Consider the following 57671-nt stretch of genomic DNA (forward strand, 5'->3'; position numbering starts at 1 on the left):
GTTCAGGCAGCGGAAGTTCAGGCAGCCACGGTAGTAAGGGGAAAAAACAACCAAAAGGCCCAAAAGGTAAAAAGAATTAACATAAACGACCGATACTTTTATAAGTATCGGTTTTTTTGTCAAATCAATTGGTACATATACCTAATAACAAGGATGGACGACATTTGCCTATGCAAAAAATAATAGGTAAAAATCCATTCATATTTTTAAAAATATTTCTAGATACATGCTGATTTATCCCTTTCCGAGACATTCGTTTAGAACAAGCCCCATCGATAGCACGTACTATAAAGCACAGGACAAGAATTAATAAACGGAAAAATCTCGAAGGAAACTTAAGTGAAGGGAGTAAATTAATTTATATGTACCATCAATCGACGGTAATCATTACCATCTTTGCATTTATTCTGACAATGGTCCTGATCTTTATCCGTCCAAAAAATATGAATGAAGCAATCCCTGCAACAATAGGGGCCATCCTCGTTTTTATTAGTGGAAGCGTTTCGATGGTAGATTTACTTGACATAGGCTCAAAGGTAACAGGTGCAGCGATTACTATTATAGCTACTATCGTTATGGCTATCGTACTTGAAAGCTTTGGATTCTTTAGCTGGACAGCTGCTTTAATGTTAAAAATATCAAAAGGATCAGGAATTCGCTTATTTTGGAATACCTTATTACTCTGCTTTTTAATGACTCTATTTTTTAACAACGACGGAAGCATACTAATTACAACACCCATACTAATTTTAATTTTAAATAATTTAAAGTTAAAAAACAGGCAAAAGATACCATTTCTCTTAAGTGGAGCGTTAATAGCGACTGCATCAAGTGCTCCAATCGGTGTTAGTAATATTGTTAATCTAATCGCCTTGAAAATAATCGGAATGGATTTGTATCTCCAAACAGAAATGATGTTTGTTCCAGGGGTTCTGGGATTACTATTTTTATCCTATCTCCTATTCCTCGTTTTCAAGAAAGATATTCCAAAAGAAATACGCTTCCATTCCTTTTCCATACCACTACAAAAAAACCGTCCATACCATCCTCTACAACAAGGCTCTGAAAGCCTATTTAATCAACAAAAGAAACTCATGATCAACATGCTCATCTTTGTATTCATTGTACGGATTAGTCTTTTCGTGGCTTCCTTTATTGGCATCTCCGTTTCGTTGGTTGCCGTGTGTGGTTCTGTTATCTTATTGATTTGGAGATGGATCTACTTAAAAGTAAACCCTAAAGATGTGGTCGGTAAGATCCCGTGGCATATACTAATATTTGCCTTTAGTATGTATGTCATTATCTACGGATTACACAATATTGGATTATCGAACCTGCTATTAACCTATCTAAAACCAATCGTTAGTGATAGTTTGCTGCATGCTAGTATAACCATGGGTGTGATTACTGCCTTTCTTTCGAATATCTTTAACAATCATCCTGCCTTAATGATCTCAACATTGGCCTTGACTGATATGGGACTAGGCTCCTTATTAACGAAAACTGTTTACCTATCAAACATCATCGGCAGTGACATAGGGTCGCTCATATTACCAATAGGAACGTTAGCAACTTTACTCTGGATGCATATTTTAAAAACGAATAAAATAAAAATAACTTGGCTGGATTATATGAAAATCACCTTCGTGGTTATTCCCCCTACATTGGTATTCACTTTATTTAGCTTGTATCTGTGGCTATTACTCGTCTTTGTAAAATGATTAAAAGAATGAAAATACCAAGCCTTTCACGTTGGAATAAACGGAACAGGCATGGTATTTTTCAATTCTCCGAAGAGACAATTATAATTTTCTTAAAAATAGGAAAGAGCAAATTACCAAGAATGACCCCAAATAAATTCAAAATCAAATCGTCAATATCCAAGCTGCCGCGATGGGTAACGAATTGGAGAACCTCAATGAAAGCTATAATCACCAAAGGAACAAGGAAAGCCTTTAATAGAGAATAACTTTTTAATCCTATGTATATCCCATAAGGAATGAACAAACATACATTGGCAGCCAAATTATAAAAAGAGATTAACCCGTTCACTTTCCCGGATAGATAAAATGAAATCGTGGAAAAGGGTTGAAGGTTCATTGAGTTATAACTTTGTTCGCTGGGTCGAAAAAATAACAAAATCAACAGTGCAATCGTATAGAGGGCTAACAAACCTACCAAGAATGGCAAGGAAAGGTTAATCGTTTCTTTTCGGATAAATAAAATTCCAACAAAGACAAAGCAAATAATCCCGAACATTATCACGGCTAATACGATAGGGTGAAGATAAGCTACTGAACGAATAAATACAGGCGAAAAAATAATAAATAATATGAAAGAAATCAACAATGAAAGGATTGATGTTTTTCTCAATTAATTTGATCCTTTTTGATAATATTGTGCCATCATGTCTTCAGGAACCATGCTGCCGCCTGTTGCCCAAACGACATGTGTAGCATTACTCATTTTATCCAATACCTTATTGTTCCGTAAGTAATCCATCCCGTCTCTACATAAGTTATCAGGTCCAATCATCCCTGCGAGTGCTGAGGGCTCTAAATGAATATCCTCCGTATCGACGAGGTCCTTTAGCAATCTATATAAGTTTTCGTCACTTATGGTATAACTCCCACTAAGGAAAGGCTCAATTACTTTACCGACAAATCCCGAGGGCCTGCCGACAGCAAGTCCATCCGCAGCTGTAACATTGTTAATTCCGATATCTTGGACAGAAATTTGATCATGGAACCCTGTCATTAATCCAAGTACCATACACGGAGAGTGTGTCGGTTCTGCAAAGAAACAATGGACATTATCTTTAAATACTTGCTTCAATCCAAAAGCAACGCCCCCTGGACCTCCGCCAACCCCACATGGAAGGTAAACAATTAAAGGGTGATTTTCATCGACGACGATCTCTAACTGTTTTAACTGATGCTTCAACCGGGAGGCAGCGACTGCATAGCCTAAAAATAAATCCTTGGAATTTTCATCGTCAACGAAATAACAGCTAGGATCTGCTTCTGCTTGGATACGACCCTGCGTGACAGCCTCGCTATAGTCAGAATCATATTCTATTACCTGAACATTTTTGCTGCGAAGCAAGTCTTTTTTCCATTGTTTTGCGTCCGCTGACATATGGACGGTTACTTTAAAGCCTAATTTTGCACTGATAATACCAATGCTTAATCCTAAATTCCCAGTTGAACCTACTGCTATAGAATATTGGGAGAAGAATACTCTGAATTTTTCACTTGCTAAAATCGAATAATCATCCTGAATCGTTAGCTTTTGATGGGAGAGCGCCAATTGCTCTGCATGTTTGAGTATTTCATAAATACCGCCGCGCGCCTTAATGGACCCTGAAATCGGAAGGTGACTATCACACTTTAGTAATAAATCACCTAAGAGAGGCTGTCCGTTATCCAGAGCCAATTTTTTCCGCATTGAGGGTATTCTTACTAATGGAGATTCAATCATCCCATTAGCTGCTCTGGTTTCCGGAAAAACCTTAGAAATATAGGGAGCAAAGCGATTCAATCTTTCCTCCGCAGCTTTAATGTCCGCTGCAGTCAAAGGAGATTTATCAATTGCTAGTTTAGAATTTTCAAGGTTAGGATTCACCCAAAATATTTCATCTAACGATTTGAGTTTTTCTATTAATGGGAGTTTTTCTATATCAAGACTTTTATTTATTTCACTGTTATTCATTGTGGTCCCCCTGTCCTATTGTAAATAATTATCAAACACGATTATGAATATAGATAAATTTTATCATAAGATTTTTTTGCTGCGTTATTTAAATGTTTAATAGTCGCTTGTCTTTAACACTTATTTACCTTTTGAATATGATTTAAATAAAAGGCATGTGAGGGACATGTATTTGGTCGGCTTTTATTCACCAAAGGCAAAATCAGGTGTTACTGAACTGGCTTTATCCATATACTATTGGCTTAAATTAAATACAAATACAGCAGCAGCATTTATTTCTTATGGGAAGTTAGAAAAAGAAGAGACTTCAAATGAGCTCATCCATGAATTTTCAAAACTGTCTCTAACCGAACAAAAACGAAAAGTGAAGTTAATGAAAAACGAGTATGATATTATTATTTATGATGCCTCAAGTCAGCTTTCCGAGGGCGTTTTAAAACTATTACCGATTGTTGACAGATTATTTGTGGTGGGTGAAGAACATACTGATTTTGCTGTCAAACTGCAAAAGATCATTCAATTTGATAAAATTTTTGATAAGAGTGTCAAAAATTTTATCACCCATTTACGAGGGAGCAAAACATATATTATTCGAGAAAATAAAGAAGATCGTGTCATTGGCTTCAACTATTCAAAAAATGAAACAAATACAATTGGACAAATGGTTTATACAGATTACGTCACGCGCTATTTAGAAGAGAAGTTCATTGAGAAAAATATAAAAATATTTAAGAAAATCTTACGGATCCCAAAGAAGGACTTGTATAAAGGCCTACATGAATTAGGGATTGATTTTGAAAAAGCACTGCTTTTTCATGAATACGTTTTTCTCCGCGAAGCGTTAGGTCAAGATTACCAAGAAGCACTAGAAAACCTTTTTCCACTTTTAATCAATTCCACCTACAAAGAAATTTTTGAAAAATTTCAAAATGAAATAAACTTCATCAAAAAAGTAAAATTATTATGATAAATAAAAAATACAGAGCAGCCATTGTTTAAAGGGGTTCCGTTTTCGGGTGCTTTCTTATTAAAAGACACAAGAATTGACGTATGAATCGCATACGTCTTTTTCTTTATTTATCAAGGTTTCTACGAAATTTCATTAACTTTGACAGGATCCGCACTTATCTGTTGGGGGAGGTAGGTTATTCACCTGGGCTAATAAATAGACGGAAAAATTCCGCTTAATTCGTAATTATTATTAAAAAAGGCTTAAATAGACGGAGAGATTCCGCCTATTGACTCGAAAAATTCGAAAAGGGAAGATTTTGCTTTGCATAACCGGAAAACCTCTGCTTATATACCCCAAAACGAGCTCCATCTTGCATTTAACCGGAAAATCTCCGCTTATTTTACTATTACTGCTTACTCGATTAAGGACAAGATATCTTTTTTAAAAAGGAGTTAGTTTTGTTTTTTTCTCCACTTCCAAGGATTATACTTGGATTTTATCAGGGGATAAATGTACAATCTAATAGTTGAACATTTAATAAAGATAAAAATGATATAGGTGGGAAAAAGAATGATTGCAAAGACGGAAGAGGATTTTAATGGATTGAAAGAAATCGGCAGAATCGTTGCCGGGATTCGTGATGAGTTAGTACAACGAGCGGTACCTGGAGTAACCACTAAAGAACTCGATGATATCGCCGGGGATTTATTTGAGAAGGAAGGCGCCATTTCTGCTCCCAAAGGTGAATACGATTTTCCGGGATATACTTGTATAAGTGTTAACGAAGAAGTGGCTCATGGAATCCCTAGTAGTCGGGTAATTCAAGAAGGAGATCTTGTCAATATAGATGTTTCTGGTTCCAAAAACGGTTATTTTGCTGATACGGGCATCTCAATTGTAATTGGAAAAGGTGAAGAAATTTTAACAAAAATTTGCGATGTTGCGAGAGAGGCGTTTGAAGCAGGACTAAAAAAAGCAAAACCTGGGTCCAAAATCAGCGGAATGGGTAAGGTCGTATACCAAACGGCCAGAAATCAAGGATTAACCGTAATTAAGAATCTGACGGGACACGGTATTGGCCGAACCATCCACGAACAACCTGACTACATATATAATTATAATGAAACCTCAGACAACGGATTGCTAAAAGAAGGAATGGTTATTGCATTTGAACCATTTATCTCCACACATGATGAAGAAGTGTTTCAACTAGAGGACGGCTGGACTTTTGTAACAGAAAAAAGCTTCGTAGCTCAGTACGAACACACACTCATCGTCACTAAAAACGGACCAGTCATATTAACTCGTTAATCAGAATAGAGTATAGAGCCTTCCGTATGCGAGGTTCTATATTCTATTTATTTTTTTAAAAGGTCATACACCATTCACAAAAACCAACACGTTGACTGTACGGTTTAAACTATGGTATAGTTATATTAACATTAGACTTGGAAGGGGTGAGTAATTTGGGGAGTTGTATCGAATTGGTGAAATAGCAAAATTAAAGAATATTTCCAAACGAACAATTGATTATTACACCCAAATAGGCTTACTAAACCCTATTCGGACGGACTCTAATTATCGATTGTATAGTGATGAGTGTCTTCAAATTTTAAATATGGTTGAACATTATAAGAATTTGAATATGCCGCTTGAGGAAATAAAATCTTCGATTGAATTAATTAAGTCAGACAATACGATTGATAAGCAGAAAGTGGAAAAACATTTTAAACAAATTGCCAGTATTATGCAGCACCTGAAAGAAGAGATCCATGTGATGGAACCGATTCTACAAAAATTAAACGATCAACAAAGAGAAAAGTATGTTAATAGATTATCGTCTGAAGGGATCACATTGGCTCAAACATTATTATTACTATTTAGCTAGATAATGATTAAAATAATCACGTAAAAAACAGGAGGTGTATTCCTTACTTATATCTATTAAGTAAGGAGACCATTGATCATTAGTAATCTACTAATAATAGCACTTTTAATTGCGTTTACAGCATTTTTTGTAGCATATGAATTTGCTATTGTTAAAGTCCGCGGTACACGTATCGATCAACTCGTAAGCGAAGGGAACAAGAACGCGATCGCGGCAAAAACGATTGTTACAAATCTTGATGAATATTTATCTGCCTGTCAATTAGGAATTACAGTTACAGCATTAGGACTTGGGTGGTTGGGTGAACCGACAGTAGAGCATATCCTTCGCCCGCTTTTAAGTTACTTTAATATGCCTGAATCGATTGCAAGTATTACTTCATTTGTAGTTGCGTTTGCATCCGTAACATTTATTCATGTAGTTGTAGGCGAATTAGCACCAAAGACCTTTGCCATCCAAAAAGCCGAAGAGGTCACTTTGTTATTTGCAAGGCCGATGATTCTCTTTTACAAAATCATGTATCCCTTTATAAAAGCTTTAAACGGTTCTGCACGATTTATCGTTGGAATTTTCGGCTTGAAGCCTGCTTCCGAACATGAAGTCGCGCATTCTGAGGAAGAACTTCAATTAATCATTTCCGAAAGTTATAAGAGCGGGGAGATTAATCAATCTGAATATAAATATGTGAACAATATTTTTGAATTTGATGATCGAAATGCCAATGAAATTATGGTGCCGCGCACCGAGATTATTGCTTTTGATATTTCACAATCTCTAAACGAATGTCTTCAAATCGTGACGGAAGAAAATTATACAAGATATCCGGTCATCGATGGTGAAAAGGATAACATCGTCGGTATGGTAAACATGAAAGAAGTCTTTACCGAATATATTAGAGGCAAGAATGTTGAAACATCGATACAAGAGTATGTTCGCCCAGTTATCCAGGTAATTGAATCGATCCCAATCCATGATTTGCTTCTGAAAATGCAAAAAGAGCGTGTTCATATGGCCATCCTAATGGATGAATATGGGGGTACGGCTGGTTTAGTCACAGTCGAGGATATCCTTGAGGAAATTGTCGGTGAGATCCGCGACGAGTTTGATGCGGACGAAGTACCTGAAATTAATAAAATTAGTGAAAACAAAACCATCGTTGAGGGTAAAGTCTTAATTGATGAAATTAATGATTTATTCGGCATAGACCTTGACGATTCAGATATGGATACCATCGGCGGCTGGATATTATCAGAAAAAATGGATGTCGTCGAAGGCGATAAAGTGAGATATGACGATTATGTATTTAAAGTGCTTGAAATAGACGGTTACCATATTAAGTCCTTAGAAATTTTAAAAATTACCAATCAAGAATCAATCGCATAACCAACTCCCTCTTATTGTGATAAGAGGGAGTTTTTTTTTAATAGCCAACTGGCACAAAAGGAAAAGTCTAAATCCTTTTTGTGTCAGTTTTTTTCATTTTATCGATAAATCTACCTAGGTTTTGTAAAAATCTTTACAAAACCTTCAAAATCTTAATAAATATTCTAAATAGTTTACAAACTCTTCACCCTTGCTCAACAGCAACTTCAAGTTATGTACCTATACTTTACGTAAGAGCTAGCAAGTCTCTTTTTTATTAAATCTTTTGGGGTGATAAATTTGTGAGTACTGAAAAGAGCTACAATTTCTACCAAGATTATCGGAAAATACGATCATCCAATCTTACATTATCAAAAAACGTCGAGTATTATCTCTATTTAAAAAGAGCGTATGACATAATCCTTGCATCAGTTGGGTTAATCATTGCTGTGCCGATTGTTCTCTTATTTACGATCCTCATTGTTATGGAGACACCAGGTTCTCCATTTTATGTTCAAGAGAGGATTGGCAAAAATGGAAAACGATTCAAGATGGTGAAGCTACGTTCGATGACAATCGATGCCGAAAAAGAAGGGGCGAAGTGGGCAGAGGTAAATGACCCACGGATCACTCATGTGGGTGCATTCATCCGAAAGACTCGCATCGACGAGCTTCCTCAATTGGTCAATATTTTAAAAGGAGACATGTCCATTGTGGGTCCAAGACCAGAAAGGCCCTTTTTTACAGCGCAATTTAATAAAGAGATAAAGGGATTCGAAAATCGCTTGGTGGTTAAACCAGGTCTTACGGGTCTTGCTCAGGTAAGTGGGGGATATGATATTTCTCCAAGCGAAAAACTTAAATATGATCTGGCATACATACAAAATTTAACCTTCTCACTTGAAGTAAAAATAATTTTGAAGACGTTTAAAGTAATACTCACAGGTGAGGGAGCACGTTGAAAAAGGCGGGAAGTATATGTCAGTCATTAGAAAGCAACTACATAAAGGAGTAAAGTGGACTGGAATTTCTACCCTTATCATTACAGCGATTCAAATTATTCAGTTTGCATTACTAGGAAAAATAATGAGTTTATCCGAATTTGGGCTAGTTGGAATGATTACCACGATTGTAGTGTTCGCTCAGATTTTGCTCGATCTTGGTTTTGGCACAGCCGTGATTCAAAAAGAAGTCGTCTCGGAACGTGTGTTGTCAACACTATTTTGGCTAAATATGGCAGTAGGTATCGGATTGTTTGTGCTCCTATTCCTGCTAAGCCCTCTGATTGCGATGTACTTCCATCGAAGTGAATTAGTGGAGCTTATTCGGCTTTTGGCAGTAATGTTTCTAATCGCTCCGGTCGGGCAGCAATGTCAGTATTTGTTACAAAAAGAATTACGTTTTAATTTACTTGGATTGATTGAAGCGGGGACAACAATAATTTCATTCCTAACAATGGTCATTCTCATCTTTACCATTCGTCCCATTTATGCCTTTGTTATTTCACAAGTTGTGATGAATTCACTCAAAGGCATTCTATATTTTCTCTGTTATCAAAAGAAATGGCGTCCCTCATTCGTATTTGATTTGTCTGAATGTAAGGAATATATGGCATTCGGTGCATTCCAATTAGCCTCACGATTAGTCAATCGAATCGGCTCCAACATTGATGTGATTTTAATCGGAAGATTTATGGGAGCAGAAGCACTCGGTATATATAATCTTGCCTACCAAATCGTGACCATTCCGGTTTTAAAGATTAATCCAATTATTACAAGAGTAGCTTTTCCAGTTTTTTCAAAAAGTCACCAAAATCAAGTTTTATTAACAGATGGATTCTTACACATGACAAAGCTATTAAGTCTAGTATCTTTTCCCATCTTGATGGGTCTTACGGCTGTGTCTAATGTTTTCATCCTAACCATTTTTGGAGAGAAGTGGCTGAACGCCGTTCCAATTGTGCAAATCATGGCAATTGTAGGAATTCTGAGGGTTTTAATGAATCCAAATGGCTCCATTATTTTAGCAAAAGGAAAGGCTAATATTGCTTTTTATTGGGATGCGGCTGTTCTCATTGTCTATAGCTCGTCTTTATGGCTTGCTGTAATGACGAATCAATTGGAAGTTGTCGCGTGGACCTATGCAGGTGTAAGTCTGGTGAATTTTTTCGTTGGAAGATGGTTACTTAATTGGTTGATACAGTTGCGTTTTCGGCAATATTTGAAAACTATTTCTTTACCCTTCCTTTTATCGATGCTTATCTCGGTTGTCGCTTTTTATCTGAAAGAAATTACTGTCTGGTATTTTCCGAAAACTAGTTACTGGCCGCTTATTTTTTCAGTCGGCTTAAGTGGACTTGTCTATATTCTGCTTTTGTATAAGATTTATCCTGATTTTTTCTTGAGGATCGTAAAAAAACAAATAAGAGGGCAAACATGATGAAGATATTATGGATTACAAGTGTGTATCCAAGTGACGAAAAACCTGGTCTTGGTGTTTTTCACGAAACGCAAGTTCAAGCATTAATCCGTTTAGGCGTTGAGGTTACTGTTATTTGTCCCGTGCCGCGTCTTCCTGTTCTAGTCAGTTATATGAAGAAACACTATCGAACTACTAACGGGGTTCCATTTAAGTCGCACCGAAAAGGAGTGACAGTCTACCGACCACCTTATTTAGCGCTGCCGGGCCAGCTCAGATGGGCCCAGCCTGATAAACGGATTGCTGCTTCCATCTTAAGAACAATGTCTGATTACCTAATAGAGCCTGATTTAATCCACGCTCATTTTGCCATGCCATCTGGAGGGGCAGCACGGATTGTTGCGGAACAAAAAAAGCTGCCGTGGATTTTAACATTACATGGAAGTGATGTGAATATTTATCCCTATTTTAGTGCAGGTGCAAAAAAAGTATTCGAACAAACAGTACAGGCGGCAAATCTGGTATTGGCAGTGGGTGAAAGCCTTAAGAATAAAGCAAAGGAGTTAGCAGGCAGAGATAGTATGGTACTCCCCATTGGGGTGGATCTATCCCGGTTTCAACCTACCAATGAAACCAAAAGGGAAATCAGAAGGCGGCTACAGCTCCCTGAAGAAAAAAAAATTGTTGTTTTTATAGGAAGGTTAACACAGGCTAAAGGAGTTTTTGAACTCGCTCATTCACTGCATTGGCTTTCGAATGATGTAGCCATTGTATTTGTTGGGGATGGACCAGCTAAAAATAAGTTAAGGCAGCATTCCGATTTCAATAGAAGGCTATTCTTAACAGGGCAAGTTGAAAATGAAAGAGTAAGTGATTATTTGTTAGCTAGTGATGTGTTTGCTCTCCCATCTTATACAGAAGGTTTGCCAACTGTTGTTATCGAAGCATTAGCCCTGAAGGTACCTGTGGTTTGTACGGAAGTCGGAGGTGTCCCGGAGTTATTTGGGGAGCATCGTCAGCTTTTAATCGAAAGTAAGTCAGTATCAAGCCTTGTAAATCGGATAAGCGCTATCCTAAACAGAAATCTTTTTTCCAAGCAGGTTCAGCTTGAACTGTATGAAAATATTCAAAAAAATTATCATGTTGATCACAATGCAGTTTTGCTAAATGCTGTCTACAAACGAACAATAGAATCCATTTATTCAACGATATAGTCAGTCTAGCGAGTAATAAACAACAGGAAGGATGGAATTTGATGAAAAAAATAGCTGTTATTGGAACTGGGTATGTAGGTCTCGTCTCAGGTACATGTTTTGCCGATTCAGGAAACCAGGTTACTTGTTGTGATATTGATCAATTAAAAATAAAGGAACTCACAGAGGGAATTATGCCAATTTATGAGCCAGGTTTAAAAGAGCTGGTCCATAAGAATGTTCGGAAAGGATCCCTTAAATTTAGCGCTAATATCAGTCAAGAGATAAAGGAGGCTGAGGTGATATTAATTGCAGTCGGGACCCCAATGACATCATCTGGCAAAGCTGATTTAACCTATGTAAAACAAGTCGCTCGATCAATTGGTGAAAATTTAAATAGCTATAAAGTAGTTGTCACAAAAAGTACAGTTCCCGTCGGCACAGGAAAATTAATAGAATCGGTGATTAGGGAATACGACAATGGAAAACATCCATTTGATGTTGTTTCAAATCCTGAATTTTTAAGAGAAGGTACTGCCATTAAGGATACGATGAATATGGAGCGTGCAGTCATTGGCGCCACAAGTGAAAAAGCATTTCAACTGATTGCGGAGATTCATCAACCCTTTACAGAAAATATTGTAAAAGCTTCTTTAGAAACAGCTGAAATCATTAAATATGCGGCTAATGCATTTTTGGCTACAAAGATTTCATTTATAAATGATATAGCCAACATATGTGAACGCGTGGGTGCTGACGTTACCAAGGTGTCTGCAGGGATTGGTTTAGATAGCCGGATCGGCAATAAATTTTTACAGGCGGGCGTTGGATTTGGCGGATCCTGTTTTCCAAAAGATACTGCAGCACTTCTGCACATCTCCGAAGATTGTGGATACGATTTTAAATTAATCAAGGCTGTCATTGAAACAAACGAAGGACAAAGAGTGCAGCTGGTGAAAAAATTGTTGCAGGCATTAGGTTCTTTACAAGGAAAAACGATTAGTGTTTTGGGGTTAGCATTTAAACCAGATACCGATGATATTCGCTCTTCTCCTGCACTCGATATTATCCCTTACTTAACAGAGCAGGGGGCAATCGTAAAGGCATATGATCCAATCGCAATTGTCGAAGCAAAAAAACAGATTGGTTACCAGTGCACCTATTCAGAAGATATATATGAAACAATCACAGATTCAGATGCATGTATGATCTTAACTGACTGGCAGGATGTAAAAACATTAGATTTACCATTAGTAAAGCAATTAATGAAACAACCTCTGATCGTTGATGGACGGAATCTCTTTGAGTTGGAGATGATGAAACAACTTGGTTTTACGTATCTTTCAGTTGGCAGACCAGCTATTCAATCGGAATCAATTATTTCAAAGGCTTTTACGAAGAATTAGATGAGACGCTCAGTTCTCAAGGAATAAACAACTGCTATCACTACATGGTTAGTTTGAAAAGGAGAAGGAAGTGTGATGCAAGGTAATTCACTCGTTAAAAAAGCACCAGGTGTGTCAGCTTTTCTTTTAGAAGGCAGCAAGCCACCATTTATAGTTGTTATGTATTTATTAGTCATGACAACATTTTTGAATCAATCTGTTTTAAACATTCATGTCGGATTTTTCAGTTTATTTTTGTATCGCTTGGTTCTTATCGTTGCAGTTATTCTCTTTTTCTTTCACGTTATGAGAGAAAGGAATCTTCCTCAATTTTGGGATCAAGCAAATGTCAAGGGTGTTCTGCTCTTTCTACTGTTTTGGATGACCTATGGAGCGGTTTCACTTCTATGGTCAAAATCGGTTATAGAGGGAATGAAGTCCTTAATTCTTTTGGGTATGGGAATATCGTTTGTTTTTTTGGCTGTTTTTACATTTAGGAAAATGAACCATCTGTTTTTGTTTTATGGAATATGGATGGTTATGACAGTCATACTCATGGTGATTGGATTAATCAATCATTTTGCACATATCCAGCTGCCTACATCGACTTTGTACGGAGGACCTGAATATAAGCTTTCTTATCCAACATCTGTTTTCTTTAATCAAAATGATTTTGCCACATTTCTAACGATTTCATTGTTTTTTTTTCTATCTATTACAAGAAATAGTAAACAAGTATTTTTGAAAACAGCTTGCTTATTTCTGGCAATTATTTGTGTGTATCTCATTTATTTGACGGATTCACGGGCGAGCTTACTTGGAGTCATGCTTGGATTAATTGTGTATGTGTTTATCCTTCTTCCAGTCTATTTCAAGCGAATGGCAGCCATTATCGGATCAACATTATTTTTAGTAGGTGTTATTGTATTTTTTGAAAAGTTCATCCATTTTTTTAACGGTTCGACCTTTTACTCAAGTAATGAACTGCTTCCATCCAATGTTGCGAGATTAAATTTACTAAAGAATACCCTTCACTTTTCATTAGAGAGCTTTGGATTTGGAGTTGGTGCAGGCAATATCCCTTTCTATTTAAAAAACGAGTCGATCTATGCTACAAATCAGGTTGTCGAAGTGCATAATTGGCTCGCTGAAATTATGGGTAATTATGGAATACTTATTTTGCTAGGTTATATAACTATGTATGCCTATCTGTTCATAAGGCTCTATAAACTATATAAAACTAGAAGCAACAGGGACCAAAAAGGGTTACTTGAAGCGTGTATGATGGGGCTTATTGGATTCGCGGTTTCTAGTATCAGTCCGAGTTCTATAAGTAATCTATTTTTTCATTGGGTATTTCTAGGTTTCGTCATTTGTATAGTTTCTGTTTTTACAGGTAAAAAAAATCAACCTCACAAAGAAAATTCCTATTAAGGAGCAAAGTTCAAATGGGACAAATGATTCAAAGTATGAAAGAAAGAATTAATAAATACTTCCTAATATTACTATCCATTACGGTTATGCTTGGTGTCATTGGATGGCTCCTTCCCGTCGGAAAAGAGAAATCCAATTATTCGGTAGAAGCTGCCCTAACCCTAGGAAGCTACAATAATCCAGAGTTAAATGATCCAAAGCGTGTTATCAATTTGTTAACGACCGCCCCATTTTATGAAGATTATTTGAAAGAACTATGGGAAGCAAAATCTGAGGAAATTCTTACAAATTTACATGTAACTGTAAGTCCCGATAACAAAGTTAACCTTTCGTATACAGATCAATCCAAAGAAAGCACAGTCGAGGTTCTAAACCAGATTACAAGTGCCTTTATGGACTTAGATAAAGAGCGGTTCCAACAGAAACAAAAAATTATTCAGGAAACTTTTGAAGTATTAAAAAATGAAAAAGTTGGTCCAGATGCGGAAGTAGACCAACAACGCTTCTTATTAGAACTAAAGACAGCTCTCTATGACATTAAAGAAGCCAAATTATTAAAATCCGCTGATATAAATGCTTTAAATACAGAAAATCGAGCCTTCAACTCGAAAGAAAGAGCAGTGCTAGGGATTTTATTGGGCATAACTTTAAGCTTTTTATGGATCGTTTACCCCGTCCTTTTCCGGGAATAGATTATTTTTAGGAGGTTTTTTATGAGTCCACAGCAGCCATTGATCTCAATTATAACGCCTTCATATAACGCTAGTTTGTTTATCGAGCATACAATCGCCTCTGTTAGAAAGCAAACCTTTCAAAACTGGGAAATGATTATTGTCGATGATTGTTCTACTGATGATACACCTGAAATATTAAGATGTTATGAAAAAGAAGATGAAAGAATACATGTTATTTTTTTAAATCAGAATGGTGGGGCAGCTGTTGCACGTAACATTGCCTTGCAGCATGCGAGGGGTAGATTTGTGGCATTTCTTGATAGTGATGATTGCTGGAAACCAGAAAAACTAGCAAAACAGCTTTCTTTCATGCTAACCAACAACTATGCTTTTACGTTTACCGGGTACGAACTTGTAACCAATGAGGGAGTTCTGTTGAACAAACAGATATCTGCTCCAGCGGAAATTTCGTATGATGATATGTTAAAGAATACAATTATTGGCTGTTTGACAGTGATGATTGATCGAAAGAAGGCAGGAGATATTCAGATGCCTAACATACGAACAAGACAGGATTTAGCCACCTGGCTAGCCATATTAAAACAAGGAATCCATGCCTACGGTTTAAATGAAAATTTGGCTGAGTACCGGACCGGGAATCCATCTATTTCGAGAAACAAGTGGAAAGCAGCAAAAATGAATTGGTTTGTCTATCGCAAATTAGAAAAACTGAACGTCTTAAAAGCTTGTTGGTGTTTTTCGCACTATGCCTTTCATGCTGTGCTAAAGAGAATATAAAAAGGGATGGTACAAATGAATAATATACATGTTATTGTGGCAACAGGGGAGTGGGCACAGGACCAGTTACGTTACCGTAGACATAGGCTTGCTGAATATTTGCAAAATCATCCCGATACAAAAGAGGTTATTTGGTTATGTCCGACACCTGTACAAAAAGGAAAGTCAAACACTAGATTGTCAAATGGAATAAATCAATGGACGATACAAGATTTACTTCCTCACAAAGTGTTTCGATTTTGTCGCTATATTGATGAATTTCATCGAACAAAATTGCAGCCCATATTACTATATTTAAAAAAAGCACAGGAAGAGTATACTATTAATTTATGGTATACCTTTCCTGGATTTCCGATACTATCTGAAATCTTTCCTTGGAATAAAGTCGTTTATGATTGTAGTGATTTATGGACTTCACCTATCAATGGGAAAAACTCAATTTCAGCCAATTTTAGAAAGAACATCATATCAAAGGCAGAGAATCGGATCGTTCAAAAGGCAGGTGTGGTTTTTTGTACTTCAGAATATCTACGGACGAGAATAGTTGAAAAGTTAGATGCTGAAGAAAAGGTATTTACCTTTGAAAATGGGGTAGAGTTTGATTTGTTTGCAAACAATCCAACACGAATGGAGAATATTCTACCTGTTCACTTTGACGGAACCGTTTTAGGATTTATCGGGGGAATTAAACCAAAGCTTGACTTTGATTTGATAAAGGAAGTAGCACAAAAAAAACGAGAGTGGCTTTTTCTATTAGTAGGTCCGGATGGTACGAATGATCATCCAAAATTTAAAAATTTATTAACAGAGAGTAATGTTTTATGGACTGGTAGTGTCGCACCGTCCGATGTCCCAAAGTATATGAACTTAATCGATATTGGAATTATGCCCTACAGTTCATCTGAATATAATCAAGCTGTATTTCCATTAAAGTTATTTGAATTTTTAGCAGCGGGGAAGTCTGTGCTTGGCATGAATTTACCATCAACTAAGAAATATGCTGAGGAATCTGTTTATACTCATTTAGATACCAATGATGCTAACCAATTCATCAATGTATGTGAACAGTTAGAAGGTATCAAAAATCATGAAAACTATATCCATAGACGCAAGACACTTGCAAAAACAAAAAATTGGAACGAAGTATTTGAGGACATGTTACAATTAGTATAGATTAAATCAAACCTGGTTAGATTCTATTCGCGGAGACCCATAAGGGTTTCCTTTTTTATTTTAAGTTATGAAATACTGAGTGTGTAAACCGGCACATGTGCGGACTAATTATTGGAATAAGAATGGATAGGAAAAATTTGTGGAAAAACAATGGAAAAGGAATATTTACTATCATTAAAATTTATTTGATTTTGATTTGAAAAAAGAGTAATAAAAAATTCTTATAAAAGCAGCCGAAACAAACATCAAAAATAGAAAATTAAGAAAATTATTCATACAACAACCTCCCGATCAGAAAATTATTTATAAAAAGAACCATTGAATAGGAATTGCTATAGTTACATTTTATCCAGGTAATACTAAGAAATAGTTGAGTCGATGTTAACCTTTTGTAAAGTATTGTAATATTAATTTTATAGATTTACATGTCTGATTAGTACTAGATCTAACATTGGATCCATTCCGCTGAAGTCTAAAAAATAGTTAAATAGCAAAACATCAAAGAATTTAATTTCTAAACGCAAAAAAGAGACCTTAGAAGTCTCTTTTTTTACTTGGTTATGGAAAAAATTGACCAATTGAATCCTGACCTTAACATAATCTGGTTTTATTAAAATATTATGGTTAATAGAGCATTTCAAAAAAAGGAGGTATTAACGTGAGTAAGATTAGTAAGGATGATTTTGTACAGGGGTTCGTACCGAATCATAATCATGGTTCGGTTGATTACACCTCTGTAGCGGGAGGGCATGTTCATCAGTGTCTAGATGTAACTTCGCCGCCAATCCAGTCCCAGGATCATAATCATATTCATTATACAGAGGGATATGTTGTTTTCGAGAATGGGCATACCCATCATTATAAAGCCTATTCCGGTCCTGCTATTCCTATAGGAAATGGAATGCACGTACATCATTATGATTTTTATACTTCGGAAAATGATGGTCATAAGCACCGAGTAAGGGGTGTCGACCAACCAGCACCAGGGAATAAATAGTAATTCAATGTCAAAAGAGGCTAATAATTTAGTCTCTTTTTGACATTGAATTACTCAATCTTCACTCCTGAATCAAAAACATAAGGCTGTTTAGAACCTTTAAACTTGTTATTGACATAAATAAAAAATCATTATAAGATACAATTCGTAACAATTACGATTTGTTTAATCTAATAAACTAATATTATATGGAATAATTATTTATTTTAAATCGTAATTATTCCTAATTAGGAATTTTATGGAGAGGAAAATAGAAGATGAAAAGACTATTATGTCCGATAATTGTTTTTCTTATAGTAGTAAGTGGTTGTTCTAATGCAGCACAGACCAAGAGTGAAAGAGTTAGTGAAGGCACAAAAAAATTACAAATTGTTACCACGTTTTATCCAATGTATTATTTTACCCAAAAAGTAGCTGGCAATTCAGCTAATGTAGAGTTACTTATACCGAACGGTGCTGAACCACATGATTGGGAGCCAACTGCAAAGGATATGGCGAAAATCCAAGATGCAGACATGTTTATATACAATAGCCGATACTTTGAAAGCTGGACTGAAAAAGTATTAAAAAGTATTAATGATTCAGATTTAACTGTTATAGAAGCTTCAAAGGGGCTTGAATTGATGAACGCTTTAGAATCTGAGGAGGAAAATCATTCTGATCATGCGTCTTCAAAAGACCCACATGTGTGGCTTTCTCCCGTGTTAGCCCAGCAGGAGGTCGACACAATTACTAATGCTATCGAAAAGCTGGATCCAAACCATAAAAATGAGTATGAAAAAAACGCAGAGGATTTTAAATCCCAACTTGCTGACTTAGATCACCTATACAAAGAGACAATTAATAAGGCTGAGAAAAAAGAATTTGTGACACAACATGCCGCATTTGGATATTTAGCAAAACAGTATGGGTTAACACAAATACCGATAGCTGGATTATCCCCAGATGTGGAACCAACCCTAGGTAAATTGAAAGAACTAACGGAATTAACGAAGAAGAAACATGTAAAGGTTATTTATTTTGAGGGACTTACTTCATCTAAAGTGGCTCAAACGTTAGCAAATGAAATAGGTGCTAAAACTGAAGTTTTAAATCCATTAGAAGGATTAACTAAAGAAGAACAAGAAAAAGGATTAGATTATATTGATGTTATGAAAAAAAATCTCGAGGCATTAAAATTATCTTTTTAGAGTAAGTTGTTTTATTGTAAGAAAGAGCTGCCGAAATCTCGGCGGCTCTTTTTAATATCCTCTAAAGACATATTCTTCTTTTGGAGCAGAGGTAGTAGTCCAATCTTCTACCTTTAAGTAAGGAATGCTTGTTTTAAAGGGCTGATAATAGATGGTTGATATTTTTCCTTTTACCGTTACCCATTCATCGTTTTTAAATTTCTTGCCGGCAGGCATTTCGACTAGCATTCCAAACACACCTGAATCTGCAATACAATGTATCACACCAAATCGGAACACAAAGATCTGGTTTTTATTTATTGTTTCTGAATCATTGAAAACAAAACCTTTAAACTCAATTTCCTTTCCAAGAAAATCACCCGGGAAGTTATAAATTGTTTCCATCCCTTTTAAATAATTTTTATCATTCAATATAATCGTTTCTTTGTTTACATACTTTTTCTTTTCTTTCTTCATTAATACATCGTAATCCTCTTTTCCATAATACACACTCGTATCAGGGCGCAAAAATTGTTGTTGCATAAAGGAGTCTCCTTTTCCTTCATCGTAAATGGGAAAATGGAAACCTTTTGCTTTTACAATATTTGAATCAAGGGTGGCAATTGGAAAAAATAATCCTGAAATGATTGGAAAAGCGAAAATCGGATAAATTAAAACCTTTTTATACCATTTATCCTCTTTCGCATGATTATGTCCACAATGATCATGGTCACAACTAGCTTCCTTGGATTCACCTTTGCTTAGCATAAAGATTTGAACAATCGTTAATACAAGCAAGGCATAACCAGCTGTGGCAGAAAGATAAGAATATTTCATGTTAATATATTTATTAATATCACCTGTAAGATGCATCTGAAAGATTAAATAAGTAAAACCAATTAATATTAAACTTCTTATCATAATTCCAACTCCTTAAAACAACAAAGAGTATACAAAGACAACAGCAAAAACGGAAGAAACAATCATGAAAACAAGCCGCTTTTTAAATGTTGCAAGCATCATCATTAAATTTTTAATATCCACCATTGGTCCAAACACAAGAAACGCTAATAACGAACCCGTAGAAAATGTTGTTCTAAAAGACGAAGCAATAAAAGCATCAGCTTCGGAGCAAAGAGACAGAATAAAGGAGAGAGTCATCATCACGATAGAGGATGATGCTTGTCCTTGACCAATCGAAACAAGAGTCGATGTCTTAATATATGTTTGAACGGCTGCTGCAATTAATGATCCAATAATTAAATATTTACCCATGGAGAAGAATTCTTCAACCGCATGCTCCAAGGTCTGCCAGATTTTTTTATAAAATGGAGTCGATTTTTCATCAGAATGGTGAAAATGGAAATGTTCTTTAAACGGGCTCCCTTTAAATCGAAAAGCGATTAAACTTCCTACTATAATAGCTACAATAATGGCCCCAATAGCTCTGTATAACGGCATCTTCCAGTCACTGCCAAATGCAATATACGTTGCAAATAGAACAACAGGATTGATGATGGGTGCTGTCAACATAAACGCAATCCCCGCTGATATTGGCACGCCTTTTGAGACAAGCCTGCTAACAATAGGAACAATCCCACACTCACAGGAAGGAAATAAGATACCTAAGAAACTTGCAAAGATGACGGCTAGTACTTTATTTTTAGGCATGATTTTGGCAATCATTTCTTCGGTAACAAATATTTGAATGATCCCTGATATTAAGACACCAAGAGTCACAAATGGCAGGGCTTCAATTAAAATCGAAATAAAAATGGTATTCATCTGTAAAAAAGATTGCGGTAAGGATATACCAAACATTATATTCCTCCATAATTCAAGACTCATGGAAAATACTATACTCTCATCCTACTAATTCGTCCAACGAAAAATCTGGAATAAGATAATTTAATATTAACCTTAAAAGATCGCAGAATATTTTGGAATATTTGAGGTGCTTTTTGCTAATATTATTGAATAAAATCGACAGGTAATGTCCTGATGTTCGGACTAGTCAATCCATTAAACGAACAAATTGCACCTTGGGGGATATTTTGTAATGGACAAAAGCAGCATTAAATTAACAGCTCCTGAAATTTCTAGTTTGTGGATCATTAGAGCTCGGTGAGATTTTTTTGTAATTGAAAGGAATTACATCGGATTATTGCTTATATTTGGAGCTATTCAAGTGATGTAGGACAAAGAAATCAAACAGTACTTAATCAAGGGTAGAAAATTGTCTGAAAAACAAATCAATATATTTAACACTCTTCTTAGAGAAGAGGATTTACTGGAAATCTCACCTGTAACAATGGAAGTCACTGATTCAACTATTTCTCCTTTTTCTGATAAACTAATTATGTTTCTGATCACGACGACGACAGCGACTAGTATTCCCCTAATAGCGCATGCCATGTCCGTTTCAATGAGAAAAGATCTGGCAATCCATTATGCACGAATAATAGCCGAAATCATCCATTATGAGGAGATTGGCGTCAATATCCTCATAAATCGAGGTTGGATGGAATAGCCTCCGCTGGACTTTGATAGAAAAGCTTTTATGAGGGGTTAGAAAATGAGAAGCGGAGATATGTATATAACATTAAAGACCGCTAATTTCAGCGGTCCTTAGGGTTGTTGTTGGTTATTCCAATATTGGAGAGTGTCTATTTTGCCGGTTGGCTCACTTTTTATTACATTTCCATCTTTGTCTTTATAAACCTCATATTCTTCATAAGTTTCAACGATATAACCATCTACTTTTTCGGTATTTATTAGCTTTTCCTCCAAAACTGGTACATCAGGCTCCACATCAACAGGCTGCACCATTACTGGTTGATCGGTCGAATAGGCATAGTCTTTATTAATAAATGAGTAGGGTGAATCAAGATAGGCTGCAAAACCTAAAGTGACCAATAGGCAACATATACTAACAAAGGTTTTTAATTTCATAAACTGGGCTCCTTTTTCACTTACATCCTCGTAACCCATTTTATGCATGTCCGATAAACATATGCCTAATGATTAGTTTTGAATATTGGTAGTTTTTACTGTCTCCAGTGACGGCCGAAAAAGTAGAAATAAAATAAATGCTGCCATTGAAATAATCGCACCTGAAATATACGGAAGACCGATCGCCAGCGAAAACAGCCACCCACCAAGTGGTGGACCGATAATTCGACCAAGTGAGTCAAAAGAAGATAATAGACCCGTTGAGCTTCCATAACCTGCGTTTGAGGTTTTCGTAATTAAAGAAGAGACACTTGGACGAATAACTCCATTTCCTAAACCGAAAATCGTTAAAAAAAGGGCTGCAGTTGCAAAGTTATTTACTAATAAAATCAGTCCAAATCCAAGTGCCGAAACAATGATACCCAACTGAATAACGATTTTCTCTCCGTATTTCTTGGTCATTCTACCGACCAGACCGCCCTGAACGAGCGCACTTCCAAACCCCATGATCATAAAAATGTAGCCAAGTTGAGTGGCGTCCAATCCAGCTTTTTTTGCGGCAAAGTAGGCAAAGGTTGCTTCCAAACCAGAAAGCGATAAGGAGATTAATAATTGCACCAAATATAGTACGGTAACTGCACCACTAAACGCCTTTCCAAAAGAGAACTTCTCTTTGCTAACTATTTCTTTATTCTGTTTCGATTCTTTTAGCAATAGAAAAACTAGGATCAAGGTTATGAACGAGGAACCACTTGCAAGAAAAAAGGGCATATTCAAACTGAAACTTGAGAAAATCCCACCTATCGCGGGCCCAAAAACAAAACCTAAGCCCGTTGCTGCACCAACTATTCCCATTCCTTTGCCACGATTTTCTTCCGTGGTGATGTCTGCAACATAAGCCATGGCGGTTGGCATATTAGCAGAGGAAAGAATGCCACCAATAATTCTTGCCGCAAATAGCATCCAAAGCTCTGTTGACATGGCTTGAATCAGAAAGGATAGACCTAGTCCAGCAATCCCAATCATCATCACTGGTTTACGCCCAATTCGGTCGGAAACATGACCCCACATCGGTGCGAAAATGAACTGCATGAGCGAATAAACGGCCATTAACAAACCTAATTCTGTGGGATTCGCCCCAATTTCTTCGGCATAAAAAGGTAAAACCGGAATGATAATTCCGAATCCTACCATCACCAAAAACATAACTACAAATAAAATCGGTAAAGCGGACTTTGATTGCAAAGAATTTTCACTCCTAGGTGACTTTTAAAGTCGTGAATTATACTTACTTCCTACTAATAAGATAATGGAAACCGACGTCAGAAAACAAGCCTCTTCCATCAATTATTTCCTTTGGTGGAAATAGTATGCAATCTCTCTTTGACGGCGGCAGGTTGGTGAGAAAAGAGCAGCAACCCAAGGATACCAACAAGAAAACAAGTTACCATAGGTTGTATCAGTTACTTAGGAATATGATAGCGAGTAGCTAGCAAATGCTAGTTGTTGGATAATATGGAATTGAGAAGTACGGAAGCTAAAAAAAGTCCGCAATTAAGGGCTAATGCGGACAAAAATAATCTTGAAGCTTTAATGAAAGACATTTCTTGGGCTTTCCAACCTAGGTTTGTCTTTCATGAACAATTTGAAGGACATTTCTTCTGATTCTAGAACGAGTTTTGTCTTTCATCACCTCTATGAAAGACATTTCGAAGGTATGACTTAAATTTTCTACATTTAGTAAGCTCATTTTTTGTATTCCTCGCTTCGTTCAAGACTTAATACATTAGTTCATTAAACTAGATTTTTCAAGAGAAAAATACTGTAGTTTTATTGGATATAGGGTTTTCATGATTAACCATTATACACGCATGTATAATGAACCATCGATATGGGCAATTTATATAAAAAAAGGAAAAAGATATGATTGGATTACTTATTGCCATTATTACATTTAATTATTTCGCCTTTAAGAAAAACAAATTGTTAACGGGTAACCAAATTGTCCATATTTGGACATTCACGATTGCTTTCCAAAACATTTTTGATCTTTTTATTGAATTTAAATACCATGGATATTGGTATTTTGACAAAGAGATTGACTGGGCTGGATTGCTGCCACATATGTTCTTAGTTCCCGCCGCTAATATGATTTTTTTAAATTGGTTTCCACATAAATCAAAGGTCATTAAGCAAATTGGGTTTATGATTTTTTTTGTTGTTGCCATAATAACTTACGAAGCCCTCACTTTACTGCCACCACCGTGGGGATTCTTTCATTATGGCTGGTGGAAGCTTTGGCATGCAGTCATTCTTGATCCGATCTTGCTCCTTATCTTATTAGGCTTTTATAAGTGGATTTGCAATCTGGAAAAGGATGTCTGTAAATCTCCACACAAACAGGAATAATTATTACTTAAAATGCTTAATCAAGCGAACAACCTTGTCCATATAATAATAAAAAAGTGTGGAAGGTGTGGATTGGTTGGAAAACAATCAAAAGTGTATTTCTATTGGTACTATTTCCGGCGGGATTGTAAACTTCGGCGGGGCGGTTTGGATTGCTCCGATATCAGTAACAACGACAACTTCGGGGTCCGGGAATGATAATTCAGGTACAGAAGTAAGTTCAAGTTCAGGGAAAAATGCTTCGTTACAAAGACACATAACTGAAATCATCGAATTAATCCAGGCAATGAATAAGAAAAAATAAAGACGATACTATCAAAAAGTATCGTCTTTTAACCTTGCACTTTTCTAAAATGTTAAGCGGCGATTTGATTATTTACCGGCTTAATTTGTTTGGTTGACTTTGTAAGATTGAAGACGATGTTTAAAAATATGGCTGTAAGACTTCCGGTAACGATGCCGCTGCTGGTGAGGATTTTTACTCCTTCAGGCAGGTGAGCAAACATATCCGGTACAGCCGTTACGCCCATACCCATACCAACAGAACATGCAATGATTAGAAGATTTTCTTGTGATGCAAAATCGACGTTACCTAGCATTTTAATGCCATAGGCAATGACCATTCCGAACATCGCTACCATGGCACCACCAAGGACAGGTGTTGGAATAACGGTAGTAAATGCGCCGATTTTTGGAATAAAACCTAGAAATATTAACATGCCGCCCATCGTATAAATAACGTTTTTACTTTTTACCCCTGAAAGTTGGACAAGACCGACATTTTGCGAGAAGGTTGTGTATGGAAAAGCATTAAACAAGGCACCAATGATACTTGCGAGACCTTCCGCACGATAACCTCTTGCTAAATCCTTTTCAGATAATTTTTTACCAGTGATATCACTTAGTGCAAAGTAAACTCCTGTCGATTCTACCAAGCTCACAATTGCTACTAGAGTCATCGTAAGAATAGGGGTCCATTCAAAAGTAGGTGTACCAAAATAAAATGGTTTCACCATGTGGAACCACGATGCATCCGCAACTGCTGAGAAATTTACTTTGCCCATCAGGGAAGCGGCCAGGGTACCTCCAATTAACCCTAGGAGGATGGAGATGGAGCGAATAAAACCTTTCGTAAAACGATAGAGCAAGATAATGAAAAGTAGGGTTCCGAAGGCTAAGCTAATATTCGATAGACTTCCAAACTCAGGGCTGCCTTGACCACCCGCGATGTTATTCATTGCAACAGGAATGAGTGTAATCCCAATAATCGTCACAACTGAGCCAGTAACAACTGGAGGGAAGAACTTAATTAACTTTCCAAAGAATTGAGAAATAACTATGACGATCAGACCGGAAATAAGGATTGAACCATAAATGGCGGAAAGACCGAACTGTCCACCAATGGCAATCATCGGTCCCACAGCCGTAAAGGTACAGCCAAGGACAATTGGTAAGCCAATACCGAAAAAGCGATTCTGCCAAACTTGTAAAATTGTTGCAATTCCGCACATTAGGATGTCGATGGAAACAAGGTAAGTTAATTGTTCGACTGAAAATTTAAGTGCTCCGCCTACGATTAGTGGGACGATGACTGCTCCTGCATACATAGCTAATACATGTTGAATGCCTAATGAGGCAATTTTAAATGGGTGTTGTTTCATTAGATTAATTCCTCCACAATTTCATTTATATATGTCACTTCTCCATTTGAAAGGGAGGCAATCCTTGCTAAAGATTCGACTCTCAAACCAAGTTCCTTTAATCTTTGTGCACCGGGTTGAAAGGACTTCTCGATCACAATGCCAATTCCGGCAACCTTTGCACCGCTTTTTTGAACAATATCTACTAAACCAAGGGCTGCCTCCCCGTTAGCAAGAAAGTCATCAATGATTAATACTCGATCTATTTCATTTACATATTTTTTTGAAATGGAGATCTCGTTCGTTTCATTTTTCGTAAATGAATGGACTGTAGCTGAAAGCAACTCATCGACTAGTGTCAAAGATCTTCTTTTCCTGGCAAAAATGACGGGGACGTTCATTTGTAACCCAGCCATGACTGCAGGTGCGATACCTGAAGATTCGATTGTAACAATTTTTGTAATTCCTTCAGCTTCAAAAATACGTGCAAACTCTTTTCCGATTTCAAGCATTAATTGGGGATCAATTTGGTGGTTCAAAAATGAATCAACTTTTAACACTTGATCAGAAAGAACCTTTCCGTCGTTTTTAATTTTCTCTTCAAGTAATCTCATGTGTATTTCTCCTTATAAAAAAATAAAAGCCCAAAGATCGATTGCCTCACATCAAAAAATGAGTGAGGTAATGACCTTTGGGCTTAATGACCAAAAAGAGAAGGAATTAGTACGCTTTAAATAGAACAGCGTCGTTCCCATTACCCACTCATAGTCAGATTGTTAACGGCAATCCGGTAGAAACTTGCGGGCCATATCCCCGCGATTATATGAGTGAACCTTATGAATTTATTCACATTATACGCACAGAAAAAGAGGAAATCAATCACTTTTTTTGTAAAAAGCGAATAATTCCGTAATTATAAATAAAATTGTTCGTGTATTGTAAGCGTTTAAAATAGCATAAATAAAAGGCTCACCCAAAGATTGAATACTCATTCATTTTCAGGTATTATTAAAAAGAAAAGTTTATTCGGAAAATTCTAAAATAGAGGGTGAGTAAAAGTGACGAAATCTATACCTGAATCATGGTGGAACCAACTGAAATTACCGGTTATTTCGGCACCAATGTTTTTGGTGTCAGGCACCGAACTCGTTAAAAATTGTTGCTTAAATGGCGTGATTGGTTCGTTCCCTGCTCCAAATGCCAGACCTATTGAAGTTCTTGATCAGTGGATGGGACAGTTAAATGAAGCGTTGGAGGAGGCTCGTGCGCTTGATCCTCACCGAAAAATTGCTCCATGGGCGATGAATATGGTTGTACATAGCTCTTACAGCCGCCTAGAGGAAGAGCTTTCATTGATCCAAAAGCATCAGCCGCAATTGGTAATTACCTCCTTAGGCAGTCCGAAACGAGTCGTGGATATTGTACATGAATATGGTGGATTGGTATTCTCTGATGTTAGTGATTTAAAATTTGCTAAAAAAGCAGCTGAAGCTGGTGTCGATGGTCTGATATTGGTAGCAAGTGGGGCAGGCGGTCACGCAGGTCAAATCAACAGTTTTGCATTCGTGGATATGGTGCGAAATTTCTGGGATGGAATCATCGTCCTTGCTGGTTCGATTTCATCAGGGAAGGGGATATTAGCTGCACAGGCAGCGGGTGCTGACCTTGCTTATATGGGAACTCGGTTTATCGTAGCGACAGAAAGTATGGCAAGAGATGAGTATCGGGAAATGTTAGTTGAAGCAACACAAGAGGATATTATCTTAACGGATGCATTCTCCGGGATTATGTGCAATATGTTAGTACCTAGTATTAAAAAGGCTGGATTGGACCCAGAGAAACTTGTCAAAAAAGACGAGGTTAACTTTGATGGTATGCAAAGGGAAACAAATGCAAAAGCATGGAGGGATATATGGTCCGCAGGTCATGGGGTTGGAGCAATAAATAAAATCGAATCTGCTGGTGAAATAATTGAAAGCTTAGCAGTGGAATACAATGAAGCATTACAAAATATTAATCAAAATGCAGGGAAATTGAGTTCGTTGTCGGTAAAATAAGAGAGTATATTTTGTTAAAAAGGAAGGAACCATTCACTCGAATCGGTTCCTATTTTTTTTGAAATCGGGGCGATCTTATGAAAATTTATCTTCGTTACTTCTTGTGTTTCTCCTTTGTTACCATATTGATTACTTTATAACCAGGTTTCATTTTTATCTTTTTCACTCCATTATTTGTTGTTATAAGGTACATTGTAAATTTTCGAGGGTGGTGTTCCAGCCTGTCGATTTTTTTAATGGTCTCTTTTTGAAAATATTTGTGTATTTTCTTCGTTTGCTTTTCAAATTTTTCACCGTAAAGAAAATCATAGGCGAGAATAAATAGAAAAATAAATACCGCGCCAATACTAAGTGTGTAAAGTAAAGAATACATGAATGACAAGTGTGACACCCTTTCTATCAAGCAATAGAGCAAATCTCTTCTAAGTGCAGTTAAGAAACCATTATACCGTAAAACCATGCCAGTTTTAAATTAATCTATCAAAGAGCTTTTGATTATCTGAAAGAAATAACCTTTTTTTGATTTGGGTACTCTAAAAGAATAAAAAAATATTTTTGTTTTTTTGTCCGCTAGATATGAACAACATCAAAAAAATATGATAAAGTATACTTTGGGAATCCTTTGATACCGCTATCTAACAAGGTTATTAACGTCCGCCTGAAACGGACAATTGTTTTTCCGGATACGACAAAACAGGTTCAAGCAAATAGAGGAGGAATGGAAAATGTCTAGTACTATTTTGGAACAATTTTTAAATGAAAATCTTGATGATCTAAAGGGAAAAGGGTTATACAATGTCATCGATCCACTTGAAAGCGCAAATGGCCCCGTAATTACGATAAACGGCAGGGAGCTTGTGAATCTTTCTTCGAACAACTATTTAGGTTTAGCAACGGATGACCGCTTGAGGAAAGCGGCCACTGAGGCGATTGAAAAATACGGAGTTGGTGCAGGGGCGGTTCGGACCATTAACGGAACACTTAAACTTCATGTGGAACTAGAAGAAAAGTTAGCTGAATTTAAGCATACTGAAGCGGCAATTGCCTACCAATCCGGGTTTAATTGTAACATGGCAGCGATTTCTGCTGTGATGGATAAAAACGATGCGATTCTTTCAGATGAATTAAACCACGCTTCAATTATTGACGGCTGCCGTCTATCTAAAGCCAAAATTATCCGCGTCAATCACTCAGATATGGAAGATTTACGAGCAAAGGCAAAAGCAGCAAAAGAGTCTGGTCTTTACAATAAGATTATGGTGATAACCGACGGTGTGTTTTCAATGGACGGAGATATTGCCTTACTTCCTGAAATTGTTAAGATAGCTGAAGAATTTGATTTGATAACCTATGTAGACGATGCTCATGGTTCAGGGGTGCTTGGTGATGGAGCAGGGACTGTTAAGCATTTTGGTCTTTCTGATAAAATTGACTTCCAAATCGGTACGTTATCAAAGGCAATCGGTGTGGTTGGCGGTTATGTGGCCGGTAAGAAAAATCTGATTGACTGGTTAAAGGTCCGCAGCCGTCCTTTCTTATTCTCGACCTCATTAACTCCTGCTGATGTGGCAGCGAGTAAGAAATCGATTGAAATCCTAATGGAGAGCACGGAACTTAACAAAAAGCTTTGGGAAAATGGGAACTATCTAAAAAAGGGCTTGAAAGAGTTAGGCTTTAATATTGGTAACAGCGAAACACCAATCACCCCATGTATCATTGGAGACGAATCCTTAACCCAACAATTTAGCAAACGTTTGAATGAAGAAGGAGTTTATGCCAAGGCCATTGTGTTCCCAACCGTTCCACAAGGAACCGGACGTGTTCGTAATATGCCAACTGCTGCTCATACAAAAGAAATGCTCGATCAAGCAGTTGCTATTTATGAAAAAGTCGGCAAGGAAATGGGCGTTATTTAAATCATCACTCCAAATGATTAGAATAACGTAAATATAGAGTAAATCACTATTTTTAGCATATGTGTAGAGGACGGAGAAACGACGATGAAGAGGATATTAATCACAGGTGCTTTAGGGCAGATTGGATCAGAATTAACTTTAAAGCTAAGAGACATCTACGGTGCGGATAATGTTATTGCTACTGATATTAAAAAGAATGACAGCGAAGCCGCCCAAAGTGGGCCTTTTGAGACCGTCGATGTAACGGATTTAAACAAAATGGTCGAAGTAGCTAAAAAATACAATGTGGATACCGTAATGCACTTAGCAGCCCTTTTATCTGCTACTGCAGAAGCAAAGCCCCTATTTGCATGGAATCTAAATATGGGCGGGCTCATGAATGGGCTTGAAACGGCAAGAGAGTTGAAGGCACAATTTTTCACACCTAGTTCGATTGGTGCTTTTGGGCCGTCAACTCCAAAGGACAACACCCCCCAAGATACGATTATGCGCCCAACTACGATGTACGGTGTCAATAAAGTGGCAGGGGAATTATTATCGGATTACTATTTCCAAAAGTTTGGTGTCGATACACGCGGCTTAAGGTTCCCGGGATTAATCTCCTATGTTGCTCTCCCGGGTGGAGGAACCACGGATTATGCGGTCGAAATTTACTATGAAGCGGTTAAAACTGGCAAATATACTTCTTACATTGATAAAGGTACGTACATGGATATGATGTATATGCCAGATGCCCTCAATGCCATTGTTGATTTAATGGAGGCCGATTCATCAAAATTAATCCACCGCAATGCCTTTAACGTTACTGCAATGAGCTTTGAGCCAGAAGAAATTGCTGCATCCATTGCAAAGTATGTCCCTGGATTTGAAATCTCGTATGCTGTTGATCCAGACCGTCAAAAGATTGCGGAAAGTTGGCCAAATTCCATTGATGCTACCGCAGCAAAAGAGGAATGGGGTTTTAAATACGCATTTGATTTGGATAAAATGACGAAAGACATGGTGGAGAAACTCCGTCAGAAGATATAATATGAAAAAATCCTGGGCTAAGTTAGCTCAGGATTTTTTTTGTAAAAAAAACAACGAAGCACTTAAGGCTTCGCTGTTAACGTGTTACATATAGGTATTTGTCTTTTTTGTCGGTAACTCTACCAATAATCGCTGCATATACTAGTCCATTAGCATGCAGTTTATCGACATATTGAGCCGCTTCCTGTTCGCTAAGTGCGACGAATAAACCACCGGAGGTAATGGCATCACAAAGAACCAATTGCTCCTCGGGTAGGATTTCCTCATAAATCACATCATCAGCTATCCATTTATGATTCGACTTAGAACCTCCGGGAACCACACCATGTTTTGCTAATTCAAGTGCGCCCTCTAAAACTGGCACTTTTGATAATGAGATTTCAAAACTCACATTACTGCCTTTTGCCATTTCACTGCCATGGCCGAGTAAGCCAAATCCTGTCACATCAGTAACAGCGTGAGGTTGAAAATCTTTTAGTGCTTCAGCAGCCCCCTTATTTAGCGTCGCCATGGTTTCTGTTACAATTTGTTCCTGCAAAGGTGTGACCGCACTTCTTTTGATACCGGTTGTAATGATTCCAACACCGATTGGTTTCGTCAATACGAGAACATCACCTGGTTTGGCACCGACATTTTTCCATATTTTATCTGGATGAACTATACCTGTTACGGAAAGTCCAAATTTTGGCTCCTGATCATCAATCGAATGGCCGCCAACGGTAATCGCGCCAGCCTCTTTTACTTTATCAGCCGCTCCTCGAAGTATATCGGCAAGCATTTCGGCACCCAGTTTTTTAATCGGGAAGCCGACAATGTTCATGACGGTTTTTGGTTCCCCGCCCATAGCATACACATCACTTAATGCGTTTGCGGCTGTGATTTGACCGAACATATATGGATCGTCGACGATCGGAGTAAAGTAGTCGACTGTCTGGATTAATGCGATAGAATCGGTAATTTGATACACTCCAGCATCATCAGAAGTATCAAGTCCAACTAATAATTCAGGAACAGGTTCTTGCTTTGGTAATTGACGCAAAACTTGCGCCAGGTCCTCAGGACCAATTTTGCAGCCTCAACCGGCTTTTGTTGACATCGAAGTCAGGCGAATTTTATCTTGTTCACTCAACATGTCCACCTCCATTTTTCTAGTATAACTCTTTCAAATTAAATCCGCACGAATGGACATAAAAATTGCAGTAAAATAGGGGATAGGTTAAAATATTAACACTATCATGATGTAGGAAACACTTTTTTTGGAGGGTATTTTTTATGAAGAATTACCATGTAATTGTTGAATTTTGTATGCAATGAAATTACGCACCAAAGGCCGCGAGTTTCGCGGAAGAGCTATTTAACCATTTTTTTAGAGATATTCAAAAGTTAGAACTGATTCCAAGTTCTGGTGGTGCATTTGAAGTGACAGTAAATGGTGAGAAGATTTATTCGAAGCTTGATACAGGGATTTTCCCTGATACCGATGAAATGATTGAAATCATATCCAACAAATAAATAGTAAAACCCTCAAATCGTTTGGATTTGAGGGTTTTTAATAATATCGTTATGTAAACTGTAGCTTAAAAAATTAAGCCACAAGAATACTTAAGGCAGAGTAATATATCTGTTTTTTCCTAAACCTCTATCCATTTTTGAAATAAATACTTCTAGAATTCCATTTGTAAAGTTAGCGTGTACTGCCTGATTAATGACCGGGAAGGGAAAATTAATGGAACGGATCCGTTTTTGTTTTTTCACAGAAGGGGGATATTCCATTGCGGTAATGATTAATTTATTTCCTTCAATATATACCTTTATTTCAGAAGCCTCAAATTCACTTAAATTGGCCTCAATAATCCATTCCTTTTCTGTTTCATAGAGATCAATCGGAAATTGTGTTTCATCGTAGTAAGATGTAAGTGGATCAAGAAAATAATTTTCCAGCCACTTCTCCACTAAATCAAAATTAAAGGTTTGATTTTTAATTTGTTTCTTTTTTGACATATCTAATCCCCCTTGCTCGTTTCATTTTATTCACTATGAGATAAAACGTGAAACGGATGTGATATAATTGCTAATGTTGAAGCGCCTGTTTGTAAGCTCCAATCATTCAGCGGTTACAAAAAATTAGGCGAATTACATAGAAAAAGAAACAATTGTTAAAGGAGTTTTTATGTTGAAAGAATGGCTACGCTCAATTCCACCAGTCCATGAACTTCAAAATCATCGACGGTTTTTGACTCTCCTTCAAGATAATAAGCTAGATCTTGAGCAGCTTACCAAGCAATTAAAAGAAGTCGTTGATAATATAAGGGAAGCTATCCTCAATGATCAATGGACTGGCTCCATACCGGGGACCAACCATTTTATTGAAGAGTTATTTACTATTCTTGATGCGAAAGTACAGAAACAGTATTCTTATACATTAGAAAAGGTCATTAATGCGACAGGAACTATTTTACACACCAACCTAGGCAGAGCTAGATTAAGTGAAAATGCAATCAACCATGTAATTGACACAGCCCGGAACTATTCAAATCTTGAGTACAAGCTAACAGAAGGGTTGAGGGGTTCAAGACATAGTCATGTTGAACAATTAATTAAGGATATAACGGGTGCCGAAGCTGCCATGGTGGTTAATAATAATGCATCTGCTGTATATTTGGTCTTAAGAGCACTAGCCGTCGACAAAGAAGTGATTGTTTCAAGAGGCCAGCTTGTTGAAATCGGAGGATCTTTTCGAATCTCATCCATAATGGAAGAGAGTGGCGCACAGCTTGTAGAAATTGGCACCACGAATAAAACACATCTTTATGATTATGAAAAAGCCGTTAGCTCCGAAACCGCGATTATCATGAAGGTCCATACAAGTAACTTTAAAGTGATTGGATTTACAAAATCTGTTGAAACTGATGAACTTGTTAATCTTACTAAACGGTTGGATGGTGTCATCTTTTATGAAGATCTCGGAAGTGGTGCGTTATACGACTTCAAAAAGCACGGAATTGGTGAAGAACCGGTGGTAAAAGAGGTCATCGAAATAGGGGCAGATGTTGTAACTTTTAGTGGTGACAAGCTCCTAGGCGGCCCACAGGCCGGTATCATTGCCGGTAAAAAAGAAATCATTGATCGTTTAAAAAAACATCAGCTAGCACGGGTGGTGCGGGTTGATAAGATGACATTAGCTGCACTTGAGGGGACGTTAATTGATTATGCCCGTGGAGAAAATGGGTTGGTAAACATTCCAACAGTCCGTGATATATTAGTTACCTCTAAAGAATTAGACGTACGATCGCAGTCTTTTGTTACAAATCTATTACAAAATACTGGAAAATATGTTACGAAAATTACAAAGGGAACGAGTCAGGTGGGAGGGGGGACTATGCCGGATGTAGAGCTTCCTACCATTGTTGTCGCCCTAAAACATCGTGAACTGACAGCAGAACAGCTGGGAAGAAAGCTTCGAATCGAAGTGAAACCGGCAATTGTTGGACGGATTCAAAAGGATGAGTTTATCATTGATTTACGTACGGTGACTGCTGAAGAGGAAGAGTACTTACTTCAGGCCCTAATCAAATTTAGTGAAGCATAAGAGCGGACAAAATGCCCGGCACTTCAACCAAGTGCAGGGCATTTTTATGGGCTGTTACTTACACAACTTTACATATCATGATGTGTATTATGTTTGGCTCTTGAATGATTGCGATTCTTAACTTTATGAGAACCGCTTAATGGTTCAGGCTGTCCCGATTGTTTTGGTGCATTTTTTCGCATGTCTTTGCCATCGTTTTTGTTCATATTTCATCCCTCCTATTATGTTAGGATGCAGTGATAAAGTCCTTTTATACCGTATATTTTTTGTTGTTCTGTGCAATTTAACGGTAAACAAAATGAAGGAGTGATGGAAGAACAATGGATAAATTCCCATACAATAAAGATAAACAACAAGCGTTTCAAGCAGCACAGCAGGGATATGAGAATGCACAAGGACTATATGAAACAATTGTAAGTGATAGTGCAGGTTATGGTCATCAACTTAAGCATCTCAAAGACGAAGTCAACGAAGCTTATCAGCAGATTCAAAATGCACTAGAAGTGGCCTCGGAACATCAACGGTCACAACTTGAGCGTTTCCAACAGGACTTACAAAGCATGGTGACAGAAGTAAACCAGACAGAATAGAAAGAGCAGGCGGGAAGGTCCGCCTGCTCTTTTGAATCCAGCTCCAGCTTTTTGTTATTACTGATTCTTTTTACGTTTCTTGTTATTCATTCTTTCTTTGGCAGTTAATTCTGGATCACTGGCCATTTCCTCATTAAAATTTGAACCTTTTCCTTGCCCTTTGGCTGCATTCATCCCTGGAATTACATGATTAGACTTTCGTTTCACCATTCTAATCACCTCCTACACTTTTACTATTTCCACCATAGCAAAAAAAATGACAAGGAAAAGGTTTTTTGAGATAATAAACAATGAAAAGATGGTTTTCCCATGTCTATAATTACATAAGCACAATTAACGTTTTTTGAATTTTCAGAACAAAATACATAAAAGACATAAGTGAAACTTATCAATCACAATAACTTTCTTGTTATTTACTTATGTAATCGCTTGTATTAAGATTAGAATTGTGAGAAAAGTTAAACTGGATGGGAAAATTCAAACTTTTCAACTTTTCGTTAATTTATGACGAATTTAAGGGGGTTTTTTTCATGGTAAAAAACGATGTATTTAACGCACGGACTTCCTTTGAAGTGAACGGTAAAAGTTATAACTATTACCGCTTAAGTGCACTTGAAGAGGCAGGAATTGGGAACGTTTCTAACTTGCCTTACTCTGTAAAAGTACTACTTGAATCTGTACTACGCCAATTAGATGGCCGCGCGATTTCAAAAGAGCATGTTGAAAACTTAGCAAAATGGGGCACTAATGAGCTAAAAGAAGTGGACGTTCCATTTAAGCCGGCTCGTGTTATCCTTCAAGACTTTACGGGTGTACCCGCAGTTGTTGACCTTGCTTCTTTAAGAAAAGCAATGGCAGACCTTGGCGGAGATCCTGACAAAATCAATCCTGAAAAAACAGTTGATCTTGTAATCGACCACTCCGTACAGGTTGATGCCTATGGTGCAGCTGATTCCTTAAAAATTAACATGGATTATGAATTCGAACGTAATGCTGAGCGTTACCAATTCTTAAGCTGGGCGCAAAAATCATTTAATAACTATCGTGCTGTACCACCTGCAACTGGTATCGTACACCAAGTAAACCTTGAATACTTGGCAGATGTTGTCCACGTTGCTCAAAACGTTGACGGTGAATTAGAAGCATATCCTGATACATTGGTTGGTACAGACTCACATACAACTATGATCAACGGACTTGGTGTTCTTGGCTGGGGCGTGGGCGGAATTGAAGCTGAAGCAGGAATGTTAGGTCAGCCTTCATATTTCCCAGTACCAGAAGTTGTCGGTGTTAAATTAACAGGCGAGCTTCCAAACGGTGCAACCGCGACTGACCTTGCATTAAAAGTAACTCAAGTTCTTCGCAGCCATGGGGTTGTTGGGAAATTTGTTGAGTTCTTCGGACCAGGGGTTTCTGTACTACCACTTGCAGACCGTGCAACGATTGCAAACATGGCACCTGAATACGGAGCAACTTGTGGATTCTTCCCAATTGATGATGAATCACTCGCTTACATGCGCTTAACAGGTCGTGAAGAAGAGCATATCAATGTAGTTGAACAGTACTGCAAAGCAAACGGATTGTTCTTCGACCCAGCTATCGAGCCAGTTTATACGGATGTAGTTGAAATCGATCTTTCAGTTATTGAAGCGAATCTATCAGGTCCTAAGCGTCCTCAAGATTTAATTCCACTTTCAAAAATGAAAGAAGAATTCGTGAAAGCTGTTTCGGCTCCACAAGGAAACCAAGGCTTCGGCTTACAAGCAGATGAGCTTGATAAATCAGCTGAAGTGAAATTCAACAACGGTGACGAAACAACGATCAAAACAGGTGCAGTTGCGATTGCTTCGATTACAAGCTGTACAAATACATCTAACCCTTATGTACTAGTAGGTGCTGGGCTTGTTGCGAAGAAAGCCGTTGAATTAGGAATGGAAGTTCCAAAATTCGTGAAAACTTCTTTAGCTCCGGGATCTAAAGTTGTAACAGGATATCTTCGTGATTCAGGGTTACTTCCTTACCTAGAGCAAATTGGCTTCAACCTTGTTGGTTACGGCTGTACAACATGTATCGGTAACTCCGGTCCATTAAAAGAAGAAATTGAAAAAACAATCGCTGAAAACGATCTTTTAGTTACATCCGTACTTTCAGGTAACCGTAACTTCGAAGGACGTATTCACCCGCTTGTTAAAGCAAACTACCTTGCATCACCACCATTAGTTGTCGCTTACGCTCTTGCTGGGACTGTAAACATTGACTTTGCTAAAGAAGCAATTGGTAAAGATAAAGATGGAAATGATGTATTCTTCCAAGATATCTGGCCATCAACTGCTGAAGTAAATGATGTTGTTAAACGCACGGTAACTCCTGAACTATTCCGCCGGGAATATGCGAACGTATTCGGTGACAACGAGCGTTGGAATGAAATCAAAACAAGCAATGAGCCTTTATATACTTTTGATGAGGATTCAACTTACATCGCAAACCCGCCTTTCTTTGAAGGCTTATCTCCAGAACCAGGTACAGTTGAACCACTAGCAGGTCTTCGTGTAGTTGGTAAATTCGGTGATTCTGTAACAACTGATCATATTTCACCTGCAGGAGCAATTGGCAAAAATACTCCAGCTGGTAAATATCTGCTAGAAAAAGGCGTGGCAATCCGCGACTTTAACTCTTACGGATCTCGTCGTGGTAACCATGAAGTAATGATGCGTGGAACATTTGCCAACATCCGTATTCGTAACCAAATCGCACCAGGTACAGAAGGCGGAGTAACGACTTACTGGCCAACTGGCGAAGTTACATCCATTTACGATGCTTGCATGAAGTATAAAGAAAACGGCACTGGCTTAATTGTCCTTGCTGGTAAAGATTACGGAATGGGCTCTTCACGTGACTGGGCTGCTAAAGGAACAAACCTTTTAGGCATTAAAACAGTTCTTGCTGAAAGCTTTGAACGAATTCACCGTTCAAACCTTGTGTTAATGGGCGTGCTGCCACTTCAATTTAAAGAGGGCGAAAGCGCTGAAACACTTGGTTTAACAGGAAAAGAAACAATTGATGTTCAAGTGGATGAAAACGTAAGACCACGTGACCTTCTTAAAGTAACGGCAACTGACGAAGCTGGCAACAAGAAGGAATTTGAAGTTCTTGTTCGTTTTGACTCTGAAGTTGAAATTGATTACTACCGTCACGGCGGAATTCTTCCAATGGTTCTTCGTGAAAAATTACAAGCTTAATAGTGAAGAACACCATGCCAGCTGGCATGGTGTTTTTTTTGCGTAGGAGCATTTGACAAATCAACTGATTCTCTCATAAAATAATACTATTAAACGAAAAGGAATGGTAAAGAGGCATGAAGTTATAATCTTATTTTTCAGACATGATTCGTATAAAGAAAAATGTTGAACCTGAAGAATAGGATTAATCTGTCCTTTTTTATGTCCTAATCGTATAAATGCGAACACACTAAAACCTTTACAGGTTTTTTTGTTGTGCCACTAAACGATAATATGACATAAATCTCTCTTCAGGTTCATTTGAAGGGAGTTTTTTTATGCATACAAAACAACGGACAATCATAAAAGTAATCGGCTTAGAAAAAAGTTTTCATTTAAGGAAGGTATTGGACAATATCCAATTTGAGATAAAGAATGGGGAACGAATTGGCCTTGTCGGATACAATGGCACCGGAAAGACAACACTGGCCAATATCCTTATTGGTAAAGTCACTCCCGATAAAGGTGTCATTGAAAAATCAACCGACTTAACGATTGGTTTCTTATCACAATCGATTGATTATGAAATCAGTGATTTTCATCAGTCATTAGCGGGAAGCAAATCAAAAGGAATATTCCAGCATGCTAGTGAGTTAGGTCTTCATAAGGTCTTCGATTGGGAGGAAGACCGTCTCAACCATTTAAGTGGAGGAGAGAAGTTAAAACTGGCACTATCAATGGTGTGGGCAACTAAACCTGATTTATTAATTTTAGACGAACCGACAAACCATTTAGATTTTCATGGGATTGAGTGGCTAGTAACCGAACTGGAAAAATTCCAAGGCCCTGTCTTAATTATCTCTCATGACCGTCATTTTTTAGATAAAACAGTTAAACGTGTGTTCGAATTAGAACATGGGAAGCTTCACTTCTACAATGGAAACTATAGTGACTATCGTAAAGAAAAACAGCATCGGGTGGAAAATCAGCAGCATCAGTATAGTGTCCAGCAGCGCCAAATTGAGATGGTTGAGTTACAAATGGAGCAATTAAAGTCTTGGTCAGAAAAGGGACATCGGAATTCCACAAAACAAGGCAGGGATTTTGGTCCAAAAGAGTATCACCGCGCCAAGGCAAAAAAGCGGGACAATCAAGTGAAATCAAAAATGAAACGGCTCCAAAATGAGCTTGAAAAAAATAAGCTTGAAAAACCGGCAGAGGAAGTACAAATAAGGTTTCAGTTTGACACGCAAGGGAAGAGAGGTAAACGGATAATTGAAGCCAAGCGCCTAAAGAAATCGTATAAGGATAGGACCCTTTTTTATAACGCTAACTTTTATATTAATCACGGTGAGCGAGTGGGTCTCTTAGGGGGAAACGGCTGTGGGAAAACGACTTTAATCAAAATGATTGTAGATCAAGAGTCATATACTGAGGGCGACTTATGGAGGAGCGACTCGATAAAAATTGCCTTTTTAAGTCAGGACGTAGATGATTTACCGTCAGATAAAACCTCCATCGAGGCACTAGGGTTCACAGATCGAGAGAGTGTTCTTAAAGCGAGAACCCTTTTGGCCAACTTAGGCTTAAAGGAAGCGTTAATCAATAAACCAATCGGAACGTTAAGTTTGGGGGAACGCACAAGAGTAAAGCTGGTTGACATTTTAATGAAAGAATACGATGTTCTTATCCTAGACGAACCCACTAACCATTTGGATTTGCCGAGCCGGGAGCAGCTTGAAAATACGCTTTCGGAGTTTACCGGTACGATTATTACGGTTTCCCATGACTATTATTTTCTGAATAAACTTTGTGAACGGCTTTTGGTATTTGAAAACCAGCAAATTCAACGATTTGAGATGAAACCCGAGGAGTATTTTAATAAAGACGTAAAGAAAGAAGTGAACCATGAAGAAGCATTATTAATAATTGAAAACAAAATTGCCATGATATTGGGGGAACTATCAATAATTGATCAAAAAGATCCAAAATATCGTGTTTTAGATCAAGAATATAAAGAACTCCTTAAGCAAAAAAAAGAGCTTATTGGATAAATTCACAAGAGAGCAGATATATCAGCTCTCTTGCCTTGTTTTTTAGTTAGTTTTTACCTAATAAGGTTAGCAGCTCCTTTTCTCTTTCTGTCCGCATCCCGGATTTCCAATCGTAATCAGTCAGGTGTCGTGTCTGTTCCCATTCATGGATGTCAGTTAGGCTTTCCTTTAGCGATCTAAAAGATAATCCACTATTGATCGCTTTATCAATATTGATCGAGAAAGCCCCTTTCCAAGGCTCTTTCGTTTCTTGAGATAGAGGATAATTCTCCGGAACCCAGAGAGGCATTTCCGTCCACGGTGCCACTTGTTTATCCAAAAGGAATTTCTCATCTGCCCAAACCACTTCTGCATTTGAACCAGTCACATCGATACATGAATCAACAAACTCTTTTATCGTAAGCGGGTAATTAGGGCCCGTCGCATTGAAGGTACCTATGGTATCCTTTTCTTCCATATCAAGGATCCAATTCGCAAGGTCTTTATTGTCAATAACCTGGACACGACGATTAGGGTTTCCAGGGGCTAACACCTTACCGCCTTTTGCGATTCTATGGATCCAATAGGGAACACGATCAGTATAATCATTCGGGCCGATTAACTGACCTGCACGCACGTTTAACACTCGTCCAGGCATATTTTTTTCAGCAATCTGCTCACATAACGCTTTAAAATGTCCATAATATTCATATACAGGGCCGTCCGAATCCATAGAAAGTTTATTGGCTTCCTCGATTGTCATTTCTAAGACAGGGTAGTTTTCATCCAAATTTTCTTGAACCCAGTCTTGGTACACAGAAATACTCGAGATAAATGTATAATGTTTTACTCGATCTTTCAATAAGTTGGTTGTATTCTGGACCGTATATGGAATAAATCCACTCGTATCCAAAACAGCATCCCAGTCACGATTTTGAAGCGCTTTCAAATTACCGAACCGATTCCCGGTGAGGACTTCAACGTCCTTTATTCCCGGATTTTGAATCCCTCGATTAAAAATGGTCACTTCATGATTTCGCCTCAAAGCCTCTTCTACAAATGTTCTCCCTAAAAAGCGACTTCCACCTAAAACAAGAATCTTCAATAGAATCCCCTCCAGTCTTGCTTATATTTTAACAAATTTTCTAACAATTTAGTTGAAACATCGTTAAAAATAATATCCTCTTTAAATTGTCACAGTTTCGGCATATCCAAGTTTTGTTTCACCTAGGATTATAGTGTAAAATCGATGTAGCATAGTATGAAGTAAAGGAGGATTCGGGGATGATTAAAAAAGTCATTGCAGCAGTAGTATTAGTTACCTTACTTACAGTAGCGATTGTTCAGGCCATGGATAAAAAAACAGAAACTCCCGAAACTACAAATCAAACAACAGCCAGTCAAGATGGTCTCGCTATTGGAGCAAAGGCACCTGATTTTGAACTCAAAACATTAACAGGCGAGAAAATAAAGCTTTCTAATTTAAAAGGAAAAAAAGTGATGCTTAACTTTTGGGCAACTTGGTGTCCGCCTTGTAAAGCTGAAATGCCTGCTATGGAGCAATTTTCTAAACAAATGGATAAGGATATCGTTATTTTGGCGGTAAACATTGATCCACAATTAGATGTCCAAGGGTTTGTTGATGAAAATAAAATTACTTTTCCAATCCCACTAGATGTCGATGATAAAGTGAATGAAACCTATCAAGTACTTTCCATTCCGACCACATATTTTATTGATAGTAAAGGGATTATCCAGAATAAATATATCGGTGGAATGAAACTTGAAGATATGAAGGATTACACAAAAAAACTTAAGTGACCTAAGACATTGGATTGCTCCAGTGTCTTTTTCTATGGAAAACGGGCGGAGCGCCGCATAAGTGAGTCAAATTAACAAGTCATAGTGAAAATACAAAGTTTCCGGGGATAAATGAAGTGTAACTTAACTCTGCTCACACCGCCTTTAAAGAATCCGCTTTTCTTTAAAATTTTCAAAAAGTTGTAATAATTGCAACCGTTTCCGGACATAATAACTGTTAGAATAGGAAATAAGGACTTTTAGAATAGGAAATAAGGACGGTGATATGAATGAGAAAACCTAGAAAACGCTCTTTTGCAGAGCTTGTATCTGAAAATAAATCACAACTTTTGAAAGATCGTGCTGCAATTGAAAAAATTGAACAGCGCTTAGAAGATAAACGTCTTGGTAAAGCTGAGTAACTAAAAAAGATTTACCAATTATGTTTTCTTTCCATATGGACAAAATGTACATAAGGAGGGATCATGACATGGGTAATCCAAAAAAACACGCTAAACATTATAATCCTAGTCATCTAGGTACTCAACCACGAGGATTTAGTGGAAATAAGGGTAAGAAAATGAATGATACATCAGGGCAGCATGCCCAAGTAATTCAAACAAAAGGTGAATAGGAATGGATGACAAGACTCAATAGGCGAAAGCCTGTGAGTCTTTTTTGTCATTAAAAAATTTTTTTAGGTTAATTTTTGATGTCAGTAACAAACTATATCTGTACCAATTACAACATAGGAGGAATTACGATGGCCTATAATAACAAACCGAATCCAGATGATCGCAGTGATAATGTTGAGAAGCTCCAAGCAATGATTCAAAATACGGAAAATAATATCGAAGCAGCGGAGGAATCATTAGCTTTAGCTGATAGTGACACCCAACGTCAGCAAATTGAAGCAAAGAATGAACGCCGTCGTGAAAGTATCGACTCCTTCCGTTCAGAAATTAAGGATGAGGCACACAACCAAGAAAGTTAATAAAGTGGAAGACCTGTTCATTGTGGACAGGTCTTTTGTTTAGGTATGGAGTCACTGTTATGGTAAGATAGAAAGGAAATTTTGAAGAAGAAGTGATAACTTTGAGACAACTCGTAAATAAACAGAACAGTATAAATGAAGAAAAATTAAAGCAATGGGAAATTGAATTGAACGACAACGGATATATTTCAAATGAGAGTGGATTGATTTCCATACTAACGAAGGAATCCAACCCAGTTATCTTATCAAAACTGCTGTCAATAGCTGCTTTGTCACGGATTGGGCGAAATAAACATGATAAACTGGCTGAAATATGGCTTGAAAGAGCGTTTAATCTCTACCCCGATAATCAATCAGCAAAGGAATATATGCTTCAATCTGATTGGAAGAAGTTTGAAGATTCACTTTCACCGCTTACCTTTCCTGCAATAAGGGAAACGGATAATCGAACCGCTAAGAAGAAAACTGCGGAACAATACATAGAAGTGTGTCAAACCTTTTTAGCCCAAGCCGATGAGATTCAAAATAAGTTAGAAGCTAAAAGAGACCTGTCCTCGAAAATAATAAATAAGGCTTTATATCTAAAATACAATCTTCTCTCTGAGCTGTTGACATCGGCGATAGAAGAAACTGGAAATTTATTTAAGGCGGCTGAGGAGTACGACCAATCCATTACTGGTGTTTTCCATACTTCCACCTATTATGATGATTTAAAATTACATTTAGCGAATCTAGAGGAAATCAAAGAGAATTGGCAAAGGCAATTTCTTGAAGAACAAGCCGAGAGTCTCCTAACACGAAAAAATGCCCTAGATCAACTGAATGAAATGATTGGGATGGAGTTTGTTAAAAATCGGGTCAATGATTTTTACCGTTTTCTAAAGTATCAAAAACAGCGAAAGGAACTCGGCTTTCAAATGAAGGACGATCTGAGCTTGAACATGATTTTAACCGGGAATCCGGGTACTGGAAAAACAACACTTGCCCGGTTACTTGCGAAAATTTATCATGAATTAGGTGTCTTGCCTCATGAGGAAGTGATTGAGACGGACCGATCACAGCTTGTAGGTGCGTTTGTAGGCCAAACAGAAGAAAACGTCCGAAACATAGTCGAACGTTCCATTGGCGGGGTGCTATTTATTGATGAGGCCTATAGTCTAAAACGCGAAGGGCAAACAGGCAATGATTATGGCCAAGCAGCCATTGATACACTCGTTTCGCTGATGACCGGAAATGAATATGGCGGGAAATTCGCTGTGATTTTGGCAGGCTATCCGGAGGAAATGCGCTCCTTTCTGGATGCAAATCCAGGTTTACGAAGTCGTTTTCCTCACTCGAATCTCATCCATCTGCCAAATTATTCAAATGAAGAGTTAATAAGGATTGCTGAACAAGTCGCTTCTGATAATGATTATTTCCTCAGTGAGGATGCTAAGACCGAAATCAATCATCGGCTAGACCGCGAACGGGTTGATGATACTTTTGGAAACGCAAGGACTGTTCACAATATCGTAATTGATGCAATCTTTAAGAAGGGGTCTGTCAAAGAAGTAAATAAAGAAAACCTTCTCGATTTTATTGTTTTGAATAAAGAAGACTTTCTTTTAGATAAAGAGGAAAGTTCTGAGTCACCATATGATAAATTGGGCCGGCTTATTGGTTTAGAAGCTTTAAAGGTGGAAATGAGATCACTTATCTCGTTTGTAAAAATGCAGCAATACCGGTTGAAAAACGGACTGCCGCCTGTACCCATTCAGCTTCATGCGGTGTTCACTGGAAACCCCGGTACAGGAAAAACATCAGTTGCTAAAGTTTATGCGGAGCTTTTAAAGGACTGCGGCATCTTAAAAAGAGGCCATCTAATCGTGGCTAGTCGGGCTGATTTTGTAGCCGGATATGTGGGTCAAACTGCATCCAAAACAAAGAAGAAAATTAAGGAAGCACTCGGAGGCGTCTTATTTATTGACGAGGCCTATTCCCTTTTTAGTTCCACAACAGGAGATTTTGGTAAAGAGGTTATTGATACAATTGTTGATGAAATGACCAAGCATAATGAAAATTTAGTCGTTGTCTTGGCGGGATACCCACATGAAATGGACTTGCTCCTTGAAAGTAATCCGGGTCTGCGTTCACGATTTAAAAAGTTCTTTTTATTTCCTGACTATACCCCAGAAGAACTGCTGGAAATCATGGTCGTTTATGCTGAAAGTTTTCAATATCAATTAACAGAGGAAGCTAAGGCGCTGTTACTTCAAAATATGAATGAGGAATCCTTTAAAGGGAACGGTCGTTTTGCCACAAACATGGTCGATGAAATGATCCAAGCTCAAGCCTCAAGACTAATGGATTCAGAAGAAGATGAACATCTGTTTGAAAAATCCCTGCTGCTTGAAGTAGAGGATGTCCTAATGGCATTTAGTAAAAATATTTAATACTATCGATGAAAAGGTTGTGACTGGGTGGGAAATTTATTTACTTCGACTAGAGAAATTCAGCTCTATTATGCTGATACAGATATGATGGGTGTTATCTATCATGCAAATTATTTAAAGTTTTTTGAACTCGGAAGAACAGGATTAATTGAAGACATTGGATACAATTATCTGTCTATGGAGGAGGCAGGTTTCTATTCACCTGTCTATGATATTCAAATTACTTACAAAAAACCACTTCGGTATGGTGATAAGGGTTTTGTAAAAACGTGGGTAGAATTAAATGATGGCATCAAATCAGTTTATGGCTATACGATTTTAAATGGGGATGATGAAATTTGTGCCGAGGGGAAATCAACCCATATTATCGTAAAGAAAGAAAATTTTAGACCCACTTCATTCAAAAAAGCCTTTCCTGAGTGGTATTTAAAATATGAAGAAATTAAGAAGAAATAACAAACTAGCTGACATGTAAATTGGGGTGATAAGATTGGCTTTTGGAATAAAAAGACAGGAAGTCATCAAGTGGAAAAGAAATATTGATCATGGCGAAATAGCCTTTTTAACCCATTATTGGCTTGATGACCGATTTCCCGGATGTAAGACAGTTACTAAGGTTGGTTGCAATGATCTTGAAAAATTAGCTGCTTGGGGAAAGAAACACGGTCTAAAAAAAGAATGGATTCATCATAGGGTCGATGGCTATTCCCATTTTGATTTAATTGGTGAAAGGCAAAAGGAAATATTACTAAAAGAAGGCTTGGTTGAACACATTTGGATAGATAAGAAAGGCTCACTTGAAGAATAACTATCTTTCAAGTGAGCCTTAAGTTTACTTCTAAAGCCATTAATTAATAATGGGGATCACCATCCAGCCGGAAATTAATAAAAGTGTAGTTACTGAGAAATGAACTACTACCGATGGGAAGATACTTTTAAATTTAATAGTAAGAATGCCCAGCAATATACCTAAAAACATATAAGAAATAGATATAATCAGTGAAAAGCCAAACATGGTCGTGTGTAAACCAAATGCAATACTTGTTACGACCAAACCTAATTGGTGATTTGATATCGCTATCAGCTTTGGAAGAAATATCCCCCGCCACAAAACCTCTTCAAGCAATGCATTGATGCTAGCAAACAATAAAATGAATAGGACAGCAGACAAGCGCATATCTTCATTTTTTACAAATAATGTCCCAATAATGGAGAGGATTGAAAGCAGGCAAAGGATCAGAAAAAATTTACTCAGAGAAAATGCAATGTTAAAAGGGAGTTGTATTTTCCCTGTAAGAATAGGTTTTTGAAAATAAAATATGATTTCTTGTTTAAATTTCTTAATAACATAGCTAATCAAAAGAATTGGAATGAGTAATAACATTTGACTAAACATAACTAGTGAATAGTGAGGGAAATGAAAGCTTTCCATAAAGGTATCCATATAAACGAGCAGAAGATTACCAAGAAAAAAAGAAATAACCATCCAGGCAAATGAGCGCATCCTTTCTTTAAAAAAGGCGACTAATAATAATAATGCAATTAGTAGAACAAAAAAAGGAGAATAAAGACCTCTTGTAAAAAAATAGGACATCAATATAAATAATACACTTAACAAGATCCCTTTTCGGTTGTTACTTTTCATCCTATGATCTCCAATCAAATTTCTTAAAATGAGTAAGAAAATGGGAACCGAAAATCGGTTCCCATTTTCAAAACGCCGCTGAACAGGGCGCTTCCGCTTTTCTTATAGCCATTTTATTTTCGGCTCTGTTTTATTCATTATTCGTTTCACGTTTGCACGGTGCCGGTAAATTACGAACGAGGCAAGCAGGAAGACTACTATCAACAATGGGATGTCCCACTTCTGAATAAAACCAGATATTAAAGCAAACAGAAAAGCAGTTATTCCAGCAATCATAGATGATAAAGAGACATATTTGGTTATGTAAAGACTAATAAAAAATATTATTAATACTGTAAGAAACAGAAGCGGAGCACAAAGTAATAATACACCCCCTGAAGTGGCAACTGCTTTTCCACCGCGAAACCTTGCAAAGATTGGATAGGTATGACCAACAACCGAAAAAACCCCGGCTAAAAGCGGATTTATCTCTACATTAAACAGGAGGGGCAAGGAAGCTGCAAACGTACCTTTTAATATATCTGCAAGAGTTACCACCATACCTGCTTTGACACCAAGTGTACGAAACGTATTCGTACCCCCTAAATTTCCACTCCCATGTTCACGAATATCTGTTTTATAAAATACTTTTCCGATAATTAAACCAGAGGGAATCGAGCCAAGTAAATAAGCAAGAATTAGGACTAAAATAATTTGAACCATGAATAAATTCTCCTTCTACGTAAAGATCCAGTTCTTCTATTTTACCATGTATTATAGAAAAAACACCACGCTTTTCCGTTTCTGTCCAAAGTAAGGACAATTAGAGTCAATATTATTACGAAAATAAGGAGAATTTTCAAACCCTTTGTTTATCGATTGAAAGCAATGAATGGAGTCAATATAATTTAGATATAATCATATAAAACACATGAAAACCGACCGACGAAACGAGTGAAAGGGTCGGTTTTCATGTATCAAATAATTTTGAATGACAATTGAGGTGAAAACCAATGGCCACAAATCTCCAGTATTACTTAAATAATCATCATAAAGACATAAAGATATTATATGTTGAAGAGGAAAAGTTTTCGCGAGAAAAACTCTTGCGTGTTCTAAAGCGTCGTTTTGCCGATGTTCACGCGGCAATTGACGATGTGGAAGCTTTACAGCTCTACCAGCGTTACCAACCAGATTTAATTATTTGTGATATCAAAATGAATCAATTGAGTGGATTAGAATTCATTAATAAGATGCGTGCCTTAAATGAGCAAGTTCAGATTATCGCAACAACCACTTATGATGATCAAGATGCCTTTATTCAGTCGATTGCAAATAAAGTTAATCATGTTATCTACAAACCAATTGACTTGGATTTCCTTTTGCAGGCGATTCAAAAATCAGTCTATCAAATGCAAATAGAGAAAGAGCTTGCCAAACAAAAGAAGCTAGCGAGAGCCATTTTGGATTTTCAGGATAACCCCATTTTTGTCATTGAAAACGATGAAATAATTGAATTCAACCAAGCCTTTTCCAACTTTACTGGAATTAGGAAGAGTCAGACTCAGCTACATAAGAGTAAATTACTATCTAGTTATTTTGCTGAAGATTCAAATTATTTTTATCCAAACGATATGAGTAGATTGTATGAGGAAATCTTGGAAACTGGAAAAAACGCTGTAAAGATGCACTGGAAAGATACTAACAGCAAAGATACGATCTTTTTACTAAAGACCGCGGTCATTCCAGGTACCAATCAATATCTATTTATTTGTAACGATATCACTGCTTTAGAGGAAGAAAGTAGAATGAATCGGCAATTAGTCCTGATGGATTCCTTAACTAACAGTATCAATCGATTGGAAATGGATGATATCTTGGAAATGGAAATAAGACGTGCCGAAAGATTAGGTCAGCCATTTTCGATTATTTTAATCGATATCGATTTCTTTAAACATGTGAATGAACGGTTTGGGCAACAAGCTGGTGATAAAGTCCTCCATACCATTTCTACGATTGTTCAGCAACGGATTAGAGAATCAGATATTTTTGTCCGCTGGGGAGGAGAAGAATTTATTATACTCACTCCCGGAACCGACGGAAATGGAGCAATAGAGTTAGCAGAATCTATCCGTGCCATCATTGAAGACTTTCAGTTTAAAGATATTGATCAGATTACTTGTAGTTTTGGGATTACTGAGTTTACTCGAGGCAAAGCGAAAAATGAATTGATATTAGAGGCAGATAAGGCACTCACTCAATCTAAAAATAATGGTCGAAACTGTGTAACCAATTACATTCAAGAAAGTTAAGAAGGTGGTCAGTGTGCTTTTGTTGTATATTTTCATATTCTTGGTAATTGGATTATTCATTTATGTTATTTTCCAATCAATTCATAAAAGCCGTAAACTAATGAAAAAACTAAAAGTAAGTGAAAACAGCTACCGGGACTTGGCAAAAAAATATGAAGCTGCGAATATTTTGAAACAAGATTTAGAAATAAGAATTCAAGAAGAAGTAGCCAAGAATCGCCAGAGAGATTTTGTCCTTATCCAGCAATCAAGACTTGCTGCGATGGGAGAATTGATTGCTAGTATGGGTCATCAATGGAGTCAACCGTTAAATAGCTTATCACTATTAATCCAGGATGTAAGAGAAGCATTAGAGTTCGGGGAAATTGACGATCAATATATGGAACGGTTTACTAAAGAAAGTATGTTCCAAATTAAGGAAATGTCGCAAACAATTAATGATTTTCGCAGATTTTATAAACCGAACAAGGAAAAAACCCCATTCTCTGTAGGAGATTCGATTGAAGATGCCCTATCTATCTTTTCAACAAGTTTAAAAAAACACGCCATTCAGGTGGAGTTTGAATATAGAGGTCAGTATACGGCATTTGGTTTTCCCAATGAATATAGCCAAGTTGTCCTTAATCTATTAACAAACACAAGGGATGCCTTTGTTCAAAACGATACAAAAAATCGAAGAATATTCATCACCATTGGTGAAACGGACAGAGAGATCACAGCAGAATTTATCGATAATGCCGGTGGAATCGAACTAGAATTACTTGAAAAAATCTTCGATCCTTATTTTACGACGAGACAACACGGCACTGGTTTAGGACTTTTTCTGGCAAAGAAGATATTGGAAAACATGGACGGGAGTGTCCAGGCAGAAAATACCGGAGATGGAGTCCGATTTTGCCTCATCGTCCCGAAGGCAGCTGCCGCAGTTAATCCAGAACTTATTTCTGGTTCAAGTTAATACTAATTTGCCCCTTTTACCAGGGTCTTTTTCTATTTGAAAACCTTTTATTATGTTTTTTTTGAAAATATAGGTAAAATAAAGAGGGAAAGGGAGTGAGACTTTTGACGATTGAAAATCCAAGTCGTAATGAAATTGGAACAATATTAAATAAGGCAAAAAGAATCGCTGTTGTTGGGTTGAGTGATAATCCTGAACGAACATCCTATCAAGTTTCCGCTGCTATGCAAAAAGCTGGCTATGACATTATTCCAGTGAATCCAACAATCGATCAGGTGCTTGGTGTAAAAGCCGTTGCTTCACTGAAGGATATTGAAGGTCATGTGGACATCGTTAACGTTTTTCGCAGGTCAGAACAATTGTTCGATGTTGCGAAAGAATTTGATCTAATCGATGCAGATGTATATTGGGCCCAGCTTGGTCTTGAAAATGAAGAAGCCTATGAGTTTTTAAAAAATAAGGGCTATACTGTCATTATGAACCGCTGTATTAAAGTTGAACATGCGTTGACAAGGGTATAATTTTTTACCAAAAAACTGCTAAAGATTAGCAGTTTTTTTCTTTTATTTCGCCCAATTACGCCTGCTAATATTATTACAAAAATATGTTGTTTAAAAATACCTATTTGCCAAAATAAAATAAATCGCTACAATTAAGCATAGACGCCGCGAGTTATATGATAAAATAAGAAGCGGCAAACATTGGTTCTATTTTATATTTAAAAAAGATAATTAAATGAACGACTAATCAATTAGTTCATGAAGCAATTAGAAGGATACTTCTTTTTGTAGGGAATGAAAGGGGTATTTTAGTGGCAAGGAATCAGCAAGTTTTTGATTATAATGATGATGCCATACAAGTACTAGAAGGTCTTGAGGCCGTTAGAAAACGCCCGGGAATGTACATTGGCAGCACCGATGCACGAGGACTCCATCATCTTGTTTACGAGATTGTTGACAATTCTGTCGATGAAGCACTTGGTGGATTTGGCGATCAAATCATTGTAAAAATACACAAAGATAATTCAATTAGTGTAAATGACCGAGGACGTGGAATGCCTACGGGAATGCACAAAATGGGGAAACCGACACCAGAGGTTATCTTAACTATTCTTCATGCCGGCGGTAAGTTTGGTCAAGGCGGTTATAAAACAAGCGGCGGTTTGCACGGTGTTGGTGCATCAGTAGTTAATGCGTTATCTGAATGGTTAACCGTCACAATTAAAAGAGACGGTTTCGTATATGAACAGCGCTTTGAAAATGGCGGAAAGCCAGCAACAACCCTCGAAAAAATCGGGAAAACCAATCAAACCGGAACAACAATTCATTTTAAGCCGGATCCGACCATTTTTTCGACGACCACTTATAACTTTGAGACTTTATGTGAGAGGTTAAGAGAGTCCGCTTTCTTACTTAAAGCATTAAAAATAGAAATTATCGATGAACGGAATGATTTCCACGAAGTTTTTCATTATGAAAATGGAATTGAAGCGTTTGTTGCCTATTTAAACGAAGAAAAGGATGTTCTACATCCAGTTATTAGCCTCGAAGGCGCTAATCATGGGATTGAAGTTGATTTTGCGTTTCAATTTAATGATGGCTATTCAGAAAATGTCCTCTCGTTCGTTAATAATGTCCGCACAAGAGACGGCGGTACGCATGAAGCCGGGGCTAAAACAGCAATGACAAGAGTATTTAATGATTATGCACGAAAGGTTTCTTTCTTAAAAGACAAAGATAAAAACCTTGATGGTGCAGATATCCGCGAAGGTTTGTCAGCGATCATCTCCGTTCGAATCCCGGAAGAACTGCTCCAGTTCGAAGGACAAACGAAGGGTAAGTTAGGAACAAGTGAAGCTAGATCCGCTGTCGACGCTGTTGTTTCTGAACATCTCTCTTATTTTCTAGAAGAGAACCCTGATATTAGCTCCCTTCTGATCAAGAAATCAATAAAAGCCTATCAAGCAAGAGAGGCTGCAAGAAAAGCGCGTGAAGACGCAAGGAGCGGGAAAAAACGCAAGCGTTCAGATGCGGTTTTATCTGGTAAACTAACACCAGCCCAATCACGTAATCCGCAAAGAAATGAACTTTACCTGGTGGAGGGTGACTCCGCAGGTGGTTCCGCAAAACAAGGTCGTGACCGACGCTTCCAAGCTGTTCTTCCACTGAGGGGTAAGGTAATAAATACCGAAAAAGCCAAGCTTGCAGACATTTTTAAGAATGAAGAAATCAATACGATTATTCATGCCATTGGCGGTGGAGTAGGAACCGATTTTAGTGTAGAAGATATCAATTACGATAAAATTGTCATTATGACCGATGCCGATACTGATGGCGCACATATTCAAGTATTACTGCTTACATTCTTTTACCGTTATATGAAACCCTTGCTTGAAGCAGGAAAAGTGTTTATTGCCCTGCCGCCGTTATATAAAGTGAGTAAAGGGACAGGCAAAAAAGAAATCATCGAATACGCTTGGAGTGATGATGACCTCCAGGGTGCAATAAAAAAAGTTGGCAGAGGCTATATTCTTCAACGCTATAAAGGACTTGGAGAAATGAACGCCGACCAATTATGGGATACAACGATGGATCCGGAAACACGGACGTTGATTCGTGTTAAAATAGATGATGCAGCAAGAGCGGAACGCAGGGTGACCACGCTAATGGGCGATAAAGTGGAACCACGTCGCAAGTGGATTGAAAGCAATGTGGCCTTTGGTTTAGAAGAGGATGACACCATATTAGAGAATGAAAATATTACGGTCTCCGAGGAGGATTCTGAAGGATGAGTACAAATGAAAAATTCCGTGACTTGCCTCTAGAAGATGTAATTGGTGATCGTTTTGGTCGATATAGTAAATATATTATTCAAGAACGAGCCCTTCCCGATGCACGTGACGGCTTAAAACCAGTGCAGCGGAGAATTCTTTATGCGATGCATTTTGAAGGAAATACGCATGATAAAGGTTTTCGTAAATCAGCTAAAACGGTCGGTAACGTTATTGGTAACTACCATCCACATGGAGATTCATCTGTGTATGAGGCTATGGTACGAATGAGTCAGGATTGGAAGGTAAGAAATGTTCTGGTCCAAATGCATGGAAACAACGGCAGCGTCGATGGGGATCCACCGGCAGCCATGCGATATACGGAAGCAAGACTTTCAGCGATTGCATCAGAATTAATGCGTGATATTGAAAAAAACACCGTGGAATTTATTTCAAACTTTGATGATACTTCGAAAGAGCCAACTGTTTTGCCAGCCATGTTCCCAAATCTTCTTGTCAATGGATCAACAGGAATTTCAGCGGGCTATGCAACAGATATCCCGCCGCATCATCTTGGCGAAATCATTGATGGGGTCATCAAGAGAATGGATCAACCCGATTGTTCAGTGGATGATTTAATGACAATCGTCAAAGGTCCTGATTTTCCTACAGGCGGTATCATTCAAGGGGTAGCTGGGATTAAAAAAGCCTATGAAACTGGTAAAGGAAAAATTATCGTCCGTAGTAAAGCAGAAATCGAAGAGGTACGTGGTGGTAAGCAGCAAATTGTTATCACCGAAATTCCTTATGAGATCAATAAGGCCAATCTTGTCAAAAAAATGGATGAATTCCGTCTCGATCGAAAAGTGGAAGGCATCTCTGAAATCCGTGATGAAACAGACCGGACAGGCCTTAGAATTGTCATTGATTTAAAGAAAGATGCTGATGCGGAAGGTGTCTTAAACTATCTATACAAAAATAGTGACCTTCAAATAACCTACAATTTTAATATGGTTGCCATTCATAAAAAACGTCCAAAATTAATGGGACTTAGAGAGATGTTGGATGCATATATCGAGCACCAAAAGGAAGTTGTGACAAGAAGATCGCAATTTGAACTAAATAAAGCCAAAGAGCGGCAGCATATCGTCGAAGGATTAATGAAGGCTTTATCGATTCTCGATGAAGTTATCGCCACCATCCGTGCTTCCAAGGATAAACGCGATGCGAAGGACAATTTAATAGCTAAGTTTGCCTTTACAGAGCTGCAGTCAGAAGCAATCGTTTCTTTACAGCTTTATCGCTTAACGAATACCGATATCACTGCACTGAGACAGGAAGCTGAAGAATTAGCTAAGAAAATTGACGAGCTTACTAGTATTTTAGCAAGCGATAAAACGCTATTCTCTGTGATTAAAAAAGAATTAAAAGATGTCAAAAAACGGTTTGCTGATGAGCGTCGATCTAAGATCGAAGCAGAAATCGAAGAATTAAAAATCAATCTTGAAGTCACCGTCCCAAGTGAAGACGTAATTGTTACGGTTACAAAACAGGGTTATGTGAAACGAACGAGCCCGCGTTCATTTGCGGCCTCCAGTGGTCAGGACCTTGCCATGAAGGATTCAGATCGATTGTTAGCGCAACTTGAAATGAATACAAAAGATGTATTGCTCCTGTTTACGAATAAAGGAAATTACTTATTCTGCCCAGTACACGAGCTGCCGGATATCCGCTGGAAAGACCTTGGCCAGCATATTGCGAATATTATTCCAATTGAGCGTGATGAAGAGATTATCCAAGCCATTCCAGTGAAAGACTTTGAGGCAGATCTATTCTTTGTCTTTGTCACGAAAAATGGCATGGTCAAGAAAACAGAGTTGAAACAATATAAAGCACAGCGATATTCCAAACCGCTCGTTGCTATCAACCTTAAGGATGATGATCAAGTTACGGATGTGCATCTAACAGACGGAACAAAAGAATTATTCTTAATCACCCACTTAGGTTACTCTTTATGGTTTCATGAAGAAGAAATCAGTATTGTCGGTGCGCGTGCTGCCGGAGTTAAAGGGATTAATTTAAAAGATGACGATTTTGTCATTGGTGGTAAAATTATTCATTCAGACAGTAACGAAACCATTGTTATTTCGACGCAGCGTGGAGCTGTGAAGCGGATGAAACTGAAAGAGTTTGAAATAGCAACACGAGCCAAGCGCGGCGTTGTCATTTTAAGAGAGCTTAAGTCCAATCCACACCGAATTACTGGATTTGTTATCGTAAATGAACAGGATGTTATTTATATCCAAACAGAAAAAGGTCATATTGAGACATTGAATTCAGTAGATATTCACTATAGTGACCGTTATTCGAATGGGTCATTTATTCTTGATGAAGATGACTACGGAAAAGTAACAACTGTTTGGAAAGTTCCATCATCAGAAAAACCAGGTCTATAAATTTTTGCAGGACTCTCTAGAAATCTAGAGGGTCTTTTTTCATCATTTTTCCAAAACTGGACATACTAACTATTAACAGAGTTGGGAGGGTTCATGAATGAAAAAAGAGATGCTTCTGGTTATTGCTTCGTTTTTCCTCATGTCACTTACTGCGATTACCGGGGTCTATGCCATCGAAGAAACGACTAAAATAGTCACGATTTCTAAAGAGGAAGCAGACATTACAAGTGATGGTAAAGTGGAGGAGATCCTTTTGAAGGGGGTTCCTTATCAGAAGGAAGATACATTTTTGGAGAAAATTTATCTTGAAATTAACGCCTCGAACGGTAAGAAATATTCCTTCCCATTGGAAAGTGGTGCTAGAGCTTCATTTCAGTTAGTGGACTTAAACGGAGATGGCTTACAGGATTTATTTGCAAGTGTGTTGACGGGGGAAAGTGAGGGAATTGTCCAAAACTACGCCTATTCCCTAAAAGATTTTGTACAAATTGATATACCACTGCCGGAGCCGCTTGAAATGGATAGCCATTTTTTAAAAGGATATAAAGCAGAAATCAAACTTACCGAAACAGGAAAAGCCTATCAGTTTGATTTAAAGGACCGAAAGATATATTATAATAGGCTCGGACTTTATTATAAAGGAAAACTAAATGAGCCTACTGAGCTAACCGTAAACCCATTTAATCAGCTCCAACCGATCGCAATAAAGGGCAATAAAGTGGAGTTACAGGGGGAACAAAGGGTCACTGGAATCGCAAATGCGGACGTCATTGCATCTGTTAAATCTACTTGGACGTTTGAAAGAGGTCATTGGAAACTAAAAAGTACAATTGTAAATAAAGAATTAACTAGATGATTTTTTTAAACACAGGACTTCCTGTGTTTTTTATTTTGATAATAATTGACGGGATAATCTGTCGGGAATATACTTATGATTGCTTAGCAAGCCACACAGCTACGATAAAAATTTAATAATTTATTTTGTTCATATTCAGTTCATAAAACTAGGATAAAATTACTCTTAATTACTATTAAAAACGGAGTTGAAGAATTTTGATTAAATTAACCAAATTTCTAAAGCCATTTCAATTATCCATTTATATGGTTTTAGGCCTCGTGCTCTTACAGTCCTTGTCCGAGCTTTACTTGCCAACCTTAATGGCCGATATCGTTGACAAAGGTGTAGTGACTGGTGATACACATTACATATGGAAAATCGGCGGCTTCATGCTGCTCGTTGCAGCAGGAGGGATGATTTGTTCAATTGCTGCGAGTTTCTACTCAGCTAAAGCAGCTTCAGGCTTTGGAAAGTTCTTGCGGAGCAAGATTTTCGCACACGTTGGGAACTTTTCGTTACATGAGTTTGATAAACTCGGAACAGCCTCACTGATTACCAGAACAACTAACGATATTACCCAAATCCAACAGGTATTAGTGATGATGTTACGTATGATGGCGATGGCACCAATGATGTGTATTGGCGGGATCATTATGGCCTATTCAAAGGATGCCAAGCTAACCTTGGTTCTTGCTGTCGCTTTGCCTATCCTCGTGCTGGCCATCGTAGTTATTGCAAGAAAAGGGATCCCGCTTTTTAAAGCAATGCAAGTTAAATTAGATAATCTCAATCGTGTTTTACGAGAAAACTTAACCGGTATTCGTGTCATTCGTTCATTTAATCGAGTCGAGCATGAGAAGAAGCGGTTTGATGAAGCGAACTGGGATTTAACACAAACCG

The 57671-nt window shown here is 37.6% G+C and carries 55 protein-coding genes, 1 pseudogene and 1 riboswitch (1 of these 57 running past the window's edge); of the genes and pseudogenes, 40 read left to right on the plus strand and 16 right to left on the minus strand.

Translation table 11 applies throughout. The features are described from left to right. Window positions 1-362: 362 nt before the first annotated feature. Window positions 363-1721 (plus strand): arsenic transporter, encoded by a 1359-nt coding sequence (locus BDR01S_RS12650; RefSeq protein ID WP_066254673.1) that lies wholly within the window; start codon window positions 363-365, stop codon window positions 1719-1721. A 61-nt stretch (window positions 1722-1782) separates the two neighbouring features. Here the strand turns inward: BDR01S_RS12650 and BDR01S_RS12655 are convergent, their stop codons facing one another. Further along, a complete protein-coding gene (locus BDR01S_RS12655; RefSeq protein WP_066254675.1) occupies window positions 1783-2373 on the minus strand; it encodes a VanZ family protein in 591 nt (196 codons plus the stop codon). Continuing rightward, entirely contained in the window at window positions 2374-3711 is a 1338-nt protein-coding gene (gene dsdA, locus BDR01S_RS12660) for a D-serine ammonia-lyase (RefSeq protein ID WP_066254678.1), read from the minus strand. It abuts the gene before it with no gap. 172 nt (window positions 3712-3883) lie between these two features. On the opposite strand from dsdA, the gene BDR01S_RS12665 reads away from it, so the two are divergent. The 14 genes from BDR01S_RS12665 (at window position 3884) to BDR01S_RS12730 (ending at window position 19175) form a co-directional block, all read left to right on the plus strand. After that, complete coding sequence (locus BDR01S_RS12665; protein WP_066254681.1) at window positions 3884-4678, plus strand: hypothetical protein; 795 nt, start codon at window positions 3884-3886, stop codon at window positions 4676-4678. A gap of 555 nt (window positions 4679-5233) precedes the next feature. After that, window positions 5234-5974 carry a type I methionyl aminopeptidase gene (map, locus tag BDR01S_RS12670; protein ID WP_066254684.1) on the plus strand — a complete coding sequence of 247 codons (741 nt, stop codon included), beginning with the start codon at window positions 5234-5236 and terminating at the stop codon, window positions 5972-5974. A gap of 163 nt (window positions 5975-6137) precedes the next feature. Next, the gene (locus BDR01S_RS12675) at window positions 6138-6551 is read left to right on the plus strand and encodes a MerR family transcriptional regulator (RefSeq protein WP_066254687.1); all 414 of its coding nucleotides are present in this window, start codon (window positions 6138-6140) and stop codon (window positions 6549-6551) included. Window positions 6552-6623: 72 nt separating this feature from the next. After that, window positions 6624-7934, plus strand: coding sequence for a hemolysin family protein (locus tag BDR01S_RS12680; protein ID WP_066254690.1), 1311 nt, complete (start codon window positions 6624-6626; stop codon window positions 7932-7934). 281 nt (window positions 7935-8215) lie between these two features. Beyond that, window positions 8216-8875, plus strand: a complete 660-nt coding sequence (locus BDR01S_RS12685) for a sugar transferase (protein ID WP_066254698.1) — start codon at window positions 8216-8218, stop codon at window positions 8873-8875. 16 nt (window positions 8876-8891) lie between these two features. Continuing rightward, window positions 8892-10352 (plus strand): teichuronic acid biosynthesis protein TuaB, encoded by a 1461-nt coding sequence (gene tuaB, locus BDR01S_RS12690; protein ID WP_066254701.1) that lies wholly within the window; start codon window positions 8892-8894, stop codon window positions 10350-10352. After that, window positions 10352-11545 carry a teichuronic acid biosynthesis protein TuaC gene (tuaC, locus tag BDR01S_RS12695; protein WP_066260019.1) on the plus strand — a complete coding sequence of 398 codons (1194 nt, stop codon included), beginning with the start codon at window positions 10352-10354 and terminating at the stop codon, window positions 11543-11545. Before tuaB ends, tuaC begins: the two co-directional genes overlap by 1 nt. A gap of 41 nt (window positions 11546-11586) precedes the next feature. Continuing rightward, on the plus strand, window positions 11587-12930 hold the full coding sequence (tuaD, locus tag BDR01S_RS12700; RefSeq protein WP_157406162.1) for a UDP-glucose 6-dehydrogenase TuaD: 1344 nt from the start codon (window positions 11587-11589) through the stop codon (window positions 12928-12930). 75 nt (window positions 12931-13005) lie between these two features. Further along, window positions 13006-14343 (plus strand): teichuronic acid biosynthesis protein TuaE, encoded by a 1338-nt coding sequence (gene tuaE, locus BDR01S_RS12705; protein ID WP_066254707.1) that lies wholly within the window; start codon window positions 13006-13008, stop codon window positions 14341-14343. 14 nt (window positions 14344-14357) lie between these two features. Then, window positions 14358-15035, plus strand: coding sequence for a hypothetical protein (locus BDR01S_RS12710; protein ID WP_066254711.1), 678 nt, complete (start codon window positions 14358-14360; stop codon window positions 15033-15035). 21 nt (window positions 15036-15056) lie between these two features. Beyond that, complete coding sequence (gene tuaG, locus BDR01S_RS12715) at window positions 15057-15815, plus strand: teichuronic acid biosynthesis protein TuaG (protein WP_066254714.1); 759 nt, start codon at window positions 15057-15059, stop codon at window positions 15813-15815. Between the two features lie 15 nt (window positions 15816-15830). Next, a complete protein-coding gene (gene tuaH, locus BDR01S_RS12720; protein ID WP_418303027.1) occupies window positions 15831-16988 on the plus strand; it encodes a teichuronic acid biosynthesis protein TuaH in 1158 nt (385 codons plus the stop codon). Between the two features lie 658 nt (window positions 16989-17646). Next, on the plus strand, window positions 17647-17985 hold the full coding sequence (locus BDR01S_RS12725) for a YmaF family protein (RefSeq protein ID WP_066254720.1): 339 nt from the start codon (window positions 17647-17649) through the stop codon (window positions 17983-17985). A gap of 257 nt (window positions 17986-18242) precedes the next feature. After that, the gene (locus tag BDR01S_RS12730) at window positions 18243-19175 is read left to right on the plus strand and encodes a metal ABC transporter substrate-binding protein (protein WP_066254723.1); all 933 of its coding nucleotides are present in this window, start codon (window positions 18243-18245) and stop codon (window positions 19173-19175) included. Window positions 19176-19226: 51 nt separating this feature from the next. Here BDR01S_RS12730 and BDR01S_RS12735 read toward each other — a convergent pair whose 3' ends face one another. Further along, entirely contained in the window at window positions 19227-20075 is an 849-nt protein-coding gene (locus BDR01S_RS12735) for a TIGR03943 family putative permease subunit (RefSeq protein ID WP_066254726.1), read from the minus strand. A gap of 12 nt (window positions 20076-20087) precedes the next feature. Continuing rightward, window positions 20088-20975: a permease gene (locus BDR01S_RS12740; RefSeq protein WP_066254729.1), complete on the minus strand. Its 888-nt coding sequence runs from the start codon at window positions 20973-20975 to the stop codon at window positions 20088-20090. Between the two features lie 385 nt (window positions 20976-21360). Here BDR01S_RS12740 and BDR01S_RS12745 point away from each other — a divergent pair, with 385 nt between their 5' ends. After that, window positions 21361-21684, plus strand: a complete 324-nt coding sequence (locus tag BDR01S_RS12745) for a DUF3231 family protein (protein ID WP_268874678.1) — start codon at window positions 21361-21363, stop codon at window positions 21682-21684. 98 nt (window positions 21685-21782) lie between these two features. Here BDR01S_RS12745 and BDR01S_RS12750 read toward each other — a convergent pair whose 3' ends face one another. Both BDR01S_RS12750 and BDR01S_RS12755 read right to left on the minus strand, forming a co-directional pair. After that, window positions 21783-22106, minus strand: a complete 324-nt coding sequence (locus BDR01S_RS12750; protein ID WP_066254734.1) for a hypothetical protein — start codon at window positions 22104-22106, stop codon at window positions 21783-21785. 72 nt (window positions 22107-22178) lie between these two features. Further along, window positions 22179-23351, minus strand: coding sequence for an MFS transporter (locus tag BDR01S_RS12755; RefSeq protein ID WP_066254738.1), 1173 nt, complete (start codon window positions 23349-23351; stop codon window positions 22179-22181). Window positions 23352-24029: 678 nt separating this feature from the next. Here BDR01S_RS12755 and BDR01S_RS12760 point away from each other — a divergent pair. Beyond that, window positions 24030-24515, plus strand: a complete 486-nt coding sequence (locus BDR01S_RS12760) for a hypothetical protein (protein ID WP_066254740.1) — start codon at window positions 24030-24032, stop codon at window positions 24513-24515. Window positions 24516-24591: 76 nt separating this feature from the next. Then, on the plus strand, window positions 24592-24819 hold the full coding sequence (locus tag BDR01S_RS12765) for a hypothetical protein (protein WP_066254743.1): 228 nt from the start codon (window positions 24592-24594) through the stop codon (window positions 24817-24819). Between the two features lie 52 nt (window positions 24820-24871). Here the strand turns inward: BDR01S_RS12765 and BDR01S_RS12770 are convergent, their stop codons facing one another. Next, window positions 24872-26176: a nucleobase:cation symporter-2 family protein gene (locus tag BDR01S_RS12770; RefSeq protein WP_066254746.1), complete on the minus strand. Its 1305-nt coding sequence runs from the start codon at window positions 26174-26176 to the stop codon at window positions 24872-24874. Continuing rightward, window positions 26176-26769: a xanthine phosphoribosyltransferase gene (locus BDR01S_RS12775; protein ID WP_066254749.1), complete on the minus strand. Its 594-nt coding sequence runs from the start codon at window positions 26767-26769 to the stop codon at window positions 26176-26178. The genes BDR01S_RS12770 and BDR01S_RS12775 overlap by 1 nt, the downstream gene beginning before the upstream one ends. Window positions 26770-26900: 131 nt before the next feature. Continuing rightward, a riboswitch (purine riboswitch) is annotated at window positions 26901-27002 on the minus strand. Window positions 27003-27213: 211 nt separating this feature from the next. Here BDR01S_RS12775 and BDR01S_RS12780 point away from each other — a divergent pair. Further along, window positions 27214-28212: an NAD(P)H-dependent flavin oxidoreductase gene (locus BDR01S_RS12780; protein WP_066254752.1), complete on the plus strand. Its 999-nt coding sequence runs from the start codon at window positions 27214-27216 to the stop codon at window positions 28210-28212. 94 nt (window positions 28213-28306) lie between these two features. On the opposite strand, the gene BDR01S_RS12785 is transcribed toward BDR01S_RS12780, so the two are convergent. Continuing rightward, window positions 28307-28585, minus strand: coding sequence for a hypothetical protein (locus tag BDR01S_RS12785; RefSeq protein ID WP_157412993.1), 279 nt, complete (start codon window positions 28583-28585; stop codon window positions 28307-28309). Window positions 28586-28937: 352 nt separating this feature from the next. Between BDR01S_RS12785 and BDR01S_RS12790 the strand changes: the two genes are divergently transcribed. Then, window positions 28938-30128 carry a glycine C-acetyltransferase gene (locus BDR01S_RS12790; protein WP_066254758.1) on the plus strand — a complete coding sequence of 397 codons (1191 nt, stop codon included), beginning with the start codon at window positions 28938-28940 and terminating at the stop codon, window positions 30126-30128. Between the two features lie 84 nt (window positions 30129-30212). Then, the gene (locus BDR01S_RS12795; RefSeq protein WP_066254760.1) at window positions 30213-31157 is read left to right on the plus strand and encodes an L-threonine 3-dehydrogenase; all 945 of its coding nucleotides are present in this window, start codon (window positions 30213-30215) and stop codon (window positions 31155-31157) included. Window positions 31158-31233: 76 nt separating this feature from the next. On the opposite strand, the gene selD is transcribed toward BDR01S_RS12795, so the two are convergent. After that, window positions 31234-32253, minus strand: a complete 1020-nt coding sequence (gene selD, locus BDR01S_RS12800; protein ID WP_418303042.1) for a selenide, water dikinase SelD — start codon at window positions 32251-32253, stop codon at window positions 31234-31236. Window positions 32254-32483: 230 nt separating this feature from the next. Here selD and BDR01S_RS25760 point away from each other — a divergent pair. Beyond that, a pseudogene (locus BDR01S_RS25760) lies at window positions 32484-32669 on the plus strand (Rdx family protein); the annotation flags it as partial. Window positions 32670-32759: 90 nt separating this feature from the next. Here BDR01S_RS25760 and BDR01S_RS12805 read toward each other — a convergent pair. Continuing rightward, window positions 32760-33158: an Hsp20/alpha crystallin family protein gene (locus BDR01S_RS12805; RefSeq protein ID WP_066254767.1), complete on the minus strand. Its 399-nt coding sequence runs from the start codon at window positions 33156-33158 to the stop codon at window positions 32760-32762. 172 nt (window positions 33159-33330) lie between these two features. Between BDR01S_RS12805 and selA the strand changes: the two genes are divergently transcribed. Next, window positions 33331-34746 carry an L-seryl-tRNA(Sec) selenium transferase gene (gene selA / locus BDR01S_RS12810; protein ID WP_066254771.1) on the plus strand — a complete coding sequence of 472 codons (1416 nt, stop codon included), beginning with the start codon at window positions 33331-33333 and terminating at the stop codon, window positions 34744-34746. A 68-nt stretch (window positions 34747-34814) separates the two neighbouring features. Here the strand turns inward: selA and BDR01S_RS12815 are convergent, their stop codons facing one another. Next, window positions 34815-34952 (minus strand): small acid-soluble spore protein P, encoded by a 138-nt coding sequence (locus BDR01S_RS12815; RefSeq protein WP_026567314.1) that lies wholly within the window; start codon window positions 34950-34952, stop codon window positions 34815-34817. 114 nt (window positions 34953-35066) lie between these two features. Here BDR01S_RS12815 and BDR01S_RS12820 point away from each other — a divergent pair, with 114 nt between their 5' ends. Next, window positions 35067-35336 carry a hypothetical protein gene (locus BDR01S_RS12820; RefSeq protein WP_066254773.1) on the plus strand — a complete coding sequence of 90 codons (270 nt, stop codon included), beginning with the start codon at window positions 35067-35069 and terminating at the stop codon, window positions 35334-35336. A gap of 57 nt (window positions 35337-35393) precedes the next feature. Here the strand turns inward: BDR01S_RS12820 and sspO are convergent, their stop codons facing one another. Further along, complete coding sequence (sspO, locus tag BDR01S_RS12825) at window positions 35394-35546, minus strand: small acid-soluble spore protein SspO (protein ID WP_066254776.1); 153 nt, start codon at window positions 35544-35546, stop codon at window positions 35394-35396. Between the two features lie 320 nt (window positions 35547-35866). On the opposite strand from sspO, the gene acnA reads away from it, so the two are divergent. Both acnA and abc-f read left to right on the plus strand, forming a co-directional pair. Then, complete coding sequence (gene acnA, locus BDR01S_RS12830; RefSeq protein ID WP_066254778.1) at window positions 35867-38575, plus strand: aconitate hydratase AcnA; 2709 nt, start codon at window positions 35867-35869, stop codon at window positions 38573-38575. 317 nt (window positions 38576-38892) lie between these two features. Further along, entirely contained in the window at window positions 38893-40608 is a 1716-nt protein-coding gene (gene abc-f, locus BDR01S_RS12835) for a ribosomal protection-like ABC-F family protein (RefSeq protein ID WP_066254781.1), read from the plus strand. 46 nt (window positions 40609-40654) lie between these two features. Here abc-f and BDR01S_RS12840 read toward each other — a convergent pair whose 3' ends face one another. Next, a complete protein-coding gene (locus BDR01S_RS12840; protein ID WP_066254783.1) occupies window positions 40655-41692 on the minus strand; it encodes an NAD-dependent epimerase/dehydratase family protein in 1038 nt (345 codons plus the stop codon). 179 nt (window positions 41693-41871) lie between these two features. Between BDR01S_RS12840 and BDR01S_RS12845 the strand changes: the two genes are divergently transcribed. The 7 genes from BDR01S_RS12845 to BDR01S_RS12875 all read left to right on the plus strand — a co-directional run bounded on the left by BDR01S_RS12845 (window position 41872) and on the right by BDR01S_RS12875 (window position 46621). Then, window positions 41872-42408, plus strand: a complete 537-nt coding sequence (locus BDR01S_RS12845) for a redoxin domain-containing protein (protein ID WP_066254786.1) — start codon at window positions 41872-41874, stop codon at window positions 42406-42408. Between the two features lie 269 nt (window positions 42409-42677). Next, a complete protein-coding gene (locus BDR01S_RS12850) occupies window positions 42678-42809 on the plus strand; it encodes an FbpB family small basic protein (protein WP_066254789.1) in 132 nt (43 codons plus the stop codon). Between the two features lie 68 nt (window positions 42810-42877). After that, window positions 42878-43021, plus strand: coding sequence for an acid-soluble spore protein N (locus BDR01S_RS12855; protein ID WP_066254792.1), 144 nt, complete (start codon window positions 42878-42880; stop codon window positions 43019-43021). 129 nt (window positions 43022-43150) lie between these two features. Beyond that, window positions 43151-43381 (plus strand): small acid-soluble spore protein Tlp, encoded by a 231-nt coding sequence (tlp, locus tag BDR01S_RS12860; RefSeq protein WP_066254794.1) that lies wholly within the window; start codon window positions 43151-43153, stop codon window positions 43379-43381. 92 nt (window positions 43382-43473) lie between these two features. Further along, window positions 43474-45813 (plus strand): AAA family ATPase, encoded by a 2340-nt coding sequence (locus BDR01S_RS12865; RefSeq protein WP_082797412.1) that lies wholly within the window; start codon window positions 43474-43476, stop codon window positions 45811-45813. A 27-nt stretch (window positions 45814-45840) separates the two neighbouring features. Further along, window positions 45841-46269: an acyl-CoA thioesterase gene (locus BDR01S_RS12870; RefSeq protein WP_082797413.1), complete on the plus strand. Its 429-nt coding sequence runs from the start codon at window positions 45841-45843 to the stop codon at window positions 46267-46269. A 34-nt stretch (window positions 46270-46303) separates the two neighbouring features. Then, a complete protein-coding gene (locus BDR01S_RS12875) occupies window positions 46304-46621 on the plus strand; it encodes a hypothetical protein (RefSeq protein ID WP_066254796.1) in 318 nt (105 codons plus the stop codon). A 39-nt stretch (window positions 46622-46660) separates the two neighbouring features. Here BDR01S_RS12875 and BDR01S_RS12880 read toward each other — a convergent pair whose 3' ends face one another. Continuing rightward, window positions 46661-47458 (minus strand): CPBP family intramembrane glutamic endopeptidase, encoded by a 798-nt coding sequence (locus BDR01S_RS12880; protein ID WP_066254799.1) that lies wholly within the window; start codon window positions 47456-47458, stop codon window positions 46661-46663. Between the two features lie 102 nt (window positions 47459-47560). Continuing rightward, window positions 47561-48160, minus strand: coding sequence for a glycerol-3-phosphate 1-O-acyltransferase PlsY (gene plsY, locus BDR01S_RS12885; protein WP_066254803.1), 600 nt, complete (start codon window positions 48158-48160; stop codon window positions 47561-47563). A 290-nt stretch (window positions 48161-48450) separates the two neighbouring features. On the opposite strand from plsY, the gene BDR01S_RS12890 reads away from it, so the two are divergent. The 7 genes from BDR01S_RS12890 to BDR01S_RS12920 all read left to right on the plus strand — a co-directional run. After that, entirely contained in the window at window positions 48451-49749 is a 1299-nt protein-coding gene (locus BDR01S_RS12890; RefSeq protein ID WP_066254806.1) for a diguanylate cyclase, read from the plus strand. 40 nt (window positions 49750-49789) lie between these two features. Next, entirely contained in the window at window positions 49790-50707 is a 918-nt protein-coding gene (locus BDR01S_RS12895) for a sensor histidine kinase (protein ID WP_157412995.1), read from the plus strand. Between the two features lie 104 nt (window positions 50708-50811). Then, window positions 50812-51228 carry a CoA-binding protein gene (locus tag BDR01S_RS12900; protein WP_066254811.1) on the plus strand — a complete coding sequence of 139 codons (417 nt, stop codon included), beginning with the start codon at window positions 50812-50814 and terminating at the stop codon, window positions 51226-51228. Window positions 51229-51518: 290 nt separating this feature from the next. Beyond that, entirely contained in the window at window positions 51519-53498 is a 1980-nt protein-coding gene (gene parE, locus BDR01S_RS12905; RefSeq protein ID WP_066254816.1) for a DNA topoisomerase IV subunit B, read from the plus strand. After that, complete coding sequence (gene parC, locus BDR01S_RS12910; RefSeq protein WP_066254818.1) at window positions 53495-55933, plus strand: DNA topoisomerase IV subunit A; 2439 nt, start codon at window positions 53495-53497, stop codon at window positions 55931-55933. The genes parE and parC overlap by 4 nt, the downstream gene beginning before the upstream one ends. Window positions 55934-56030: 97 nt before the next feature. Continuing rightward, a complete protein-coding gene (locus BDR01S_RS12915; protein WP_066254822.1) occupies window positions 56031-56789 on the plus strand; it encodes a YybI family spore inner coat protein in 759 nt (252 codons plus the stop codon). A gap of 197 nt (window positions 56790-56986) precedes the next feature. Continuing rightward, window positions 56987-57671 carry the start of an ABC transporter ATP-binding protein gene (locus tag BDR01S_RS12920; protein WP_066254824.1) on the plus strand. 1043 nt of this gene lie beyond the right edge of the window, so only the first 685 of its 1728 coding nucleotides appear in the window; the start codon lies at window positions 56987-56989; the stop codon falls past the right edge of the window.

The organism is Neobacillus drentensis NBRC 102427 (assembly GCF_001591445.1).
Classification (GTDB): domain Bacteria; phylum Bacillota; class Bacilli; order Bacillales; family Cytobacillaceae; genus Neobacillus; species Neobacillus drentensis.

Coding starts and splice junctions, on each gene's coding strand:
- abc-f (WP_066254781.1), top strand. CDS start 38,893: ATGCATACAAAACAACGGACAATCATAAAAGTAATCGGCTTAGAAAAA.
- parC (WP_066254818.1), top strand. CDS start 53,495: ATGAGTACAAATGAAAAATTCCGTGACTTGCCTCTAGAAGATGTAATT.
- BDR01S_RS12785 (WP_157412993.1), bottom strand. CDS start 28,585: ATGTATTCTTTACTTTACACACTTAGTATTGGCGCGGTATTTATTTTT.
- BDR01S_RS12915 (WP_066254822.1), top strand. CDS start 56,031: ATGAAAAAAGAGATGCTTCTGGTTATTGCTTCGTTTTTCCTCATGTCA.
- BDR01S_RS12710 (WP_066254711.1), top strand. CDS start 14,358: ATGGGACAAATGATTCAAAGTATGAAAGAAAGAATTAATAAATACTTC.
- BDR01S_RS12890 (WP_066254806.1), top strand. CDS start 48,451: ATGGCCACAAATCTCCAGTATTACTTAAATAATCATCATAAAGACATA.
- plsY (WP_066254803.1), bottom strand. CDS start 48,160: ATGGTTCAAATTATTTTAGTCCTAATTCTTGCTTATTTACTTGGCTCG.
- tuaD (WP_157406162.1), top strand. CDS start 11,587: ATGAAAAAAATAGCTGTTATTGGAACTGGGTATGTAGGTCTCGTCTCA.
- BDR01S_RS12850 (WP_066254789.1), top strand. CDS start 42,678: ATGAGAAAACCTAGAAAACGCTCTTTTGCAGAGCTTGTATCTGAAAAT.
- BDR01S_RS12740 (WP_066254729.1), bottom strand. CDS start 20,975: ATGTTTGGTATATCCTTACCGCAATCTTTTTTACAGATGAATACCATT.
- dsdA (WP_066254678.1), bottom strand. CDS start 3,711: ATGAATAACAGTGAAATAAATAAAAGTCTTGATATAGAAAAACTCCCA.
- BDR01S_RS12815 (WP_026567314.1), bottom strand. CDS start 34,952: ATGAACAAAAACGATGGCAAAGACATGCGAAAAAATGCACCAAAACAA.
- BDR01S_RS12845 (WP_066254786.1), top strand. CDS start 41,872: ATGATTAAAAAAGTCATTGCAGCAGTAGTATTAGTTACCTTACTTACA.
- tuaH (WP_418303027.1), top strand. CDS start 15,831: ATGAATAATATACATGTTATTGTGGCAACAGGGGAGTGGGCACAGGAC.
- acnA (WP_066254778.1), top strand. CDS start 35,867: ATGGTAAAAAACGATGTATTTAACGCACGGACTTCCTTTGAAGTGAAC.
- BDR01S_RS12790 (WP_066254758.1), top strand. CDS start 28,938: ATGTCTAGTACTATTTTGGAACAATTTTTAAATGAAAATCTTGATGAT.
- sspO (WP_066254776.1), bottom strand. CDS start 35,546: ATGGTGAAACGAAAGTCTAATCATGTAATTCCAGGGATGAATGCAGCC.
- tuaB (WP_066254701.1), top strand. CDS start 8,892: ATGTCAGTCATTAGAAAGCAACTACATAAAGGAGTAAAGTGGACTGGA.
- tuaE (WP_066254707.1), top strand. CDS start 13,006: ATGCAAGGTAATTCACTCGTTAAAAAAGCACCAGGTGTGTCAGCTTTT.
- BDR01S_RS12855 (WP_066254792.1), top strand. CDS start 42,878: ATGGGTAATCCAAAAAAACACGCTAAACATTATAATCCTAGTCATCTA.
- tuaG (WP_066254714.1), top strand. CDS start 15,057: ATGAGTCCACAGCAGCCATTGATCTCAATTATAACGCCTTCATATAAC.
- BDR01S_RS12880 (WP_066254799.1), bottom strand. CDS start 47,458: ATGAAAAGTAACAACCGAAAAGGGATCTTGTTAAGTGTATTATTTATA.
- BDR01S_RS12775 (WP_066254749.1), bottom strand. CDS start 26,769: ATGAGATTACTTGAAGAGAAAATTAAAAACGACGGAAAGGTTCTTTCT.
- BDR01S_RS12820 (WP_066254773.1), top strand. CDS start 35,067: ATGGATAAATTCCCATACAATAAAGATAAACAACAAGCGTTTCAAGCA.
- BDR01S_RS12735 (WP_066254726.1), bottom strand. CDS start 20,075: ATGATAAGAAGTTTAATATTAATTGGTTTTACTTATTTAATCTTTCAG.
- tlp (WP_066254794.1), top strand. CDS start 43,151: ATGGCCTATAATAACAAACCGAATCCAGATGATCGCAGTGATAATGTT.
- tuaC (WP_066260019.1), top strand. CDS start 10,352: ATGAAGATATTATGGATTACAAGTGTGTATCCAAGTGACGAAAAACCT.
- BDR01S_RS12760 (WP_066254740.1), top strand. CDS start 24,030: ATGATTGGATTACTTATTGCCATTATTACATTTAATTATTTCGCCTTT.
- BDR01S_RS12770 (WP_066254746.1), bottom strand. CDS start 26,176: ATGAAACAACACCCATTTAAAATTGCCTCATTAGGCATTCAACATGTA.
- BDR01S_RS12650 (WP_066254673.1), top strand. CDS start 363: ATGTACCATCAATCGACGGTAATCATTACCATCTTTGCATTTATTCTG.
- map (WP_066254684.1), top strand. CDS start 5,234: ATGATTGCAAAGACGGAAGAGGATTTTAATGGATTGAAAGAAATCGGC.
- BDR01S_RS12750 (WP_066254734.1), bottom strand. CDS start 22,106: ATGAAATTAAAAACCTTTGTTAGTATATGTTGCCTATTGGTCACTTTA.
- BDR01S_RS12805 (WP_066254767.1), bottom strand. CDS start 33,158: ATGTCAAAAAAGAAACAAATTAAAAATCAAACCTTTAATTTTGATTTA.
- BDR01S_RS12730 (WP_066254723.1), top strand. CDS start 18,243: ATGAAAAGACTATTATGTCCGATAATTGTTTTTCTTATAGTAGTAAGT.
- BDR01S_RS12795 (WP_066254760.1), top strand. CDS start 30,213: ATGAAGAGGATATTAATCACAGGTGCTTTAGGGCAGATTGGATCAGAA.